This is a genomic window from Brevibacillus panacihumi (genome assembly GCF_003710985.1).
Classification (GTDB): Bacteria; Bacillota; Bacilli; order Brevibacillales; family Brevibacillaceae; genus Brevibacillus; species Brevibacillus panacihumi.
Genome location: NZ_RHHT01000002.1, coordinates 229,672 through 287,342 on the forward strand (window position 1 = coordinate 229,672; position 57,671 = coordinate 287,342).

General features: G+C 52.3%; 57 protein-coding genes and 2 other annotated features (2 of these 59 only partly in view). Of the genes, 53 read left to right on the top strand and 4 right to left on the bottom strand.

Going from position 1 to position 57,671, the window contains the following annotated elements:
- From hemY to EDM58_RS01165, 4 genes are all read left to right on the top strand, one after another.
- Positions 1 to 1,143, top strand: the 3' portion of a protein-coding gene (gene hemY / locus EDM58_RS01150) for a protoporphyrinogen oxidase (RefSeq protein ID WP_122911691.1). 267 nt of this gene lie to the left of the window's left edge; the window shows 1,143 of its 1,410 coding nt (coding positions 268–1,410); its start codon lies beyond the left edge, outside the window; its stop codon occupies positions 1,141 to 1,143.
- 88 nt (positions 1,144 to 1,231) lie between these two features.
- Complete coding sequence (locus EDM58_RS01155) at positions 1,232 to 2,827, top strand: LysM peptidoglycan-binding domain-containing protein (protein ID WP_122911692.1); 1,596 nt, start codon at positions 1,232 to 1,234, stop codon at positions 2,825 to 2,827.
- Positions 2,828 to 2,840: 13 nt separating this feature from the next.
- Positions 2,841 to 3,839: a protein kinase family protein gene (locus EDM58_RS01160; RefSeq protein ID WP_122911693.1), complete on the top strand. Its 999-nt coding sequence runs from the start codon at positions 2,841 to 2,843 to the stop codon at positions 3,837 to 3,839.
- Positions 3,826 to 4,821, top strand: coding sequence for a protein kinase family protein (locus EDM58_RS01165; protein WP_122911694.1), 996 nt, complete (start codon positions 3,826 to 3,828; stop codon positions 4,819 to 4,821). Before EDM58_RS01160 ends, EDM58_RS01165 begins: the two co-directional genes overlap by 14 nt.
- 38 nt (positions 4,822 to 4,859) lie before the next feature.
- On the opposite strand, the gene EDM58_RS01170 is transcribed toward EDM58_RS01165, so the two are convergent.
- Positions 4,860 to 5,042 (bottom strand): hypothetical protein, encoded by a 183-nt coding sequence (locus EDM58_RS01170; protein WP_122911695.1) that lies wholly within the window; start codon positions 5,040 to 5,042, stop codon positions 4,860 to 4,862.
- Positions 5,043 to 5,185: 143 nt separating this feature from the next.
- Here EDM58_RS01170 and EDM58_RS01175 point away from each other — a divergent pair, with 143 nt between their 5' ends.
- The 32 genes from EDM58_RS01175 (at position 5,186) to EDM58_RS01330 (ending at position 38,436) form a co-directional block, all read left to right on the top strand.
- Positions 5,186 to 6,895, top strand: coding sequence for a PP2C family protein-serine/threonine phosphatase (locus EDM58_RS01175; protein WP_183187373.1), 1,710 nt, complete (start codon positions 5,186 to 5,188; stop codon positions 6,893 to 6,895).
- Entirely contained in the window at positions 6,861 to 8,099 is a 1,239-nt protein-coding gene (locus EDM58_RS01180; protein ID WP_122911697.1) for an ATP-binding protein, read from the top strand. The genes EDM58_RS01175 and EDM58_RS01180 overlap by 35 nt, the downstream gene beginning before the upstream one ends.
- 105 nt (positions 8,100 to 8,204) lie before the next feature.
- Positions 8,205 to 8,519, top strand: coding sequence for an STAS domain-containing protein (locus EDM58_RS01185; RefSeq protein ID WP_023554994.1), 315 nt, complete (start codon positions 8,205 to 8,207; stop codon positions 8,517 to 8,519).
- A gap of 61 nt (positions 8,520 to 8,580) precedes the next feature.
- Positions 8,581 to 8,813 (top strand) — a binding site (T-box leader).
- A gap of 46 nt (positions 8,814 to 8,859) precedes the next feature.
- The gene (locus tag EDM58_RS01190; protein ID WP_122911698.1) at positions 8,860 to 11,532 is read left to right on the top strand and encodes a valine--tRNA ligase; all 2,673 of its coding nucleotides are present in this window, start codon (positions 8,860 to 8,862) and stop codon (positions 11,530 to 11,532) included.
- A 42-nt stretch (positions 11,533 to 11,574) separates the two neighbouring features.
- The gene (locus tag EDM58_RS01195) at positions 11,575 to 12,945 is read left to right on the top strand and encodes a bifunctional folylpolyglutamate synthase/dihydrofolate synthase (RefSeq protein WP_122911699.1); all 1,371 of its coding nucleotides are present in this window, start codon (positions 11,575 to 11,577) and stop codon (positions 12,943 to 12,945) included.
- Between the two features lies 1 nt (position 12,946).
- Positions 12,947 to 14,329, top strand: a complete 1,383-nt coding sequence (murC, locus tag EDM58_RS01200; RefSeq protein ID WP_122911700.1) for a UDP-N-acetylmuramate--L-alanine ligase — start codon at positions 12,947 to 12,949, stop codon at positions 14,327 to 14,329.
- 156 nt (positions 14,330 to 14,485) lie between these two features.
- Complete coding sequence (locus EDM58_RS01205) at positions 14,486 to 15,472, top strand: ketoacyl-ACP synthase III (protein ID WP_122911701.1); 987 nt, start codon at positions 14,486 to 14,488, stop codon at positions 15,470 to 15,472.
- 103 nt (positions 15,473 to 15,575) lie between these two features.
- On the top strand, positions 15,576 to 16,034 hold the full coding sequence (locus tag EDM58_RS01210; RefSeq protein ID WP_183187374.1) for a prepilin peptidase: 459 nt from the start codon (positions 15,576 to 15,578) through the stop codon (positions 16,032 to 16,034).
- Between the two features lie 71 nt (positions 16,035 to 16,105).
- Positions 16,106 to 17,368 carry a hypothetical protein gene (locus EDM58_RS01215; protein ID WP_122911703.1) on the top strand — a complete coding sequence of 421 codons (1,263 nt, stop codon included), beginning with the start codon at positions 16,106 to 16,108 and terminating at the stop codon, positions 17,366 to 17,368.
- Positions 17,369 to 17,524: 156 nt separating this feature from the next.
- Complete coding sequence (locus EDM58_RS01220) at positions 17,525 to 17,764, top strand: DUF4321 domain-containing protein (RefSeq protein ID WP_122911704.1); 240 nt, start codon at positions 17,525 to 17,527, stop codon at positions 17,762 to 17,764.
- A 12-nt stretch (positions 17,765 to 17,776) separates the two neighbouring features.
- The gene (locus EDM58_RS01225; RefSeq protein WP_122911705.1) at positions 17,777 to 18,361 is read left to right on the top strand and encodes a Maf family protein; all 585 of its coding nucleotides are present in this window, start codon (positions 17,777 to 17,779) and stop codon (positions 18,359 to 18,361) included.
- Positions 18,362 to 18,468: 107 nt separating this feature from the next.
- Positions 18,469 to 19,167: a RadC family protein gene (gene radC / locus EDM58_RS01230; protein WP_122911706.1), complete on the top strand. Its 699-nt coding sequence runs from the start codon at positions 18,469 to 18,471 to the stop codon at positions 19,165 to 19,167.
- A 60-nt stretch (positions 19,168 to 19,227) separates the two neighbouring features.
- A complete protein-coding gene (locus EDM58_RS01235; protein ID WP_122911707.1) occupies positions 19,228 to 20,271 on the top strand; it encodes a rod shape-determining protein in 1,044 nt (347 codons plus the stop codon).
- A 14-nt stretch (positions 20,272 to 20,285) separates the two neighbouring features.
- On the top strand, positions 20,286 to 21,272 hold the full coding sequence (gene mreC, locus EDM58_RS01240; RefSeq protein ID WP_122911708.1) for a rod shape-determining protein MreC: 987 nt from the start codon (positions 20,286 to 20,288) through the stop codon (positions 21,270 to 21,272).
- Positions 21,273 to 21,800, top strand: coding sequence for a rod shape-determining protein MreD (gene mreD / locus EDM58_RS01245; protein WP_122911709.1), 528 nt, complete (start codon positions 21,273 to 21,275; stop codon positions 21,798 to 21,800).
- Positions 21,801 to 21,838: 38 nt separating this feature from the next.
- Positions 21,839 to 24,274 (top strand): penicillin-binding transpeptidase domain-containing protein, encoded by a 2,436-nt coding sequence (locus tag EDM58_RS01250; RefSeq protein ID WP_122911710.1) that lies wholly within the window; start codon positions 21,839 to 21,841, stop codon positions 24,272 to 24,274.
- An 87-nt stretch (positions 24,275 to 24,361) separates the two neighbouring features.
- The gene (minC, locus tag EDM58_RS01255; RefSeq protein ID WP_246000473.1) at positions 24,362 to 25,033 is read left to right on the top strand and encodes a septum site-determining protein MinC; all 672 of its coding nucleotides are present in this window, start codon (positions 24,362 to 24,364) and stop codon (positions 25,031 to 25,033) included.
- Positions 25,034 to 25,059: 26 nt separating this feature from the next.
- On the top strand, positions 25,060 to 25,854 hold the full coding sequence (gene minD / locus EDM58_RS01260) for a septum site-determining protein MinD (protein WP_122911967.1): 795 nt from the start codon (positions 25,060 to 25,062) through the stop codon (positions 25,852 to 25,854).
- A 128-nt stretch (positions 25,855 to 25,982) separates the two neighbouring features.
- Complete coding sequence (gene rodA, locus EDM58_RS01265; protein WP_122911712.1) at positions 25,983 to 27,113, top strand: rod shape-determining protein RodA; 1,131 nt, start codon at positions 25,983 to 25,985, stop codon at positions 27,111 to 27,113.
- Between the two features lie 234 nt (positions 27,114 to 27,347).
- Complete coding sequence (locus EDM58_RS01270; RefSeq protein WP_023554977.1) at positions 27,348 to 27,548, top strand: cold-shock protein; 201 nt, start codon at positions 27,348 to 27,350, stop codon at positions 27,546 to 27,548.
- A gap of 194 nt (positions 27,549 to 27,742) precedes the next feature.
- Positions 27,743 to 29,452 (top strand): methyl-accepting chemotaxis protein, encoded by a 1,710-nt coding sequence (locus EDM58_RS01275; protein ID WP_246000474.1) that lies wholly within the window; start codon positions 27,743 to 27,745, stop codon positions 29,450 to 29,452.
- Between the two features lie 166 nt (positions 29,453 to 29,618).
- Complete coding sequence (locus EDM58_RS01280) at positions 29,619 to 30,395, top strand: M23 family metallopeptidase (protein ID WP_122911714.1); 777 nt, start codon at positions 29,619 to 29,621, stop codon at positions 30,393 to 30,395.
- Entirely contained in the window at positions 30,388 to 31,227 is an 840-nt protein-coding gene (locus EDM58_RS01285; RefSeq protein ID WP_122911715.1) for a M50 family metallopeptidase, read from the top strand. Before EDM58_RS01280 ends, EDM58_RS01285 begins: the two co-directional genes overlap by 8 nt.
- A gap of 121 nt (positions 31,228 to 31,348) precedes the next feature.
- A complete protein-coding gene (locus tag EDM58_RS01290; protein WP_122911968.1) occupies positions 31,349 to 32,827 on the top strand; it encodes an Rne/Rng family ribonuclease in 1,479 nt (492 codons plus the stop codon).
- 53 nt (positions 32,828 to 32,880) lie between these two features.
- Positions 32,881 to 32,958 (top strand) — a sequence feature (ribosomal protein L21 leader region).
- A 10-nt stretch (positions 32,959 to 32,968) separates the two neighbouring features.
- On the top strand, positions 32,969 to 33,280 hold the full coding sequence (gene rplU, locus EDM58_RS01295) for a 50S ribosomal protein L21 (protein WP_122911716.1): 312 nt from the start codon (positions 32,969 to 32,971) through the stop codon (positions 33,278 to 33,280).
- Positions 33,281 to 33,292: 12 nt separating this feature from the next.
- A complete protein-coding gene (locus EDM58_RS01300; protein WP_122911717.1) occupies positions 33,293 to 33,646 on the top strand; it encodes a ribosomal-processing cysteine protease Prp in 354 nt (117 codons plus the stop codon).
- A 1-nt stretch (position 33,647) separates the two neighbouring features.
- Positions 33,648 to 33,947, top strand: coding sequence for a 50S ribosomal protein L27 (gene rpmA / locus EDM58_RS01305; RefSeq protein WP_122911718.1), 300 nt, complete (start codon positions 33,648 to 33,650; stop codon positions 33,945 to 33,947).
- Between the two features lie 113 nt (positions 33,948 to 34,060).
- The gene (locus tag EDM58_RS01310; RefSeq protein WP_122911719.1) at positions 34,061 to 34,645 is read left to right on the top strand and encodes a Spo0B C-terminal domain-containing protein; all 585 of its coding nucleotides are present in this window, start codon (positions 34,061 to 34,063) and stop codon (positions 34,643 to 34,645) included.
- 13 nt (positions 34,646 to 34,658) lie between these two features.
- Positions 34,659 to 35,936 carry a GTPase ObgE gene (gene obgE / locus EDM58_RS01315; RefSeq protein ID WP_122911720.1) on the top strand — a complete coding sequence of 426 codons (1,278 nt, stop codon included), beginning with the start codon at positions 34,659 to 34,661 and terminating at the stop codon, positions 35,934 to 35,936.
- A gap of 8 nt (positions 35,937 to 35,944) precedes the next feature.
- The gene (locus EDM58_RS01320) at positions 35,945 to 36,610 is read left to right on the top strand and encodes a PilZ domain-containing protein (protein ID WP_122911721.1); all 666 of its coding nucleotides are present in this window, start codon (positions 35,945 to 35,947) and stop codon (positions 36,608 to 36,610) included.
- Between the two features lie 163 nt (positions 36,611 to 36,773).
- A complete protein-coding gene (locus tag EDM58_RS01325; RefSeq protein ID WP_122911722.1) occupies positions 36,774 to 37,220 on the top strand; it encodes a DUF1641 domain-containing protein in 447 nt (148 codons plus the stop codon).
- A 37-nt stretch (positions 37,221 to 37,257) separates the two neighbouring features.
- The gene (locus EDM58_RS01330; protein ID WP_122911723.1) at positions 37,258 to 38,436 is read left to right on the top strand and encodes an NAD(P)/FAD-dependent oxidoreductase; all 1,179 of its coding nucleotides are present in this window, start codon (positions 37,258 to 37,260) and stop codon (positions 38,434 to 38,436) included.
- A gap of 49 nt (positions 38,437 to 38,485) precedes the next feature.
- Here EDM58_RS01330 and EDM58_RS25580 read toward each other — a convergent pair whose 3' ends face one another.
- Positions 38,486 to 38,638, bottom strand: coding sequence for a hypothetical protein (locus tag EDM58_RS25580; RefSeq protein ID WP_183187375.1), 153 nt, complete (start codon positions 38,636 to 38,638; stop codon positions 38,486 to 38,488).
- Positions 38,639 to 38,823: 185 nt separating this feature from the next.
- On the opposite strand from EDM58_RS25580, the gene EDM58_RS01335 reads away from it, so the two are divergent.
- The 7 genes from EDM58_RS01335 to EDM58_RS01365 all read left to right on the top strand — a co-directional run bounded on the left by EDM58_RS01335 (position 38,824) and on the right by EDM58_RS01365 (position 46,060).
- Positions 38,824 to 39,267, top strand: a complete 444-nt coding sequence (locus EDM58_RS01335) for an ACT domain-containing protein (protein WP_023554963.1) — start codon at positions 38,824 to 38,826, stop codon at positions 39,265 to 39,267.
- Positions 39,268 to 39,287: 20 nt separating this feature from the next.
- Positions 39,288 to 40,592, top strand: coding sequence for a homoserine dehydrogenase (locus tag EDM58_RS01340; protein ID WP_122911724.1), 1,305 nt, complete (start codon positions 39,288 to 39,290; stop codon positions 40,590 to 40,592).
- On the top strand, positions 40,589 to 41,671 hold the full coding sequence (gene thrC / locus EDM58_RS01345; protein ID WP_122911725.1) for a threonine synthase: 1,083 nt from the start codon (positions 40,589 to 40,591) through the stop codon (positions 41,669 to 41,671). The genes EDM58_RS01340 and thrC overlap by 4 nt, the downstream gene beginning before the upstream one ends.
- Positions 41,668 to 42,591, top strand: a complete 924-nt coding sequence (gene thrB, locus EDM58_RS01350; protein WP_122911726.1) for a homoserine kinase — start codon at positions 41,668 to 41,670, stop codon at positions 42,589 to 42,591. The genes thrC and thrB overlap by 4 nt, the downstream gene beginning before the upstream one ends.
- Before the next feature lie 37 nt (positions 42,592 to 42,628).
- Complete coding sequence (gene pheA / locus EDM58_RS01355; protein WP_122911727.1) at positions 42,629 to 43,492, top strand: prephenate dehydratase; 864 nt, start codon at positions 42,629 to 42,631, stop codon at positions 43,490 to 43,492.
- A gap of 112 nt (positions 43,493 to 43,604) precedes the next feature.
- The gene (gene safA, locus EDM58_RS01360; protein WP_122911728.1) at positions 43,605 to 45,017 is read left to right on the top strand and encodes a SafA/ExsA family spore coat assembly protein; all 1,413 of its coding nucleotides are present in this window, start codon (positions 43,605 to 43,607) and stop codon (positions 45,015 to 45,017) included.
- A gap of 11 nt (positions 45,018 to 45,028) precedes the next feature.
- Positions 45,029 to 46,060: a phosphotransferase gene (locus EDM58_RS01365; protein ID WP_122911729.1), complete on the top strand. Its 1,032-nt coding sequence runs from the start codon at positions 45,029 to 45,031 to the stop codon at positions 46,058 to 46,060.
- Positions 46,061 to 46,112: 52 nt separating this feature from the next.
- On the opposite strand, the gene EDM58_RS01370 is transcribed toward EDM58_RS01365, so the two are convergent.
- Complete coding sequence (locus EDM58_RS01370; protein ID WP_122911730.1) at positions 46,113 to 48,101, bottom strand: bifunctional 2',3'-cyclic-nucleotide 2'-phosphodiesterase/3'-nucleotidase; 1,989 nt, start codon at positions 48,099 to 48,101, stop codon at positions 46,113 to 46,115.
- Between the two features lie 187 nt (positions 48,102 to 48,288).
- Here EDM58_RS01370 and EDM58_RS01375 point away from each other — a divergent pair, with 187 nt between their 5' ends.
- Positions 48,289 to 48,867, top strand: a complete 579-nt coding sequence (locus EDM58_RS01375; RefSeq protein ID WP_122911731.1) for a BofC C-terminal domain-containing protein — start codon at positions 48,289 to 48,291, stop codon at positions 48,865 to 48,867.
- Between the two features lie 74 nt (positions 48,868 to 48,941).
- Here EDM58_RS01375 and EDM58_RS01380 read toward each other — a convergent pair whose 3' ends face one another.
- Positions 48,942 to 50,036 (bottom strand): hypothetical protein, encoded by a 1,095-nt coding sequence (locus EDM58_RS01380; protein ID WP_122911732.1) that lies wholly within the window; start codon positions 50,034 to 50,036, stop codon positions 48,942 to 48,944.
- A 128-nt stretch (positions 50,037 to 50,164) separates the two neighbouring features.
- Between EDM58_RS01380 and EDM58_RS01385 the strand changes: the two genes are divergently transcribed.
- From EDM58_RS01385 to yajC, 9 genes are all read left to right on the top strand, one after another.
- On the top strand, positions 50,165 to 50,356 hold the full coding sequence (locus EDM58_RS01385) for a hypothetical protein (RefSeq protein ID WP_023554954.1): 192 nt from the start codon (positions 50,165 to 50,167) through the stop codon (positions 50,354 to 50,356).
- Positions 50,357 to 50,497: 141 nt separating this feature from the next.
- The gene (gene ruvC / locus EDM58_RS01390) at positions 50,498 to 50,998 is read left to right on the top strand and encodes a crossover junction endodeoxyribonuclease RuvC (RefSeq protein WP_122911733.1); all 501 of its coding nucleotides are present in this window, start codon (positions 50,498 to 50,500) and stop codon (positions 50,996 to 50,998) included.
- A complete protein-coding gene (ruvA, locus tag EDM58_RS01395) occupies positions 50,995 to 51,612 on the top strand; it encodes a Holliday junction branch migration protein RuvA (RefSeq protein ID WP_122911734.1) in 618 nt (205 codons plus the stop codon). The genes ruvC and ruvA overlap by 4 nt, the downstream gene beginning before the upstream one ends.
- Before the next feature lie 3 nt (positions 51,613 to 51,615).
- Positions 51,616 to 52,614 (top strand): Holliday junction branch migration DNA helicase RuvB, encoded by a 999-nt coding sequence (ruvB, locus tag EDM58_RS01400; RefSeq protein WP_122911735.1) that lies wholly within the window; start codon positions 51,616 to 51,618, stop codon positions 52,612 to 52,614.
- On the top strand, positions 52,611 to 52,829 hold the full coding sequence (locus EDM58_RS01405) for a DUF2905 domain-containing protein (RefSeq protein ID WP_122911736.1): 219 nt from the start codon (positions 52,611 to 52,613) through the stop codon (positions 52,827 to 52,829). The genes ruvB and EDM58_RS01405 overlap by 4 nt, the downstream gene beginning before the upstream one ends.
- 168 nt (positions 52,830 to 52,997) lie before the next feature.
- Positions 52,998 to 55,094 (top strand): SpoIID/LytB domain-containing protein, encoded by a 2,097-nt coding sequence (locus EDM58_RS01410; protein WP_122911737.1) that lies wholly within the window; start codon positions 52,998 to 53,000, stop codon positions 55,092 to 55,094.
- Between the two features lie 24 nt (positions 55,095 to 55,118).
- On the top strand, positions 55,119 to 56,147 hold the full coding sequence (gene queA / locus EDM58_RS01415) for a tRNA preQ1(34) S-adenosylmethionine ribosyltransferase-isomerase QueA (RefSeq protein WP_122911738.1): 1,029 nt from the start codon (positions 55,119 to 55,121) through the stop codon (positions 56,145 to 56,147).
- Between the two features lie 112 nt (positions 56,148 to 56,259).
- Positions 56,260 to 57,390, top strand: a complete 1,131-nt coding sequence (tgt, locus tag EDM58_RS01420; RefSeq protein ID WP_122911739.1) for a tRNA guanosine(34) transglycosylase Tgt — start codon at positions 56,260 to 56,262, stop codon at positions 57,388 to 57,390.
- A gap of 19 nt (positions 57,391 to 57,409) precedes the next feature.
- Positions 57,410 to 57,671, top strand: partial view of a preprotein translocase subunit YajC gene (gene yajC, locus EDM58_RS01425; RefSeq protein WP_023554946.1) — the 5' portion only. 56 nt of this gene lie beyond the right edge of the window; the window shows 262 of its 318 coding nt (coding positions 1–262); it begins with the start codon at positions 57,410 to 57,412; the stop codon falls past the right edge of the window.

The following is a 57,671-nucleotide window of genomic DNA, read 5'->3' on the forward strand; positions in this document are numbered from 1 at the left end:
AATCGTACAGGGCAGTCCTACATCTATCACCGGGACCACCTTGTCCCGATTCCAGAAGGTGCCGTCATGGGTGTGCCGACCAAAATCATGCCCTTCGTCAAAACCGAGCTTGTCTCCTGGCCGGGCAAGCTGCGTGCAGCGGCTGATTTGTTCCTGCCTGCTTCCCGTGGGAATGAAGACCGATCAGTCGGTGAGTTTTTTCGGCGAAGATTGGGAAATGAGGTCATCGAGAACCTGATACAGCCGCTTCTATCCGGCGTCTATTCAGGCGATATCGACAATCTCAGCCTGTTGGCAAGCTTTCCGCAATTCGCCAAAATGGAGCAGCAGCACCGCAGTCTGATCTTGGCGATGAAGCAATCCCGACCGCAGCCCAAGGTGCCGGGAACTCCCAAAGGAATTTTTCTGACGCTGAAAAATGGCCTGGAAACGCTGATCGAGGGCATGGAAAAAAGCCTGCCCGTGGAGAGCGTCTGGAAGGGGACTGGCGTAGCGGAACTTAAAAAATCTGCAAACGGCCGATATATTCTGACGATGAAGGATGGGCGGACACTGGAAACAGACGCCGTATTGATCACCTTGCCGCATGCGGTGACAGAGCCGCTCCTCTCCCCCTACGCGTCAGTGCCGACACTGCCAACAGCCAAGCCGCATATGGTAGCGACCATAGCCATGGCGTTCCCGGAGGATGCGCTGGATCAATCGCTGGACGGGACGGGCTTTATCGTGCCGCGCAACTCGGGGATCAAGATTACGGCTTGCACCTGGGCGCATCGCAAATGGCCGCATTCCACACCCGAGGGAAAAGCATTGCTGCGCTGCTTCGTAGGCAGGGCAGGCGAGCAGTCCTTCCTGCAGCTAACAGATGAAGAGATCGTCGACATGGTCCTGCGGGAATTGCGGAAGATCATGACGATTCGTCGGGAGCCTGATTTTTATCGTGTTACACGTTTGCAGAATGCGATCCCGTACGTCGTGGGGCATCAGGCGTGGGTACAGGAAGTGAAAAGGCGTGTGCGCGAAGAGCTTCCTGGTGTTTTTCTGGCAGGTGCTTCGTACGATGGCGTCGGGGTGCCGGATTGCATCGATCAAGGAAAAAAAGCAGTATCTGATTTGCTGGCAACCATCCAACCGGGGAGATAACCCCGGTTTTTCTTTTTTCCGGTGCTAAAGGACCCGTCCGTTCCATATAGTATAGGGAAATGTCCTGCACTTGAAAGGAGGAGCACGAATGGCATTACAGGATGGACTGCTTTCGTTCACCATCAAGGAGACCATTTTCCTCTCATCTGATAGAGCCGGTATCGGTGATTTGCAAGAGCTGGAATTGGTTCCGGATGTGGAGGTGCTTGAAAATCAGTCCTATGTTTCCATCACAGGCTGCTTGCAGCTCTATGGGAAGTACGAGCCGATCAGGGATACTGCTGAGCCAGCCAGTGGTGGAACGGAAACCCTGGTAGAGGCGATGTCGTTCTCCCCATTACGCCAGGAGGCATCCGAGAGAGCCGCTTACGGATTGGAAGAGCAGATCGGACACCGCATTCCGCTCAATATTACGATTCCCGTAGAACGGATCGCCGAGATGGGGGATATATACGCGATCGTAGACAGCTTTGACTACAAGCTTGAATCTCCGCATCAGATGCTGGTAGAGGCTGAACTGAAAATCGCAGGGATACATTTTGCCGATCCGGCGGAGGAGAGGCAGCAAGAGACGAATTCCTATGATTACAGTTACGAGGCGGTGCCAGCCAGCCAGGAGGACGTTTGGGATTATTCACATGCAGCTGTAGAGCAGATGGAAGAATCGACTGAGCCTGCGACGCTGGAAGAGATCGAGGAGAAACTGAATGCGCTGGAGCAGGAAATGGAAAGGCAAACTGAGTCGATTGCGTACGAATCTCAGGATTCCCCTTCGCTCTACGACATCCCTGCCGTAGAAGTGGGTTCGCAACAGATATACACGAACGAGAGCTTTGGCGAAGTGACGGAGGATGAGGCGGGTCATCATGTGTCCAGCCAGTACGATACTTGGGATTTCCCAGCTCAAGTACAGGCAGAGGATTCGTCGGCATTTGAGCAAGTCGCAGCACAGAACGGATACAATGATCGTTACGAGCTTGAGCAGCAGGAAGAAGAATTGGATGCCCCCGTCTTGGCGATTCATGATCAGCAGGAGGTGGATTTTACATCGGTCGCCGACCAGCAGCCTGCCGCCATGCAGGAGGATAGAGCTGAAGAGGTAGAGGCAGTAGAGACTCTTGCAGCAGAAGAAGAGCCGGAGAGCCAGGAGGTAATTGCCCCTGCACAGGAACAGGCAGAACAGGAAGCAGCTGATTCACAGGCAGTGGCCGGCAGTACGGAACAGGTTGAAGATGAAGCGGTTTCGTCCGACGTCGACGTTGCAGAGCTAGAGGCAAGCGCTGAACCGGAGGCGCAGGAGGAGGCGGAGGTACGGGTCGCGATTTCCGGGAAACCTTCGCGTGAAAAAGAAGGGAATCTCAATATCACCTCGATCTTTTCGAATGCATCGAAGGTGAGACAGGAGGCGGAAGCACAGGAAGCCGAGTCTTCCTCCAGTTCGTCCAAAAAAGCGGCGCTGCCAACAGCCAACGCGTCTACCCTGCAAGCGATGCAAAACCTTTCCTCCTTCGCTCGCAGCCGGGAAGAACGAACCAGCCAAATGAAGCTGTGCATCATTCAAAAAGAAGAAACGCTGGAAGCCATCTCGCAGCGCTATTCCTTGCCGGTATCGAGGCTGGTGGAGGTAAACCGACTGACCTCTCATCAGTTGGTAGCCGGACAAATCCTGTACATTCCACAGTGAGGAGTGGAGGGCTGTGGACAAGATAGATCTAACCGAAATTTGCCAGCAGTACCGGGCGCGTGTGATTCGCGTGACGCCTCTGGACGACTGTTATTTGCTGGAGACCAATCGCGGTCCCAAAGAATTGCGGGTATGGCCGCGCGTAGATGTGATGCGCTGGTCGTTTGCTTGGCGCGAACGACTGGCGCGTCAGGGTTTTCGCGGGCTGGAGCGGTTTATCCGGACACGTGACGCCAAACCATACGTCATCGTGGGAAAGCGCGGCGTCACCATGACAGATCACCAACGCCGCATCGAGCCTTGCAAGCCGGGGGTCGAGATGGCTCGCCAATGCGGAGAGGTGATCGGGATGATGCATGCAGCCCAGCAAGAAAGTCCGCTGCTGAACGGTGCGGAGTATCTGAAGCAAGAGCAGTTGAAAGCCGAGGCGGAATGGAACCGGGCGAAGGCGCTCTTCGCCTCCTTTCACAGGGGGGACAAAAAAAGGCTGCGGGGAGAACGGTGGGTGGCGGAGCTGATGTATCCGCTCTTGCAGCGAATGGAACGCTCGTATACAATGCTCAGCCACCCGGAGATCCCGCAGGACAGCATCGGTGTTTCTCACAGAGATTTGACTCGTGACAATTGGGGGATCGTGAATGAGCGGCTGTTTATCCGGGGCTTTTTTCGGCCGGCTTTGTCGGTGCAGCATCGGGATGTTGCAGGTTACTTGCGGGAGCTATACCTGACCCATGCGGACCTGGAGCAGATCGATTCGTTTCTGGATGGTTACGAAGAAAAAAAGGAGCTCTCCTACGGGGATTATACGTTGATGCTGGCTTTCATGGCTCGTCCCCGGGAAGTGTGGAAAAGTGTGGAGTCGTATGTAAAACAGCTTGTGCACGAGCCGCAGGTGCCGACGACTGCGATTGAACAGGCTATGGAATGCCAGCAGACAGTAGATGTGCTGCTGCGGCACATCGCCAATCGGGCCGAGCGGGCAAGGAGTGAAGGCAGCCATGAGTCGCTTTGAGGAAATATTCCCCCTGTTTCAGGAATACGACATGTTTGCCCAGTCCATCGATGTGCTCAAGGAGCCGAATGTGTTCAAGGCAGAGACACCGTACGGCACCTTTATCTGCAAAAGATCGTCCATCCCGGGCAAGCGTTTTTCCCAAGTCAGCGATGTCTTGCGGCAATTGCAAAAACGCGGCTGGGAAGGGGCAGTGCCTTTCGTGTATACGAAGTATGACGATCCCTTCGTGCAGGTAGAAGACAGGGTCTATTACCTGACGAGATGGCAACCCGGCAATGAACAATGGGCTGCTCAACCGCTTGCCTGGGCGACGCCGACTCTCGAAAGACTGGCGGAGATGCATCATTTGACCCAAAATGTTCACTTTGACGATCCTAGACAAGTAGAGCCGCTGATTGATTCCTTGCTGGCGAGATGGCGCTTCTGGCTCAAGCAAATGGACGCTGCAGCTGAGACGGCCCAAGGACGCGTCTATCAATCCCCGTTTGATGTCGTATTCTTGGCCAACCAGGGGTTTGTCGCAGAGCTGGGCAAACAAGCGATTGACCTTCTGGTGGATTGGCGGGAGCGGCACGAGACACATGCTCATTTTCGCCTTTCATTGATACACGGCTATCCCCATCCGGCTCATACCGTTGCGGACCGGACTGGCAGAGGAAGGCTGATCAATTTTGACCGGGCTGTTTTTGATACGCCGATCCGTGATTTGACGCTGTTTTATCGCACGTATTTTCAGATGGCGGGTGATCAGGCAGGCGCTTCCCAACTGTTTCACCATTATGCCTCCATCTTTCCCCTTCGACCGGACGAGATCGAGCTTTTGGCAGCATTTTTAAGCTATCCTGAACGCGTGATGCGGGACATCGATGTCTATTACAACAAACGGAGAGACTGGAGTGAGCTTTACGCCGTCAAGCGGCTGGAAAAAGATATGGACCGTTTGATGCGCCTACATCGCTGGGTCCAGCAAGCATTCTGACAGACAACGTCTCAGCAGTTTGGGACGTTGTTTTTTCGTTACAGCCAATCGAAGACAATGGCCACATAGAGCAGGGCGAGAAGTCCAAGCAGAATCACATCGAAGGAGGTCGGAAAGAGGACGGTACGGATAAATTGAAAGACCATCAGGGGAAGCAGGATTTGCTTGAGGCCAAACTTGATTCGCAGAAAAGTAGGATTGTACTTCCAGCGAAAATTCATCGCGAGATCACCTCAACTCAGCATATGCCAAAGCAGTTTGGACCGTGCCAGTCAGACCGGTACAGGTTTGGGGGCGTATAAAACAGGGAAGGGCAATTACAACGGAAGGATAGATGCTGGCGATTAAGGTGATGGAGATGCGAATGGAAACGTGGATGTTTTGGCTTGGCATCGGTGTTGGCGGGTGCATTCTTTATGGCTTGTGGGCCGCTTACCGGGAATATGGCACAAAGGTTTTGGAAGATTCGGCTGCAGAAGGAATTCGCCGACAGTACCTCAAACTGCGCTTTTCGCAATTGGAAGCGGGCTTGATGCTGTTACTGATGTTCTCAAGCTTGCTCGGTCTTCTGCTGCTCCCGCAACTGTCTTTTGCAGGGAGTGCGGGCTTGTCGGCAGCGCTTCTGCTCTTTTCCTTTCGCTTCGTACGGACAAGCCAGGCGAATCTAGTGCTGCTCAAGGATGTATTTCACTCGGCAGCCAAGCTGCAACAAAATTATGCCGAAAAAGTGATTTCGTTGCAGGCGACCAACAGCCAGCTTGCACATCTGCTCGGACTAAACAAAAACTATAAATATCTGCTGAACGCCAGAGATGATGTCCGCCCCCGCCCGCTGACGGAGGATTCCCTGCAGGAATTGACCCAGGAGCTCGTAGACTACTGGTTTGCGAGGGTTGGCACCATATCCTTTCTGCGCTTCTCGCTGGAAACAGCCGATGGCGACGTGTATCAGGAAGCAATGCGCGGGACACCGGATCATCCTGACGTCGTCCTGCGTGTCTGCGAGCAGATAAAAGTGGAAGACCTGCCCGGCTCCTTGAAGCTGATTCAGTTCGTCACGCTGACAGCAGAGGTCAAGATGGGAGAAAACGGAGAACGGGAGCTGGAACCGGCCTTTTTCCGCTTTCTGCTGCTTCATGTTCATGACTATCTCCTGCAGTGCATGGACAATCGCCGTTCCTTGGCGATCCGGGAAATGGAGAAGGAAATGGAGCTGGCGCAGCGAATACAATCTTTACTGATTCCCCGAGAGAAGTTTGCTCTGGAACGGCTAAAGGCGAGCGCGGTCTATTCTCCCGTGACCTACGTAGGCGGAGATTATATCGACTACATCCAGATGGATGAACGCTACACCTGCTTTATTGTTGCTGATGTTTCGGGCCATGGATTGCCAGCCAGCATGCTTGCTACGGGCATCCGAAGCGCCGTACGATCTGTCGTTTTGCAGAAGGTCTGCGGCCCTGATGAGATTCTTGGAACGTTGAACCGGCTTCTGTACGAAGATCTGTCCAGGACGAGATCATTCATCACAGCGCTGGTGATGGTATACGACAGTGTTGAGCACAAGCTGTTATTGAGCAGGGCCGGTCATCCGCATCCCCTGTACCTGTCGGAATCAAAACAGGTTATTCTCCCTTCCATGGGCGGGGTCGGACTGGGCTTGTTGCCTGACTTTACCTATCCCCTGCAAGAGATCGCTTTGCTGGAAGCGTGTATGATTCTCGTCTATACGGATGGCCTATTGAATGCGGGGAGAAATGATCCCCAAACGTATCCGCAAAAATGGCTGAACGATCTCGGGCAACTGTTGCAGGAACCTGATGTGCAGGAACCTGATGTGACATGTGAAAACGCGATTGATCGCGTCGAGTCATTTATCTGGGACAAGACAAGAAGCGGGCAACAGACTGACGATATTGCTGTGCTGATTTTGCAATTTCAACCCATAGAAGAAACATGCAGGTATCATAAAGGGGGCTGCACGGAGGAAAAAGCGTCCGCCCCAGCGGCCAACGCGACACGAAAAAGGAGGATGAACCGTGATTCTGTGCGAACAGTGTCCGAACAATCCTGATTGTCAAAACTGCCTAGAAGCCTTGCGTGTCGGCAATTCGGCTCGAAAAGTAATTCCGCCCCGTTCTGTTCGCATCACCCTGCTTGGCACCGGACAGACCTGCCAAGTCCAATTGGTTACAGTCAGCAGGACGGCGATTGGCTTGTACAGCCCCAATCTTCCGCTCCACGACCGACTCGAAGTGGAGCTGGCGGATGATTTTCGCATTATTGGCACTGGATTAAAAGGAATAGAGGGCGATCCGTATTTTGTGATGGACATCGACAAGGTGCTGCGCCGTCAGGAAGTCCTGGATCGCTTGCTGCTCGAAGAGTTTCATACCTGGCTCATGAGCAAGGAACTGGATCTTTCCAACATCCTGCTGGATTGGAAGGAACGAGACGACCAGATGAGCCGTCTAATCAAGCAGGAGCTTCAAAAGCTGTCCATCCTGCGCCAAGTGGAGACGATCTTTCTGTACCACTACGAGTGGGGAAATTTGAGGCCGCTCGGATCGAACCGGGCTGAACCGGATATCGAAAGAGAAATGAAGCGGCTGATTCACCCGACTTCTTTGACAGGGGCTTCACTGCGCGAGCAGCTGGTCTCGGCAAATGGGGAGAAGGTGTTTGAGCTATACGCCTCGCCTCTGCCTGATCAAACCTGTGGCGTAGCATTGATCGACGTGACGTCCGTCATCATGGAGGAGCGCAAGCGCAAGAGGCGAGAGTGGGAGATGTACCGCGATCTGCTCGGGGTCGTTACGCGAAACAAACTGCTGCTTTTAAACGACGAGGAACTGTTCGTATTGCTGCGGGAGGGAAGAAAGCTGTTATCGCAGAATCTGCGGGAGCCGGAGGATCTGGCCTCTTTGCGCAAAGCGTTCAGAAAGGCCTTGGAACCGATGAACCTGCCGGACAAAAGGCTCCTGCAATATCTGGTCGCGGTCAACGAGGCAGCTTCCAATATGATCAAACACGGAAATGGCGGCTCCATACTGCTCTATGCGGCTACGGACTGGAGCAAATGCAGAGCGGTCATCCATGATGATGGGCAGGGAATTGTACTTGAGGACTTGCCTCGTGCTACACTGTTACAAGGGTATTCAACCCAGCATTCCCTGGGAGTCGGCTTTCACGTCATGCTGCAATACTGTGATCGGCTCTATCTGGGAAGCTCGCATGCAGGGACGAAATTGATCCTGGAGTGTGACGCTACAGCTTGAGGCGATAGGCATTCTTTGGTTTTCATGTTTATGGACGCAAAAATCAGGGTAATCAATCAGTGTGGAATGACAAAGTACAGTATCGATACCGAGAGGGGGGTGGGCATGGACTACCGAGCAACGGAGACAAATGGACAGGCCACGTTATTTTTTACTGGAGAATTGGATATGGCAGTGGGAGACCAGGTCGGCCAATTGCTTCAGAAATACGGGGAACGGAATCAAACCGTCAGAGTCGATTTTCAAGATGTCTCTTTTGTGGATTCATCCGGCATCGGCAGCCTGTTTTTTACCACAAAAGAATTGCTGGCTTTGGGCAAAGAAGTGGAGATTGTAAATGTACGCGAGGAAATCCTGGATATTCTGCACGTGCTGGGCTTTACACAAGCACTGGGAATCTCCATTGGAAAAGCCGAATAACCGGGTTTGACGCAAAACGACTCTCTTGTATATAATACATCATATCAATGAATTCCATATACCATCAACGATGAGCGGGAAGAGTAAGCCAGGACCCCTTGACAGAGAGGAGAATCAGCGCTGAGAGATTCTCTAGGTGAGGAATGGCTGAATGTCGCCCAGGAGTTGTTCCGATGAGACCATTGTAGTCGGAAGCGGTTCGCAGCCGTTATCTTGTTAGAGGGAACACCCGAGTCTGCTAGGCTTGGTGTGTTAACAAAGGTGGTACCGCGAAATGATCCTTTCGTCCTTTGGATGAAGGGTTTTTTTATTTTTTTCAACGAACGAGGAGGAAAGAGCGATGTCAACACAACCGTCACAAGAGATCGATCAATTGCTGCCGAAGAACTATGATCCCAAGGCTGCAGAAAGCAAGTGGTATCCGTACTGGATCCAGAATGAATTTTTCAAAGCGGAGCGGGATGCCCAAAAGCAACCGTTTACCATTGTCATTCCGCCTCCCAACGTGACCGGAAAACTGCATCTGGGCCATGCGCTTGACACGACCCTGCAGGACATCATTACCCGCACGAAGAGAATGCAAGGCTACAGTACACTGTTCCTGCCTGGGATGGACCACGCCGGAATCGCTACGCAATCGCGTGTCGAAGCGACGCTGCGCGAGGAAGGCATCACCCGCTACGATCTGGGCCGGGAAAAGTTCTTGGAGAAGGTCTGGGAGTGGAAGCATGTCTACGCAGGACATATCCGCGAGCAGTGGGAAAAACTGGGGCTAGCCCTGGATTATTCTCGTGAGCGCTTTACGATGGATGAAGGATTCTCCCGCGCTGTTCGCGAGGTATTTGTCCGCCTCTACGAAAAGGGATTGATCTATCGCGCCAATCGGATCATCAACTGGGACCCGGCAGCACGGACGGCTCTGTCTGACATCGAGGTTATTTACAAAGAAGTCAAAGGCGCGATGCACCATATGCGCTATCCGCTCTCGGACGGCAGCGGCTTTATCGAGGTTGCCACCACTCGTCCGGAAACGATGCTGGGAGATACAGCAGTAGCGGTTCACCCGGAAGACGAGCGTTACAAGCATCTGGTCGGCAAAACGGTTATTCTGCCGATCGTCGGCAGAGAAATCCCGATCGTAGCCGACGATTATGTCGATCCCGAATTTGGTTCCGGGGCAGTAAAAATCACGCCAGCTCACGATCCGAACGATTTCGAGCTGGGGCTTCGCCATCAGTTGCCGCAAATCGTCGTCATGGATGAGACGGGCAAAATGAACGAGCTGGCTGGCATTTACCAGGGAATGGATCGATTTGCTTGCCGCAAGCAGATCATCAAGGATCTGACAGAGCAAGGCGTGATGTTCAAAGTAGAGGAACACATCCATCAGGTAGGTCACAGCGAGCGAAGCGATGCTGTCGTGGAGCCGTATCTGTCCACTCAGTGGTTCGTCAAAATGCAGCCTCTGGCCGACGAGTCTCTCGCCAACGCAGCGAGCGAGGAAAGCGTCAAGTTCGTGCCGGAACGCTTTAAAAACAATTACCTGCGCTGGATCGAAAATATTCGCGACTGGTGCATTTCCCGTCAGCTCTGGTGGGGTCACCGGATTCCTGCCTGGTACTGCGCGGATTGCGGGGAAACCATCGTATCCAGTGAAGACGTAACGGAGTGCCCGAGCTGCCACAGCCACAAGCTGGAGCAAGATAATGACGTATTGGATACCTGGTTCTCGTCGGGCTTGTGGCCGTTCGCAACCCTTGGTTGGCCGGAAGAGACAGAGGACCTGAAGTACTTCTACCCGACCAACGTGCTTGTTACCGGATACGACATCATCTTCTTCTGGGTAGCCCGGATGATTTTCAACGGATTGGAATTTACCGGTCAAAATCCGTTTGAACATGTTTTGATCCACGGCATTATCCGCGATTCCGAGGGACGCAAGATGTCCAAGTCGCTCGGAAATGGCGTCGATCCGATGGATGTAATCGAGAAATACGGCGCGGATGCACTGCGCTTTACACTGGCTACAGGGAACTCTCCAGGGAACGACCAGCGCTTCTACTGGGAAAAAGTAGAGTCCAACCGCAACTTTGCCAATAAAATCTGGAACGCTTCCCGCTTCGCCCTGATGAACCTCACAGGCTTCCGCTACGAGGACATCGACCTCAGCGGAGAGCTTTCTACGCCGGACAAATGGATTCTCTCCCGTCTGCAAGCGACGATTGCCGATGTGACCCGATTGTCCGACAGCTTTGAATTCGGCGAGGTAGGACGGATTCTCTACAACTTCATCTGGGATGATCTGTGCGACTGGTATATCGAGATGGCCAAACTGCCGCTGTACGGCACGGACGAAGCTGCGAAGAAAACCACGCAGTCGGTGCTTGTGACCGTCCTCGACCAGACTTTGCGTCTCTTGCATCCGTTCATGCCGTTCATGACCGAAGAGATCTGGCAGGCATTGCCGCATGAAGGGAAGAGCATCACTGTAGCTGCATGGCCGACCGTCAAGGAAGACTGGATCTTTGCCGATGCTGAGGCCGAGATGAATCTGCTCGTAGACGTCATTCGCAACGTACGCAATATCCGCGCTGAAGTAAACGTGCCGATGTCCAAGAAAATCGAGCTCCTGATCAAGCCAAGCGATGCCACATCCCTGGAAAGACTGAGCCGCGCAGAAGAATACATCACGCGTTTCTGCAATCCGGAGCGTCTTTTGATCAGCATGGAACTTAGCACTCCTGACAAAGCCATGTCTGCCGTCATGACTGGTGCCGAGCTGTACCTCCCGCTCGCAGGACTGATCGATCTGGAGCAGGAGCTGGCTCGTCTGGAAAAAGAATTGGCTACCCTGAACAATGAGGTAGAGCGGATCGAGAAGAAATTGAACAACGCTGGCTTTATGGCAAAAGCACCGGAAAAAGTCGTTGCAGAAGAAAAAGCGAAGATGGCCGACTACATGGAAAAACGGGATAAGGTAATTGCCCGTCTTGCCGAATTGAAGGGCGCATGATTCGCCGTATCATCGCATAATTTGAGAATGGAGCATAGCGGTATGAGTTCAGAACAATTTACGAAATACGAGCAAGGGCTTGACTGGCTGCACGGACTATTGAGGTTCGGAGCGAGACCGGGTCTGGAGCGAATGAACTGGGTCCTGGAAGAGTTGGATCATCCGGAGCGTAGACTGCCTTTTATCCATGTCGCGGGGACCAACGGCAAAGGTTCGACATGCGCCTATCTGACGCAGATGCTGTTGGAGGCAGGATACAGTGTGGGGACGTTTACGTCTCCGTATCTGATTGATTTTCGGGAACGGATTCGCTACAACGGCAATATGATTTCTCAAGACGATCTGCTTGCGCTGATTAACGAGGTCAAAACGCTGGCAGAGCGATGCGAAAAAGAGACGGCATACGGGTCACCCACCGAATTCGAGGTGGTAACGCTTATTGCGATTCTCTACTTTGCCAGAGTGGTGAGACCGGCCGTCGTGGTATGGGAGACCGGGCTGGGCGGACGTTTGGATTCTACCAACGTCGTCCTGCCGATTGTCTCGGTCATTACGAACATCGGGATGGATCATACGCAGGTGCTGGGACAAAGCTTGCAGGAGATTGCCGGGGAAAAGGCAGGCATCATCAAGCCAGGCGTTCCGGTCGTGACGGGAGAGCGCAATCCAGAGGCGCTTGCTGTCATCGTGAAAAAAGCAAAAGAGACTCGCAGCACTGTGTACCAGATCGACAAGGAATTTGAAGCTGCACAGCTAAAGGAGAAGCTAGGCGAACAACAGTTTCGCTACAACAGTATTCACCGCCGCCATGAAAGCAGCTACCGGTTGACGATGAACGGACCGCACCAGGTTGATAATGCGGCAGTCGCTTTGATGACAATCGACGTGCTGCGAAACTACTTCTCCTATATTCTGGAGGAAGAAGAAATCTCGCGCGGTTTGCAACAAACGCGCTGGCCTGGACGTCTAGAAGTCGTCTCCTCCAGGCCGATGGTGGTTCTGGATGGAGCGCACAACCGAGAGGGAATAGAAGCGCTCACGGGCAGTCTGAAGAAATTAATGCCAGAAGAGGCGCGTCTGCAAATGCTGTTTGCTGGACTGGGTGACAAACCCTTAATGGAGATGGCGTCAGCGCTGACGGGGATAAAGGATCAGGTGGGTTCTCTTCACGTAACGACTTTTGATTATCCGCGTGCGGCAGATGCCCCAACCTTGTATCAAGCGTTTCGTGACGGAGGATGGGAGGAAACGCTCCTGGATACTGTCTCAGACTGGCGTGCTTTTCTAAAAGAATGGATGCAAGATAAGCAATCAGCGAAAGCGGATGACTGGCTGGTCATCTGCGGTTCGCTCTACTTCATCGCCCAAGTGCGCGCATTCTTTCCCACTACAGTAGAAGAGGCAGGTGAATAGGGTGGATCAGGCACAACACGTCCACTTTGTGGGTATAGGCGGTTATGGAATGAGTGCAATTGCTCGTGTCTTGATTGACCAAGGGGTTAAGGTGACCGGCTCGGATGTCGCATTGAATGATTTGGCGAAGAAGCTGGAAGCAAGAGGGGCGATTGTACACATTGGCCATAGCGCATCCCACATCGAAGGAGCAGACACGATCGTTTACTCCACCAGTATTCCCAAAGATAATCCAGAGGTGGTTGCGGCTGCAAAGCAGGGAATCCCGGTTTTGCACCGCTCACAAATGCTCGCCAAAATCTTGAACGAGCGCACAGGGATCGCCGTAGCAGGGGCGCACGGGAAAACGACGACCACTTCGATGATCGCCCATGTGCTGGAGGAATGCGGCGTAGATCCGACGTTTATTATTGGCGGAGAACTCGTGAATGCCGGGACCAATGCAAAAGCGGGGTCCAGTCCATACGTAGTAGCAGAGGCGGATGAAAGCGACGGTTCTTTCCTGGAATACCGGCCCTACTACGAAATTGTAACAAGTATAGAGCCTGATCATCTGGAGCATTTCTACGGTGATTTTAATAATCTGAAACAAGCGTATGTCCAATTCCTCGGTCATCTCAATCCAGGGGGGAAGGCGGTCTTATGCATCGATGACGAGCATGTGAGAGAAGTGCTTCCTTCTGTCTCTGAGACCGTGATCACATATGCCATCCACGAACCGTATGCCCGTGAGGCAACGTATCGAGCGAGCGAGATCGAATGCGGAGATCGCAAGGCAAAATGCCTCGTCTATCATCGCGATCGCCTGTTGGGTGAGCTATCTCTGAACGTACCGGGGAAACACAATATCTCGAATGCATTGGCAGCGATCATCGTCTGCCTCGACATTGGCTTGCCCTTTGAGCGGATTGCCGCAGCACTGACCACCTTCCGGGGAGCCAAGCGCCGCTTTCAAATCATCGGCGAAGCGCGGGACATCCTCGTGGTGGACGACTATGCGCATCACCCGACAGAAATTATTGCGACGCTGCGCGGGGCGAAGGCGTCCGGCAAGCGAGTCATTGCCGTCTTCCAGCCGCAGCGATACACCCGTACCTTTTTCCTGATGGATGAGTTCAGTCGAGCCTTCAGTGAGGCCGATGAGGTGATTATCACCGATATTTACTCGCCAGCAGGTGAGGAGCGGATCGAGGGGGTTTCCTCCGAGGTTCTCGTTCAGAAGATCCGCACCAACAGTCATCCGCGTGCCCAGTACATCCCGACCAAGGAGCAGGTGCAGGAGCATCTCTACCAGGAGATTCAGCCCGGCGATCTGGTCATTACCATGGGGGCCGGAGACATCTGGAAGTCGGCGTATTGGCTGGCGGAAAAATTAGAGAAATAATTTGAAAGTGAAGCCCTTCTCCTCGCTGAGCAAGACAGCTTGTTGACAAGTGTCAGTGTCCGCAGATGGAGAGGGCATTCTTTTTTTATTTTTTTAGTACCAGATACTAAGACCTGGTGTTATAATAAGATCAAAATGTTGCAAGGAGTGTTGGCTATGAAGTCAAAAGCACGTGTCACCGCCATTGGCACCTATGTGCCCGAACGCGTACTAAGCAATGCAGATTTGGAGAAAATGGTAGATACGTCAGACGAATGGATTGTCCAAAGAACAGGCATGCATGAACGGCGAATCGCTTCGGCTGATCAGTTCTCCAGCCATCTCGCCATTGAAGCGGTCAGCAACCTGGCTCATCACTACCAGAAAACGCTGCATGATGTAGACATGATCCTGGTCGCCACCTCGACCCCGGATTATCCGTTTCCCGGTGTAGCCAGCCAAATTCAGGCTCATTTTGGCATGGTCGAGGCAGGCGCGTTGGACCTTGGTGCGACATGCGCAGGCTTTGCCTACGGACTTCATGTCGCCAATGGACTGGTAAGTGCCGGCCTGCATCAAAAGGTGCTCGTCGTAGCCGCTGAAACCTTGTCCAAAGTGACGGATTATACAGACAGGACCACTTGTGTCCTCTTCGGGGACGGCGCAGGGGCTGTTCTCGTAGAAAGGGACGAGGAAGAGCCCAGCTTTCATTCGTCGTTGACAAAGGCAAAAGGGGAGGGCGGGATTCACCTGTACCGCTCCGGACTATCCAAGCAGATGCACGGGAAGCCGCTCTCCGGAGACGGCTGCATCGTGCAAAACGGCAGGGAAGTCTACCGCTGGGCGGTGACGACAGTTCCTGAAGGAATGAAAGAGGTTGTGAAGCGCGCGGAGATGACGCTTGATCAAGTGGATTGGTTCATTCCGCACTGCGCCAATTTGCGGATGATCGAGTCCATTTGCGAGAAAAGCGGATTCCCGATCGAAAAAACCCTTACCAGCATGGCGTATTACGGCAATACATCGGCAGCCACCATTCCCTTGTCGTGGGAGGAAGGGATCTTGCAGGGGAAGGTCAAAGCGGGCGATACGCTCCTTCTCTACGGATTTGGCGGGGGACTTGTCCAGGCCGGCATGCTGCTCACCTGGAATCCAAAACAATAAAAGAGATGGCTGTCCGGCAAGCTGCTTGCTGCCGGGCAGTTTTTTTGTTCCATTGTCATGCTGCATACTTGCAGGCAGAAAAGTGGGGGAATGGGGGAGCACAGTGGGAGCAGCTTCGATCGAAATCATCACCCGAGTTGTACTGTTCTTCTTATGCCTTTTTGTGACTTGGACGGATTTGCGGGAGAGGCGAATCCCCAACTGGTCGCTGCTCGGGTGCATGATTATTCTTTTTGCCATGCGTTTTTTCTTCGGTACGCCCGGATCCTGGCTCTATCCGTTGCCGGTTGCCGCTGCTGTCTTGTTTTCTTTTGCTGCTCTGGCCTGGCGATGGCCCGAAGCGCTGGGGATGGGGGATGTCAAGCTGTTCGCCTGTTTCGCGTACGGACTGGGTGGTGCGGACTTCGTATGGATTTTCACCGCAGCCAGCCTCCTTGCACTTTTGTATGCAAGCGCAGTTTTCCTGGTCAAACGAAAGAAGGCACCGCGGCTTTTGCCTTTTGCACCGTTTCTTTTCGCCGGATATGCATGCTGGCTCAGCATGGGAGCCGCGTCCTGGTGAGACAACTGTCATAACCCGTCCCATCGCAACGTATGCTGGTACAAAGAGCCTGTAGCTGGGAGGGCATGACGTTGAGCGGAAGTCAAACAAACAAATTTAGAGTAAAAGTGAACGGGCAAAGCTGGGATACACCGTCAAAGGGATCAGCAAAACCAGCCGAGGTAAAACAACCTTCGTCTGGCCGCAAGCAAATTCAGGGACCTGCCCTGTCTTTGGCTGAATTAGACAAGATGTCAAAGCGCGAGGACGCATGGGACAGGATGATCGAGATTCGCGGAACTGCTGTAGAGGAAAGAGTCGCGCAGCCAGAAAGCGACCCTGAACGGGATGAAGATAGCCAGCCGGATTACGGAGAAGTCGATTACAGCGTCGGCAGAAGAAGAGCGCAGCGCATGGAGGCGAACTGGCCGAAGAAAGCCTTCGTCCGCATCTTTCTGACGACTGGTGGCGCAGTGGCGGTCGGCCTCATCTTTGGCATTATGGTGCTGACGATTTTTTCCCAAGAGCAATTCAAGACTTCCTATCGGTCGGTTTTGTCTGATACCGTGCAGACGCTGACAGCGCAATCCACGGACCAGGAAGGACAGAAGACGCCTGCTGCTGGTACGCCCCTCCCACAAGAAGCGGACGGAACCACGTCGCCTTCCGCTCCTGCGAATGCCTCTCACGCCGTGTCGCTGCAGCTTCCTGAATTGAAAATGTTCGTCGCGCAGGCAGGTGTTTTTCAAGCCGATACTCCTGCAGAGGCAGCGGCAGCCCCGTTGACCGAAAAAGGTCTGCCTCATTTGCTGTACAATGATTCGTCTAAGCAATACATGTTTGCCGCAGCCGCCACCAACAGGGAAGCTGCACTCGGCTTTGCCAGCAATATCAAGAACAAGGGCATTGAGGTGTATGTAAAGGAGTTCAGCTTCCCGGCTTTTCAAGGAGCGGTTCAAATCGGCCAGTCGACTGACTCTGCGAATCATCTCGATCTGCCAGTGTTTTTCTCCACAGGGCGTGAACTGGTAGAAGCCCTGTCCGCGAACTCCGGCCTGGTGATCACAGCACAGCCCGGAACTGGAGAAGTGGCGAAAATCAAGGAGACGCATCGGAGGTTCCTCGAGTCAGGCAAAGTAAGCGCATTGCCAACCGAATGGCAGCCCCATTTTCAACAAATGGTGAACGGGCTGAATCAGGCGGTGACAGCGCGAGATAAAATGGCGGAGGCTTCCACGGGGCAAAAAAACCAAAGCGCCGAGCAGTATGCCTGGCAGGTGCAGGCTGGCATCCTGACATACCTGGAAAGCTACATGAAATGGATACAGCAGGTAGAAAACAACCAGTTTCTATGATGTTTCACGAAGGCTTCCGCCAAGTTTTCTTGCGGGAAGTCTTTTCTTTTTATACAGTTACTACCAAGAGCATCCGGGGATTGTTTCACCCCCTCCCTTTTGCTACACTAAGGGTTGGTTAATGTGAATCCTTTTGCGGTTTTTGGGAGTGGAAACATGGGGAAAGAGGCGCTTACACTAGTCTTTCTTTTGCTTTGCGGACTGCTTTTCGGCAGCATTATGGGCGAAATCTTGAGCCCCTGGATTCCGTTCTTGACCAAGAGTAAAATAATAAGCTGGTCACCCGCTGCTGATTTGGAGATTGTGAAGTACGACCTGAACTTTCAGTTTAAACTAAACCTGGCAAGTATCGGGGGCCTTGCCCTCGCGTTTTGGATACATCGACGACTGAAGTAGGGAGTATGACAGATGAAACAAGAAAAATCGCTCATTCTTGCGTCGTCCTCACCGCGGCGCAAGGAGCTGTTGCAGACACTAGGTTTGCCCTTTACCATTCAATCCAGCGATGTGGACGAGACGACAAATCCGGGCATGCTGCCGCATGAAATCGTAGAGGAACTAGCGTTGCGCAAAGCCCGAAAGATCGCTTCCGGCTTGACGGAAGGCGTTGTTCTCGGTTCTGATACCATCGTTGTGTTGAATGGCGAAATCTTGGGCAAGCCCGTGGACGAAGCAGATGCCTATCGCATGCTGCATGCTTTGCAAGGGTGTGAACATACTGTTTACAGCGGAGTCGCGCTGATTGACGCCATGAGCGGGCAATCAGAGGTCAGCCATTCCCATACACAGGTAAGGATTCGTCCGCTTGCACCAGATGAGATCCGTGCGTATATCGCTACCCGTGAGCCGATGGACAAGGCTGGTTCTTATGCGATCCAGGGAATCGGAGCGACGTTGGTCGAAGGCATCGTAGGCGATTATTTTACGGTTGTCGGCCTGCCACTGCGTCTGACAGCCTCAATGCTCTCACGTTTTGGTATCCAGGTTTTGTAAGTTTTGAGCTTGCTTTGGTTTCTGGCGGCTAGGGCACCATTCTGCATGATCGCAACCTCGCGCAGCCGTTTTCAAGCATTAGACGGGAATGGCTGGAGGCGAGGAAAATGTCAACAAATACCTGTAACAAAACCGTCCCGAAAAACGTCCCTTACTATGATCGTCCCCGGGAGAGACTGCTCCGCGTGGGAGCCATTCATTTATCGGACACGGAGCTTTTAGCCATCTTGTTGCGTACAGGGAGGGAGAACGAGACGGCTTATCAGCTCGCTGCTCGTTTGCTCGCTACCTTTGGAGATCTGCACGGACTGGCTCAAGCAGCTCATTCGGAGCTGACGGAGATAAAAGGCATCGGTCAGGTCAAGGCGATCGAACTGCAAGCCGCACTGGAACTGGGGCGCCGCTTGCACAGCACCCCAAGGCAAAGGCGCGCTGCGATCCGTTTGCCGAGGGATGTGGCCGAACTGATGGCTCCAGAGCTTGCCCATCTGACGCAAGAACATTTTGTTTGTCTATTTCTAAATACAAAAAACCATGTCATTGGCAAACAGACGATTTTTGTAGGAAGTCTGGACTCCTCAATTGTGCATCCTCGTGAAGTGTTTAAGGAAGCAATTCGGCGAAGCAGCGCATCTGTGATCTGCTTACATAATCATCCGAGTGGCGATCCGACTCCAAGCAGGGAAGATATCGCGGTTACGCATACATTGCGGGAAGCAGGCGAATTGGTTGGGATATCTCTTTTGGATCATGTGATTATCGGGGATGGCAAATACATCAGCATGAAAGAGCAAGGGTATATGTAAATCATAGCTATTTCACAAAAAACCGGCTCGTTACTGTCAACTATTGGAAGGAGTTTTCGTATGTTTGGTGGATTTACTCGTGACTTGGGGATTGACCTGGGTACTGCTAATACACTTGTCTTTGTAAAAGGAAAAGGAATCGTCGTTCGGGAACCATCCGTTGTAGCGATTCGCACCAACAACAATTCGATTGAAGCGGTGGGAAATGCAGCCAAGAACATGATTGGACGTACGCCGGGAAATATCGTTGCGGTCCGTCCCATGAAGGACGGTGTCATTGCCGACTTCGACACGACGGCTACGATGATGCGCTACTTTATTAATCAGGCGCAAAAGAACCAGGGCATGTTCAACCGCCGTCCCAATGTCATGGTATGTGTGCCATCGGGCATCACTGCCGTAGAGAAGCGTGCGGTCGAGGACGCGACAAAACAGGCTGGGGCGAAAGAGGCCTATACGATTGAAGAGCCGTTCGCAGCCGCGATTGGCGCAGATCTTCCAGTCTGGGAGCCGACAGGCAGCATGGTCGTAGACATCGGCGGAGGGACCACCGAAGTGGCGATTATCTCCTTGGGGGGAATTGTCACCTCCCGTTCGATTCGCGTCGCTGGGGATGAGATGGATGAGGCGATCATCCAGTATATCAAACGCCGCTATAATCTGATGATCGGAGAACGTACGGCCGAGACGCTCAAACAGGAGATTGGTTCTGCGATCGCACCGGAGGAAGTGGAGACGGTAGAAATTCGCGGGCGAGACCTGGTGACAGGACTGCCCAAGACACTGACTGTCAGCAGCAATGAAATTGCCGAAGCATTGGCGGAGACGGTGGCTGCCATTGTGGAAGCAGTCAAAGTTACGCTGGAAAAAAGCCCGCCTGAGCTGGCTGCAGATATTATGGATCGGGGGATTGTACTGACTGGTGGAGGAGCCTTGCTGCGAAACATGGACCGTTTGTTAAGCACAGAGACGGGGATGCCCGTCCATATCGCGGAAAACGCCCTGGATTGCGTGGCGATTGGGACAGGACGCGCACTGGAGAATATGCACCTGTTCACGTCCAAGACCGGTATCACCTCTTCCCGACAAAAACCGGGTAAATAAACGGAGGTCTGGGCATGTCGTTTTTCGGGAACAAGCGGCTTATTATTGTACTCGTAGGCTTGGTCCTGCTCATCTCGGTCGTGGGCTTCACTTCTCGAGAACGAGAGAGCCTGACCTGGCCTGAAATGTTTTTCAAAGATACATTCAGTTGGGTGCAGGGCGTGTTTTATCGTCCTGCCCAGGCTGTTTCCGGCTTTTTCAAGGAAGTAGATGACGCCTACAGCGTCTATGAGGAAAACAAGGCATTGAAGGCGAGTCTGGACCAATATGCCCGCCTGACAGCCGAGCTGCATGATCTCAAAGCGGAAAACGATCGATTGCGGGAGCAACTGAATGCGAAAGAAAGCTTGAAGCTCTACCAATTGCGTTTTGCCGAGGTGGTGGCCCGCAACCCGGACACCTGGAACAATGTGATCACGATTGACAGAGGTCTCAAGCATGGCATCAAGAAGGACATGGCTGTGATCACGGCAAAAGGCATGATTGGTCGCGTGCAAAGCGTAGCCAACTTTTCATCGACGGTCGAATTATTGACCAGCTATGAACGCAGAAATCATATTTCCGCCGACATCCAGACCCAACAGGTTGTCAACGGGGTAGCAACCTTTCAAAACGTAAGTGGAGTCGTCGAGGAATACGACCCGCAGGAGCGTCTTCTCATCATGCGGAAAATTCCTTGGGGACAGAAAATTGAAGCAAAGCAACAGGTGGTCACATCCGGTCTCGGAGGGGTCATTCCGCGAAATCTGCCGATTGGATATGTCGTGCGGGTAGAGCCGGATGATTACGGCTTGACGCAGACTGCGTATGTACAGCCTAGCGCCGACTTCACGCAATTAAACGAAGTGATGGTGGTTGAACGCAATTTCTCCATCTCGCCGAACGGGGAAGTCATTCCGACGAATCCCGAAGGCCAGCCGAACACGAATGCGGCTGCGGGAACGACAAATTCCTCCAACACCGCCAATCAAGGAACACCTGCCAACGGGGGTGGGCAATAAATGGCTCGCCTGCTGTTGACTGCTATGGTGTTGCTGCTTTTTGTGCTGGAGGGGACGGTCGTGCAAGTGATTTCGCCTTCAACAGGGGGTCTGTCTTGGATGACAGTACCCCGCTTTGCGCTTGTATGCACCATTTTGATCTCCATGTTTTTAGGCAGGCGTGAAGGCTTGTACTACGGGTTGGCTTTTGGTTTTTTGCAAGATGTCCTGTATGGACAGGTTATCGGGATCTACTCTGTCTCCATGATGCTGGCAAGCTACTTCTCCGGCATGATCGTGCTGTTGTTTCAGCGAGGATTTGGCATGATCATCATCACCAGCCTTCTGGTGATTTTCGGCCATGAATGGCTACTGTACAGCATGTATCGGCTGTTTTCCCTGGCCCCGCATGACGTCCAGTGGATTTTGAATCGCCAGATCCTGCCGACGGTAGTCTTGAACGGCTTGTTTACCCTGGTCATCTATATGCCGATCAGGCGTTTATGCAAATCGATAGAGTCGAAGAAGGACTTGTCTGCGAATGAATAGTCTGGTATGAAAAGGAAACCAAGAGGGGGGCAAGATGGATGGAAGAGGAGAAAAAACAGAAACCGACGATTCCCATCCGACTCAATATCTTGTTCGTCATCGTCTTCTTGTTTTTTGCCACGATCATTCTGCGACTCGCCTATGTTCAGCTGGTAGAAGGTGAACAGTATCGCCATGAATTGGAGAAGTTCAGTATTCGCGAACTGCCGATACCGGCCCCGCGCGGGAGAATTCTCGACAAGAACGGGGTTGTGCTCGTCTCGAACAAGCCTGTCTACACAGTACAGTACGTTGAGGAGCAGGGACAGGATATCGACGAGGAGAAGGTGGCAGATCGTCTGGCGCAGATTTTGGTGCCCGACGACAGCAAGATCGGAACGGACAAGGAACTTTTGAAGAAGACGATTGAATTGCGTTCGACGCTGCCCGTCGGCTTTAAGCGGGAAGAGACCAATGCGTTGAAGGAGAAGATTATCCCCATGCTGACGCGTCTTCCCGACGTAAACCAGGTGGCGGGCATGAAGGATTTAGATTTGGTCAAGACGGCGATGTATGCCGGGTTGCGCGTTCGTTCTCCTTTCACGGAAAAAGAGCGTTCTGATGTGGTGAAAAAGCTCAATGCTTATTCCGAAGCCAATGGCAGCGACATTACCTATGATGATGTGAATGACTGGGAAATTTTCAAGCAAGCCTTTAAAGCGAATCTGCCGATGAAATTGACTCTTGATAAAGAGGATCGGGAAGATTTGGTCAAGGAAGTGCAGGCTCAGCTCCGGCAGCTTCCAACACCTGAGCAGCTGTCCACGAAATCGGATATGGACCTGCTGCGCCTGGCCTCTCTTTTTGATCTGGACATTACCCTGCCGTTGAGCGATGAGCAGCGTCTCCACCAATGGCATAAGCTGTCCTTGCTGCAGGAAATGCGTTCTCCGCAATTGGCAAGCTATATTCCTAGACGGGTCAAGGTGAACATCACCCAGGAGGAAATGTTCCAAATCGAGGAACGGCGCACCGAGCTGCCGGGGATCAGCGTAGAGCTGGAGGCGGTTCGGCAGATTATGCCGGATCCGGACGGCACGGGATTCGCCACGCATATTCTCGGCTACATCAATGCCATCCCGCCGCAAAGCCTGAAAGAGTACATGGCGCAAGGGTACAATGCCATTGACCGCGTCGGCATCACGGGGCTGGAAGCCTATTACGAGCGCTATCTCCGAGGCAAGGACGGAATCATGGATGTGCACGTCAACAAGAATTCCGAGTCGGTAGAAAAAACGCTGCGACAACCCGCGCAGCCCGGGAATGATCTCGTCCTTGCGCTGGATTGGCGTTTCCAAAGCAAGGTAGAGGCGATCTTGAAAGAAGAGGTCGAGAAGTATAAAAAGCTCCCCTCAACACCAAAGGAATACAACAAAACGCATGTGTTGGTGATGAATCCGAACACGGGTGAGATCCTGGCGATGGCCAGCTACCCGGATTACGATCTCAATCTCTATTATGATCGAAAAAAGTTCAATGAGAATTACAGTTCCTTGATTTTGCCCAATGAGTTGAATGATTTCATTTATACGCCATATCCACCTGCATCCACGTACAAACCGCTTTCGGTCATGATTTCGTTGCAGGAAGGCCTGACAAATCCATCAGAGACAATCTATGATTCGGGTGGCTATTATGTAGGTACGGCCTACAAGCGCAACTGGAGGGCAGGCGGACATGGTAAGGTAAATGCCCGTCGCGCGTTGCAGGTATCCAACAATACCTACATGTACATCATGGCTGATCGTCTGCTGAAAAAATCGAGTCCATGGCAGAACCAGTTCCGCATTCTGGACTTTTACAATGCCCAGTTTGGCCTCGGCGTAAAAACTGGCGTAGATCTTCCGGGCGAAAGCAAAGGCTGGGAGAATCCTTACCTGAACTACGGGAACTTGGCGGATGCGTTTATTGGTCAATACGATCTGTTCACACCGATGCAAATCGGACAGTACGTTTCCACGATTGCCAATGGCGGCTATCGAATTCGTCCGCATCTGGTCAAGGAAATCCGCCGCGGAACGACCGACCCCAAAGAGCCTGGGCAAACGCTGAGTGTAATCGAACCAGAGGTTTTGAATCGCGTCACGATCGATCCGAAGCACCTCCAGGTCGTAAAAGAAGGGATGCGGATGGTGACACAGCCGGGCGGTACCGCTTCCAGAGATTTCGTCGGTCTGCCTTTCAATGTGGCTGCCAAATCAGGTACGGCCCAGACAGGGCGAAAGGCAGAGAATGCGTTGCTCGTCGGCTTTGCCCCTTATGAAAATCCGCAGATTGTGTTCGTAGTCGTCGCGCCCAACAGCTTGCGCGACGGTACATCCAGCTCTGCAGCTACCGGGCCTGTATCCCGCCGCCTGCTTGAAGCGTATAACGAGTTGAACCCAGGAGTTCTGACTGCTCCCCCTGCACAGACTCCTGCTCAGTCAGCCAAGTAGACGCGAATCGAGCGGTTTCGGCAAATTTTTCATCAGAGCAGGAAAGTGATTGCCGGATGGCGAATGGTATCGGTCGAGGTGAAACCGGTGACGACTGTGAAGAGCAAGGTCACTATCAAAGGAACAAAGGAAGGTCTTGTCTTCTTTATGGACGATACCTGTTCCTTCGATGAACTGTTGGCCGATTTGCGTGAAAAAATAGAGCATAGCCACCAACAAATTTTATCTGGTCCATTGATACGTGTATCAATCAAGCTAGGCAAGAGATACTGCACACCGGAGCAGCAAGAGGAATTGACAAAGATAATCCGGCAAAAGGGGAATCTGGTGATTCACCTGGTCGAAGCCGATGTGATTACCAAGGAAGAGGCTTTCGCTGAGCGCCTGAAATCTCAGTTTCATGTGCAGGTGCATACGGTTCGTTCGGGACAGGTGCTCGAATCGGACGGAGACATTCTTCTTCTGGGAGATGTAAATCCGGGCGGTACCATTCGCAGTACCGGGAACATTTACGTCTTGGGACATCTGCGCGGTTATGCCCACGCTGGTATTTCGGGAGATACCGAAGCCATCATTGCGGCTGCCGTGATGAATCCTACCCAATTGCGGATCGCTGAGGTGGTAAGCAAACCGGGAGAGGAATGGACCCAGAATTCCGGAGGGACCGAATTTGCCTATCTGGAAAATGAGACGATGCTCGTCGCCAAGATGAATTATCTGTCGCGGATTCGCCCTGAGCTGGGAGAGACAAAAGCATGAGGGTTGAGGGAATAGGGGGAACGGATGTGGGGATCGGAATTGTCATAACTTCAGGGAAAGGCGGCGTGGGAAAGACAACCACTTCCGCCAATTTGGGCACAGCGCTTGCCTTGATGGGACAAAAAGTATGCATGGTAGATACAGATATCGGGCTTCGCAACCTGGATGTGGTAATGGGGTTGGAAAACCGGATTATCTACGACCTGGTGGATGTCGCTGAAGGCGCCTGCCGCTTGCAACAGGCTTTGATCAAAGATAAGCGTTTTGAAAACCTGAGCCTTTTGCCTGCAGCGCAGACCAAAGACAAAAATGCGATAACACCGGAACAAATGGAAGAGATCATTACGCAGCTGAAGCGCGAGTTTGACTACGTTGTTATCGATTGCCCTGCAGGAATTGAGCAAGGCTTCCGCAATGCGGTAGCGGGAGCAGACCAGGCCATCGTGGTCACAACACCGGAAAAAGCTGCAGTCCGCGATGCAGATCGGATTATTGGCTTGCTGGAGAGAGAAAAGGTCGGCATGCCAAAACTGGTTATCAACCGGGTTCGCTCCCATATGGTTAAAAATGGCGAAATGCTGGACGTAGAAGATATTCTGGATTTGTTAGCCATTGACTTGGTAGGAGTTGTGCCCGATGATGATCATGTCATTAGATCGGCGAATCAAGGCGAGCCTGCCGTAATGAACCACGAATCGCGGGCGTCGATCGCGTACCGCAATATCGCCCGCAGATTATTGGGGGAAGCGGTCCCTCTGATGCCTTTGGAAGAAAAAAAGGGCGTGCTTCAAAAAATGCGCAAATTCTTTGGACTGAAATAGGGTAGAACGGAACAGGAGCACTCCTGTTCTTTCCTATTTCTTTCCTGCCGAAATAGTGGGCGCCGTTCTACTTTGAGAAGGATTTTTTTCATTGGACGGGTAAAGCCATTTGGTCTAGGAGGAAAGAAATGGACCTGGAAAGACGACATCTAAAAAACATCGACTGGTCGATATTGATCATAATGGTCGCTCTTGGCGCTTTTAGCTATGTGGGAATTGCCGGTTCTGCAGCAGGGGTTGAAAAGGCGAACCAGCAGGTTTTGTGGTATGTGATCGGATTTATTGTCTTGGGTGGAAGCCTTCTTTTTGACTACCGGATCTACTCCAATCTCTCCTATGTTCTGTACGGGCTTGGAATCATCTTATTGCTCGGGGTTTTGAAGGCGCCAGCGATCAACAACACACACAGCTGGTACAACTTGGGGCCTGTATTGTTTCAACCCTCTGAGCCGATGAAGCTCTTTACAATCCTGGTAGTCGCCAGGTATATGGCGAAGCGGGCGGAAGACCCCCATCGGTACCGTTATTTTTACAGGCTGATTCCGATCGGCTTGCTGGTAGCTGTGCCGTTGCTCCTGATTCTCATTCAGCCTGACCTCGGAACGGCGCTGGTGTATACCGGGATGCTTGCGACGATGCTGATCGTCGGAGGGATTCGCCTGCTCCACGTACTGTATGTAGGGGGGATGGTCGGAAGCCTGTTTGCGGGAATGACCTTGTTGTATGAGTACAAGCGGGATCTGTTCTTTAAAATCATCAAACCGTACCAGTGGGACCGCGTCGTTTTCTGGCTGAATCCCGATCTGGAGCCGATGGGCCGCGGTTTTCAATTGAAGCAGTCGCTGATCGCGATCGGCTCCGGCCAGCTGTTCGGAAAAGGGATCGATACGCCTACCCAAGCAAGCTTTGGCTGGGTTCCTGTCGGGGAAAGCGACTTCATCTTTACCGTCATTGCGGAAAAACTGGGCTTTGTCGGCGCTGGCTTGTTGATGATTTTGTTCTTCTTCCTGATTTATCGGATGGTTCGCATCGCGATGGAGGCAAAAGACCCGTTTGGTTCTTACGTGGTTGCCGGGGTGGTAGGGATGCTTACCTTCCAGGTCTTTGAGAATATCGGTATGAATATCCAATTAATGCCGATCACCGGGATTCCGCTGCCCTTTATCAGCTATGGGGGAAGTTCGCTTGTCACCAACTTTTTAATCATTGGAGTTGTGCTGAATATCGGCATGCGCAAGGACAAGTTGCGCTTCGACTAAATGCGTGACAAACCGAAAACGTTGTGATAAACTCAACCTAAGTTAACCATTTTTACAAGTTGCAGTGATTTGATGGCTTGGTTATGGAGTCGTGCCTTGTTGAGAGACGTCACCATGTCAAATCTCAACTTTGCACGGCTTTTTTCCTTACCGCAATAGGCTTCAGGAGTAAAAACGGGTTAACGCTACACTTCTTCGCCTCGTGGGGCGCAATGTTTAGGGAGGTTTTGTTTCATGCAACAAGGTATCGTGAAATGGTTTAACGCAGAAAAAGGATACGGTTTCATCCAAGTTGATGGCGGAGATGACGTATTCGTACACTACAGCGCGATCCAAACAGAAGGTTTCAAATCGCTGGACGAAGGCCAAAAGGTTGAGTTCGAAATCGTTCAAGGAAGCCGTGGACCACAAGCTGCTAACGTAATCAAACTGTAAAAAACTTCGGCAAATCCAACAGACAGTCTCTCTATAGGGAGACTGTCTTTTTTGTTGTTTCAGGAAATTTTATAGATGTGAAAGTGCATCAAAATGTTTTCAATAAAAACTAAATGGGTACATAACAATTAAATAAATATATACAAAGGGTGAACACAACAATGAAATTTCATCTGCGATCAATGAGAACAAAGTTGATCATCTTATGTCTTCTCATTCTTCTTATTCCAACCATTTTCATCGGAATAACGACGTATGAGGTATCTACCAGCAAACTGGATCAAGCAGGGAAAGAGCAATTGAAGCATAGTGTCAAGATGGCCATCGCCTTGATCAATGTTATGAATGAACAGGTAGAGGCCGGGAACATGACACTGGAAGAGGCGCAGGAGCGGGTTCGGGTAGAATTGTTGGGAGTGAAGGGAGCCGACAATAAACGTCCGATCAATGAGGATTATACAGTTGGTGAAACAGGCTACCTCTGGGCTGTCAATCAGGATCAAATCTCTGTCATGGACCCTGCCAACGAAGGTACTGATCTGACAGAAGTCAAAACAGAAGACGGGGTCATGATCGGACATGAGATCGTAACGATCGGGGCAAACGGCGGTGGATATTTGGCTTATATGTGGAAAGCTGCCAAATCCGATTCCTTGGAGATGAAAGTAAATTACGTAGAGAAGGCACCCCATTGGGGATGGACGATTGGTGCAGGAGCGTATCTTTCTGAATTTAACAGCGGGGCCAAAGAAATTTTGAACATTGTCATTGTCATCGCGTTGATTGCGATCATCGTCGGTTCCGCGATCGCAGCCCTCTTTTCCAAGCGCTTTACAGGGCCGATCATCCTCATTGCCCAAAAGCTGAATGCGGTGGCAGAGGGTGACCTTACGATAGACGAGGTTTCTATCCGATCAAAAGACGAGGTTGGAAAATTGGCCAAAGATTTCAACCACATGATCCAAAACATGCGGCATTTGATAAAAGAAATGCATGCGTCCGCAGACAAGGTTGCGGTTTCTTCCAATGAATTGACAGCCAGCTCCGAACAGACAAGCAAGGCTTCTGAACAAATTGCCAGCGATATTCAAGAATCAGCCAATGGTGCAGAAGAGCAGCAAGCTGCCCTACAAAAAGCGTCTGTTTCTCTCGGGGAGATCTCCATCGGAATGCAGCGGATCGCGGAAACCTCCTCTACGATCGCCCATTCCTCCGAGGAAACCATGGAAACGGCCAATTTGGGCGGACAAGCCGTGCAAAAAACGGTTGAGCAGATGAATTCCATTCGGGACTCCGTCCATCAATCAGACGCTGTGATCAAGCTTTTGAACAAACGCACGCAGCAAATCGAAGAGATGCTGCATGCCATCTCAGACATTTCGGCTCAAACCAACCTGTTGGCTTTGAACGCTGCGATCGAAGCGGCAAGGGCCGGAGAACATGGGCGAGGTTTTTCAGTAGTTGCTGAAGAGGTCAGGAAACTGGCTGATCAATCAAGCCAGTCAACGAGTCAGATTGCCTTGTTGATTGAGGAAATTCAGAAGGATATGGATCAGACCATCATTACCATGAGCAAGGTGAAAGAAGAAGTTGGCTCTGGCATTGAAGTGGCAAACGAAACCGAGAAAAGATTTGACGGCATTCTTTCGCTGACCACTCAAATCACGCAACAAATTGAAGAGCTGGCAAGCGTGTCTCAACAGATCTCGGCGAGCATGCAGGAGGTTACTGCAAGTGTAGAAAATGTATCGGCCATTTCGAGACAGTCCTCCATGCATTCGCAAAGCATCGCATCAGCGGCTGAAGAACAGCTTGCTTCGATGGAGGAGGTAAGCGGATTGTCTGCTCATTTGGCAAGCATGTCGGATGAAATGCAGAAGCTCACGCAGAAGTTCAGGTTCTAATGCAAAATTTCAACAAGGAGTGGCTTGTCATGTACCGGCAGGCGCTCCTTGTTTTTTGTCCCGCCCCTATAGTTCGATTCCCTGGGTGCAAGGAGGGAAGCCACGTATAAAGCGGGTAGACAAGTCATAGGATGGTAGAAATGGCTGGTCTACGGAGGGGATAGATGTGTTTGACGGTGAACGCATAAAAGAGCGGCGACGGGAGCGGGTAGAGCGTATTCGACTGCAGCAGTCCCGGGACAGTTATACACCTTTTGTGGATGATTGGAAGGATCCCATCGATCCCCATGAAGAGTTGTTCTCGTTTTCATCGCGGGATGAGCGCGGCTACGAGCCAAAAACAGTCAATGAAAAGTGGGGGATTCAAATCTTTGCCTCCCTCTTGCTGGTGGGAATGGCCTACCTGGTGTTTCAAACCTCCCTCATTCCGGCTTCGTGGAAGGATTCTGCGCGTGAAGTGATGACGCGCGATTTTAATTTTGCGGGAGTGTCAGACTGGTATGAAGCCAATATCGGCACGATCCCTACGCTGTTGCCTCCCCTCTCGGCACCACAGGTTGTTCCGGCCAGCACAGAAGGAAAAACACAGGTTTGGAAACTGCCCTCTCATTGGAAGGTCGCCAAATCGTATAATCCCGAGAGTGCAAAAGTGGTTCTGTCGACCGGATTTTCGGATCAAGTCAAGATTGGAGAGACGGGCTGGGTGACGTTTATCGGAGAAAAGCCAGGGTACGGCACTACCGTGGTCGTTCGCTTGACGCAGGGGCGGGAGGTTTGGTTCGGGAATCTGGATGGCGTCATGGTAAGCAAGGACGAGGTCTTGCTGCCCGGACAGGTGGTCGGGACGGCCAGGGCAGTCAATCAAACCTCACGCCATCTGTATCTGGGAATGTCCGTCAACGATGAATTCGTCAATCCACTGGATGTGATCCCCTTTGAATAAAGGGGGCTGGTTCGGGTTTCGCTTTCGGATACACCTCTTGTTTTGGGTGGTAATCGGCCTCTCGGTGGCGGCCGGACGTTTTTTGGAGATTTGCACCCTGTTCGTCATCGTCTTGATCCATGAATTCGGACATGTCGCCATGGCGAAGGAGTTGGGCTGGAAGGTAACAGAGGTGCAGCTGCTTCCCTTTGGCGGCGTAGCCACGATGGAGGATTCCTACGCGACAGATCCAATGGACGAGATCGTCATCGCACTGGCGGGACCGTTTATGAATGTCGTCATGATGGGACTCTCCTATGTATTATGGCTCGGAGGAATCTGGACAGAGGAATGGGCGAGATTTTTTCTCGTGAGCAACGCCACCATTGCGGCATTCAATCTTCTCCCGATCTGGCCCCTCGACGGCGGGCGTATTATTCTGGGACTGCTCTGCTGGCTGTTTCCGTATCGCAAGGCTGCCTTGCTATCCTTGCTGGGAAGCACCTTGTTTGCGGGAACGATGATTGGCTTGTCGCTTTTTGAATGGAAAATCAACCTGCTGGTGATCGGCAGCTATTTGCTTGCCATCAATATCCAGGCCTTCTTGCGCTTTCCCTACCAGTTCTTCCGCTTCCTCATGGAAAAATACGTGCGACAGCCTGTAGAATACAACGTCCAGGCGATTCAGATTGGGCCCGACGAGACGGTATTGCAGGCCACGCAGAAGCTGCGCAGAGGAGCTTCCCACTTGATCTACGTGCAGGGAACCGGATTGCTGGCAGAGGATCAGCTTCTGCGGGCTTTATTATTTGAGCAAAAGCATGATGCCGCCGTAAGTGAACTCGTCGTCTAGCTGCCGATAGTCCATTCAGTCTTCTTTTCTTTTCACCATGCCTATGATAGGATTACTTCCTATAAGTCCGGATTTCCTGTCTGGACGCATGAAGTACGGGATGAAAGCGGGAGTGACGGCTGTGCGGCAAGTAGCGATAAGCGGGAGCGGCGGACGTGTGAGCGTGGCATTGCTGGAGAATGAGCGTCTGGTGGAATGGCGCTGCGAAGGCGGGCAGGCAGAGGTGGCAGTGGGTGAAATCTTCATCGGACAGGTCGCGGATGTCCTGCCTGCGATTCAGTCCGCGTTCGTCCAGATCGGGATGGAGCGAAACGCGTATTTGTATGTGGACGACGTTCGAGAGCCCACCCAGCATCCGGCTCGCAAAACAACGATCCGCGAACGGGTGCGCGAAGGAGAGAAGCTGCTCGTGCAGGTGATCAAGGAGGGCAGTGAGCTCAAAGCTCCCAAAGTGACGACAAAGATCAGCCTGCAAGGAAGGTACCTCGTCCTGCTGCCTTATGAGAAGGGCATTTCCATGTCCCGGAAAATGGCTGACCCCCATAAGCGCGAGCGTTTGCTGGAACTGCTTGCCCCTTTGCTGGCAGCCGATGAAGGCGTTATTGTGCGGACGGAAGCCTTTGAAGCGGATGAACAAAGACTGCTTGCGGAACTCGGTTTTTTACGCCGGCGCTGGCAGGAGATTCGTGAGCTGGCTGCGCAAAAGACTGGGGTCGGGCGTGTCAGCCTTGCGACAGAGTGGCTGGAGACGACGGTGCGAGAGCTGGTTACGGCAGATGTCGCGAAGATCTGGGTGGAGGACGGAGCTGTCTATCAGAAGGTCAAGGAAGCCCTTGCGATTGTTGCGCCGGAAGGGGTGGCCGGACTGTCCTGGTATCGGGAAAAAGAGCCTTTGTTTGCCCGCCTGGGGATCGAAGCGCAGTTGCAGCAGGCCGTGCAGCGCCAAGTCAAGCTTCCCAGCGGCGGCTTTTTGATTTTTGACAAAACAGAAGCGATGACAGTCATTGACGTGAATACAGGCGCTTTTACGGGCAAGGGAGGGCAGCAGCGCGAACAGGCTGTCACCCAGACCAATCTGGAGGCGGCGGCACAAATCGCGGTCCAGCTACGGCTGCGGGAGATCGGCGGCATCATCGTCATTGATTTCATCGATATGAAGGAACAGGCCAACAAAGAGCGGGTGCTGACCGCTCTAAAGCGCGAGCTTGCGAAAGACCCGGTCCCTGCCACGGTTCTGGGCATGACAGCCTTGGGACTGGTCGAGATGACTCGCAAGCGCGTTCGCCCCAGTCTGGCTGAACGGCTCTTCATTCCCTGCGGTGCTTGCCGTGGGCAGGGGCTTTTGCTCTCGCCGCAGGAGGTGGCTGCCCGTCTGTACAGCGAGGTGACATCGCTCGCGAAGGTGCAGGAAGCAGAGGCGGTGCTGGTCGAGCTGCCTACCCGTCTTTTTCATCACATCGATGAGGCGGAGCCGACATGGCCAGCTCGGGTGTACAAGCTGCATCGGCCTGCCCTGCTTGCGGATGAGTACCGCATTTTGTACCTGGGCAGCGAGCAGGAAGCAAAGCGTCTCTACGCCAGGCAGACACAATTGACTTGACTGGGTGAACGCTGATGTGGTAATCTATTGGTTGTCATACAGATATGTCTTCGTGCATACTGTAACCGCTCGAAGCAGGTAGACAAGACGCCGTTCGCGGCGCACCTGTACAGGCGAGTCTGAGTATAGGAGGTGCACACAGTGTACGCAATTATCGAAACCGGTGGAAAGCAATACAAAGTAGAAGAGGGCTCCGTTCTCTTCGTCGAGAAACTGGCTGGCAACGAAGGTGAAGCTGTTACTTTTGACAAAGTTCTCTTCGTAAGCAAAGACGGTAAAGTAACAGCAGGTACTCCTACAGTAGCAGGAGCAACTGTTACAGGCAAAGTAGAAAAGCACGGCAAAGAGCGCAAAATTATCGTGTACAAATACAAAGCCAAAAAGAACTACCGTCGCAAGCAAGGTCATCGTCAACCGTTCACCAAAGTTGTGATCGAAAAGATCAACGCTTAATTGGTAGGCTAGATGGTTACCGTAACTGTAAAGCGAAACGAGCGTAACGGGATCGAGGAAATTACCATTTCCGGACATGCCCATGCGGGAAAGCACGGCTCGGACGTTGTCTGTGCGGCTGTATCCGCAGTCAGTCTGGGAACGATTAATTCCGCAGATCTGTTGCTCGGCTCAAATCCGAATGTTCAGTTTGCAGAACGGGAGGGCGGGTACATCCACTGGAAGGTGGGAGATTGCCCTGATCCGCTCATCAGCGAGAAGCAGCAGCTTTTGGCTGAGAGCCTGGTCATCTCTTTGTTCATGATCGCTGAAACAAACGGAAAATATGTCTCGATTCAAGATCCAAAATGGCAAGGAGGTGTCTGACATGAACTTTCGTTTTCCTGTAGACCTGCAGTTTTTCGCATCGAAAAAAGGGGTAGGTTCCACCAAGAACGGTCGCGATTCCATCTCCAAGCGTCTCGGCGTAAAACGTGGCGATGGACAATTCGTGAAAGCGGGTAACATCCTCGTTCGTCAACGCGGTACGAAAATCTACCCAGGTGAAAACGTGATGAAGGGTGGAGACGACACTCTGTTTGCAGTAGCAGACGGTGTTGTTCGCTTCAAACGTCTGGGCCGCGATCGCAAGCAAGTTGTGATCGAACCAGTAGCATCCCAAGCGTAATTGGATACGAAGAAAAACCCAGCCTCGCTGCTGGGTTTTCTTTTTGCCTCAAGACACTTTGTGGTACAATAAGGTGTACAAAACAAATACAATATTGACTTGGGTGAATGGGAATGAGTCACGAGCGGCGATTGATCACGCATCAGACAGACGAACTGCTGACAATATTAAATAGGCAGCGACACGACTGGTTGAACCATGTACAGGTTCTGCTCGGCTATTTGCATTTGAACCGTACTGACCAGGGAGAAGCGCATCTGAAGCGAATCGCGGAAATCGCGATGCAGGAAAGCCTGATCGCTCGGCTCAACAACTCTCTTTTGTCCGTTTTTTTCTTGACATTCAACGCGTTGAACAAGGAAATGCTGTTAGAGGTTGACGTATGCGAACAGGTCGACCTTTCGTGCCTTGTCTTGGATGAGCAGGACTTGTTTTCCCTGGTGTCGGACATCCTATGCACAGCGAACGATCATGTCAGCCAGGATGGCTATGAGCCGGCAAGCATGCAGGTCACCTTGTTTTCGGGTGAGCGCGGCGTCCATTTTCGCTTTGACTTGGCCGGAGAATTGACTGCAGAAGGTTTGGACGAACTGGAAAAACGGGTACATAATAGCAAGCAACGTACGGTGGAAGTCACCGAATGGATACATACGAAGGAAGAGTGGGTCTTGGAATTGATCGTTCCATTCTCGAAATGAAAGAGGTGACACCATGTTTGTCGATCAAGTCAAGATTTATGTAAAAGGGGGAGACGGCGGCAACGGAGCTGTTTCCTTCCGACGCGAAAAATACGTCCCGCTTGGCGGTCCAGCGGGTGGAGATGGCGGACGTGGCGGAGATGTCGTGTTTGTCGTAGACGAGGGCCTGCGTACGCTGGTCGATTTTCGCTATCAAAGGCATTTCAAGGCTCAGCGCGGCGAACACGGCCGCAACAAGGGGCAGCACGGGGCTGGTGCTGAGGACATGCTGGTGCGCGTCCCTCCAGGCACAACGGTGATTGACGATGATACGAAAGAAGTCATAGCGGATCTGATCGAGCACGGACAGCGTGCCGTCATCGCCAAAGGCGGGCGCGGAGGACGCGGGAATATGCGCTTTGCCAATCCGTCCAATCCGGCGCCGCACATCTCGGAGAACGGCGAACCCGGCCAGGAACGGTATATCACGATGGAGCTGAAGCTGATCGCGGATGTCGGTCTGGTCGGCTATCCGAGTGTCGGGAAATCGACCTTGCTCTCCAGCGTCACAGGGGCGAGACCGAAGATCGCAGCTTATCATTTTACGACCTTGTCCCCGAACCTGGGCGTCGTGGAACTGGGCGAGCAAAGCTTTGTCATGGCAGATCTTCCGGGCTTGATCGAAGGAGCTCACGAAGGAGTGGGGCTTGGACATCAATTTTTGCGCCATGTAGAGCGGACCAGGCTGATTGTTCATGTGGTCGATATGGCAGGAGTCGATGGACGCGATCCGTACGAAGATTATCTGCAGATCAACCGTGAACTGAAGCTGTACAACCTCAAGCTGGAAGACCGCCCGCAGATCGTCGTCGCCAACAAAATGGACGTCCCGGAAGCGCAGGAAAATCTGCAGCGCTTCAAGGAAAAGCTTCCTGATATCCAGGTGTACGAGATTTCTGCTGCCACGAGACAAGGTTTGCAGGAGTTGATGTATGCGATCGGAGAGACGCTGGCATCACTGCCGGAAAAATTGGCCGTGGAAGAAGTCGCGGAGGTCGAAGAGCGCGTGGTGTTCCGGGCTGAAAAAGAGCCGGACGCATTTGAGATTCATCGTGAAAATGAAATTTTTGTTGTCAGCGGCGACAAAATTGAAAAGCTTGTGCGTATGACCAACCTGAACAGCTACGACGCAGCTCAGCGCTTCGCCAAGATCATGCGCAGCATGGGTGTGGATGATGCATTGCGCAAGCACGGAGCGAAAGATGGGGATACGGTCCGCATCGGGAAACTAGAGTTTGATTTTGTGGAGTGACCTAGACCATGGCAGATATTCCTACCCTCCAACCTTTTCTGAAAGATAGCAGGCTTCAACGCGGCGGTATTTTGCAACTGGAGCTATCCAAACAAGGTCAAGCACCGATTCCGATTATCGTCGAACATGCCAAGGCTGGCTATCTTGTCGTCAGTTACGAAATGAAAGACACGGCAAACCTTCAACTGCTGGGCTCTCAAGTTCGTGTAACCTGGGAGACCGATTCGAGCGTGCACACAGTCGACATGGAGGTTGTGCAGGAACAGTCCGTATGGCCGATCAAGATACTCGGACTGATCCCTCTGAGTGTCCGTATTGATATTGCGCTCCGAGGACGACAGGAACCGATTACGCCCGATTTTATCATTCAGGTCCCTTACAAGGTAATGGGGGCAAGACCGAGTGAGGAAAAAGGGGAAGGCGTCCTGCTGAAATTCTCTCCGACCCACCTGGTAATCGGGACGGATGGCTATGTAGCCAAGGGTGATTTCGTCAATTTGTCTTTTTCAATCCCCCATTTCAAGCAGGAAATTGTAGGAATGGCAAAAGTGGTGGAAAAAAACTTTGAGGACTCAAAAGCCCTGATTGAGCTGATATTTACAGATATTAGCAAGCAGAATCATGAATGGATCAAGAAATACTATAAAATGCTGCAAGAAACCGCTTCTTCTTGACGGAGCGGTTTTTCCCTTTGAAGTTATAGTGAATAAGGTATATAGTATAGGTGTAGAGAGTACTGAATCGTGCCTGCTCGTTTTTTTTCCGGTACTTTGTGAAAAAAATTACAAAATCAAGGCGCTAAGGCCTCTATTCCAATGCAAAGGAGGACGTTTTCCTATGTCACAAACTACTCAACAAGCCGCTGAAGAGGTGGCGAGCACTGCTGCAGTAGCTTCCCAACAACCAGATGTGCTGGACCAGCTGATGAAGCCGGAAATCCAACAGTCCTTGAACGTTTTGGTAGAAAACCTGCCGAAATTGGCTGAGATGACGACGGTTCTGACGAAAACCTATGATCTGGTGCAAACGGTTGCAAATGACCACGTTCTGATCAACGACTTGAAGGGCGGCATGGAAGAGTTCGTCAAGCCCATTCAAGACAAGGCGAAAGGGATTGCCCAGGCAGCGATTGAAGCAAGTGATCGTTCTCAGGCCGAGACCTCGACAACCGTCGGGCTGTTCGGGCTGCTGAAAATGCTCAAGGACCCGCAAGTGCAGAAGGCATTGCGCTTTGCGCAAGCATTCTTGGAAGTAACGGCGGAACGCCAGCAACAACAGAAGTAGCACTACCTAGATTGAAAGACGGACGGAGGATTGAGCAATGGCGAAGCAAATAGTTATTCTAGGCGGCGGTTACGGCGGATTGCTCAGCGCATTGACTGCCCGTAAATATATGACGGCAGAGGAAGCTGAGATCACTGTAGTAAACCGTTTTCCATCCCATCAAATCATTACGGAATTGCACCGTTTGGCGGCAGGCAACCTGGCTGAAAAGGCTGTCGCGCTGCCGTTGGAAAAATTGCTGCGCGGCAAAAATGTCAATCTGGTCATCGATAGCGTAGAGGGCATCGGTCTGGATTCCAAACGCGTGACATTGGCTAGCGGCGAGACGTTGAAATACGATGCGCTTGTCGTCGCTTTGGGCAGTGAAACCGCATTTTTCGGCATTCCTGGTCTGCAGGAGTACAGCTTCACACTCAAATCTGTGGATGAAGCCAACAAGCTGCGCGCACATGTGGAAGAGCGAATTGCAGCCTACAGCCAAAGCAAGGACAAAGCAGACGCGACCTTTGTTGTCGGCGGCGGCGGTCTTACCGGGATCGAGCTTGTCGGAGAATTTGCGGACATGCTGCCAGGTCTTTGTGAGAAAAACGGCGTGGATTTCAGCGACATCAGCCTCTACTGCGTAGAAGCGGGTCCTTCCATTCTCGCCGGATTTGCTCCTGAGCTGGTAGAACGCGCGAAAACCAGTCTGGAAAAACGCGGCGTTCAATTCCTGACAGGTGTGGCGGTTACCGAGATGAAGGAAACAACTGTCTTCCTCAAGGACGGCAGCAGCATTGAAACAAAAACAATGGTATGGACAGGCGGAGTTCAAGGAAACAGCGTCGTAGCCAACAGCGGTCTGGAAGTAAACCGCGGGCGTGCTACCGTAAATGAATTCTTGCAATCCACATCCCATCCAGAGGTTTTCCTTGCAGGGGACAGTGCAGTGGTTATGGGACCAGAAGGACGTCCATATCCTCCGACTGCACAATTGGCATGGCAAATGGGTGAAGTGGTCGGACACAACCTTTTCGCTTCCTTCAAAGGATCGAAAATGCAAGTCTTCACACCTGTTTTCTCCGGTACACTGGGAAGCCTGGGACGCAAGGATGCGATCGGTACCATCGGCGCGAGCCAAATCAAGCTGAAGGGTGCTCCTGCTTCCTTTATGAAAGAAGCAAGCAACGTGCGCTATCTGGCACACATCAATGGCCTGTTTTCGATCGCTTATTAATTGGGAATCACAAAACCCGGGAAATTGCTCCCGGGTTTTTTCATTTGCTTTACCCGTTGCCGCTGGGATCCTCTACAACATGTGGAGACTGGGCCATTTTTTTGCCTCTCATTTCATCTCCGAACTGGTCCAGATGACTCGGCTTGGCAGCGGGATGATTGTTGCGGCGCTCCGATTTATCCGTCTTTCCTCTTCCAGCCATTCATGATCACCTCCTCGCATTACTCGCCTCTAGTCTGCACGAAGAACCATCCGCTCATGTAAATACGAACTGAACAAGATAGCCCAAATATGAAAAAAACGCCGACAAGGATTGTCAGGCGGAGAACGATCCGTTATAATGTCCTCTATGAAGAAACAACTGTTTTTCTCAGGAGGACACATCGAGTGAAACGGGAAGAAAAATTCTATCTGATACGATCTGACATTCTGCCGGAGTCGATCGCCAAAACCATTGAAGCGAAAAAAATGCTGGAATCCGGCGAAGTGGATACAGTCAACGATGCGGTAGAACGCGTAGGACTCAGCAGAAGCGCCTTTTACAAGTACAAGGACGGCATTTTTCCCTTTAATGCCATGATGAGCGAAAAGATCATGACCATTACCTTTTCGCTGGATCACTTGTCGGGCTATTTGTCCAGGGTTCTCACGTACGTAGCGGATCAGGGCGGGAATGTGCTTTCGATCAATCAGACGATCCCCCTGCAAGGGATTGCCAATGTCTCGATGTCGGTCGATATGGCGCATTTGCGTGTATCAAGTACAGAATTTTTGGATGGTCTGCAATTAATACCCGGCGTGCGCAAAGCGATGATCGTCGGCAGAGGGTAGATTGGATGGGAGGAAGAGAGATGGAGAAGCAGATAGTAAAAGTAGGCTTGATGGGCTTCGGTACAGTAGGAACTGGTGTCGTGCGCATCATCTCGGCACATCAGGAGGATTTGCAAAAACAGACAGGGCTTGGCATCGAGATCAAAAAGGTGCTGGTGCAGGACGCAGAAAAAGCCCGCAACATCCGCGCCATGGAAAACAAGCTGACAACCGATCCGGCAGAATTGCTGGAAGATGCAGAAATAGATGTGATTGTTGAAGTGATTGGCGGCATCTCGCCAGCTAAAGAATATATTTTGGGTGCCCTGGAACGCGGCAAGCACGTCGTGACCGCCAACAAGGACCTGATGGCGCTGCACGGCGCAGAGATTTTGAACAAGGCGCAGGAAAAAGGCTGTGACGTCTTCTACGAAGCGAGCGTGGCTGGCGGCATTCCAATTCTGCGCGCTCTGGTCGAGGGCTTCTCATCCGACCGGATCACCAAGATGATGGGTATTGTCAACGGAACGACCAACTACATTTTGACCAAAATGAGCCAGGAGGGCGCGGATTACGCAGAGGTGCTGAAAGAAGCGCAAGCCCTGGGCTATGCGGAGGCAGATCCGACCTCAGACGTGGAAGGCTTCGATGCTGCACGCAAAATGGCGATCCTGGCAACCCTCGGCTTCCGCGTACCGATGAAGCTGGAAGATGTCGATGTCAAAGGGATTAGCGCGGTAGGCCGGGAAGATATCGCCTACGGCAAGCAATTGGGCTACGAAGTGAAGCTTCTGGGACTGGCCCGCCGCGACGGCGAAGCGGTAGAGGTAAGCGTGCAGCCGACCATGGTGCCGAAATCTCATCCACTCGCTTCTGTCAATGGAGTGTTCAATGCCGTTTACGTGCACGGGGAAGCTGTCGGAGAGACCATGTTCTACGGTCCAGGCGCAGGTGAGATGCCAACGGCTACCGCAGTCGTATCCGATCTGGTGACTGTCGTGAAAAACATGAAAATGGGCGTCAACGGCCGCGGCATGGTCGCTCCGTACAAGGAGAAAATTCTCAAGGACGACAGCCAGAAGCTGTCCAAGTACTTCCTGCGGATCGTCGTTGCTGACAAACGCGGCGTGCTGGCGAAAATTACCCAGATGCTGGCGGACAAAAACATTTCGCTGGAGCAAGTCATCCAACAGCCGTACAACAACGGCTCGCAAGCAGAGATCATCATGATTACCCATCTGTCCTCCAAGAGCGACATGAACAGCGTCATTGCGGATATGGAGGAAATGGAGATTATTACGGAAGTAAAAAGCTGCTACCGTGTGGAAGGTGGAGACCAACAATGAGTACAGATCGTCAATCCGGCATCATCGCCCGCTACCGGGAATTTCTCCCGGTCACCGAAAAAACACCGTTAGTAAGCTTGCATGAGGGAACTACGCCGCTCATTCACGCAGCCAATCTGTCCAAGCAATTGGGTGTGGAACTGTACGTCAAGTACGAAGGCTTGAACCCGACCGGCTCGTTTAAAGACCGCGGCATGGTGATGGCAGTAGCCAAAGCAGTGGAGGAGGGCAGCACTACAATCATGTGCGCGTCCACCGGGAACACCTCTGCTGCTGCTGCCGCTTACGCCGCGCGCTGCGGATTGCGCTGTATCGTATTGATCCCGAGCGGCAACATCGCATTGGGCAAGCTGGCGCAGGCGATTGCGTACGGCGCGGAAGTCATTGCGATCGACGGGAATTTTGATGAAGCCCTGAATATCGTGCGCGAGATTACAGCAAAAGAGCCGATTACCTTGGTTAACTCGGTCAACCCGTACCGCATTGAAGGACAAAAGACAGCCGCTTTTGAAATCGTAGATGCTCTCGGGGATGCTCCAGACATCTTGGCGATTCCTGTGGGCAACGCCGGTAACATCACTGCTTACTGGAAAGGATTCAAAGAATATCACGCTGCAGGCAAAGCAAAAAGCCGGCCTCATATGTACGGCTTCCAGGCGGCGGGAGCGGCTCCGCTGGTTCACGGAGAGCCTGTGCCGAATCCAGAGACGATCGCAACTGCGATCCGCATCGGAAACCCTGCTAGCAAGGACGGCGCGCTGAATGCCATCAGCGAATCCAACGGACTCGTGGACAGCGTAACTGACGAGGAAATTTTGGAAGCCTATCAATTGCTGGCAAAAAGCGAAGGGGTATTCTGCGAGCCTGCCTCTGCTGCGTCTTTGGCTGGGATCATCAAACTGCACAAGGCAGGCAAGCTGCCAGCCGGAGCAAAAATCGCTTGCGTGCTGACAGGAAACGGCTTGAAAGATCCCAACATCGCCCTGAAGCTGGTCGGCGCTGAACCGCGTACAGTACCGGCAACCCATGAAGCTGTCATGAATCTGGTGCGTCTGCAAGAGAAAGAAGTGTCGTCATGAGCAGCAAGCGTGTACGCGTGACCGTTCCGTCCAGTACAGCCAATCTCGGCCCTGGATTTGACACGCTCGGAATGGCTTTGCAATTGTATTCGGTCGTCGAGATGCAAGTAAGCGAACAAACCACTATTGAGCTCATCGGCAAGGAACTGCAAGGGACCCCCACTGACAAAAGCAACCTGCTCTATGTAATCGCAGCCGAACTGTTCCAGCAAGCTGGCTTGGCTGTACCTGAATTACATATCCGCGCGTCCAGCGAGGCACCGTTGACGCGCGGTCTGGGCAGCAGCGCAGCTGCGATCGTCGGCGCATTGGTAGCGGCCAACCACCTGGCAGGAGAGCCTTTTACCCGCGAACAGCTTTTTGCCATGGCAGTAAAAAAGGAAGGGCACCCCGACAATGTGGGGCCGTCCTTCTTTGGCGGGATTATCGTCGCTACGATGCCGGAGGTTGACGGGCAGCCGATTCCCTACATCCGACTGGCACCGCCTGAAGGAATGAGAGCGTTGGTTGTCATTCCGGATTATGCCTTGTCTACCGAAAAGGCGCGCAATGCATTGCCGCAGGTGTACAGCAAGCAAGATGTCATATATAATGTTGGTCATAGCAGCTTGCTTGTGGCCGCATTGGCACAAGGCAGGCTGGACCTGTTGGGCCAAGCGATGGGCGATCGGCTGCATCAGCCGTACCGTGCGCCGCTTGTTCCCGGCCTCGAAGAGATCCTGGAAGCAGCGACAGATAACGGCGCAGTAGGCGCTGCCCTGAGTGGAGCAGGGCCGACGATTCTTTGCCTGACAGCTTCAGATTCGGAATGTGAACGTTTGAAGTCGTTTGTGGATCAGGTGATGAGAGGGCACGGCATTTCGTATCAGACGATGGTGTTGCAACCAGACGAACATGGCGTACAGGTAGAAGTCCAATAGATAGATAGCTTCAAGCCGAACTGGATAGGAGAACGTCATGGAGAAGAAACTTGCCTTTCTCGGACCGCATGGAACCTTTACGGAGCAAGCAGCGCGAGCTTTTGCGCGGGAGCAGCCGTTTTCGCTTGTTCCGTACCCTAATATTATTGAAATTTTAAACGCAGTGAATCGTGGTCAAGTGGACTACGGTGTCGTCCCGATGGAAAACTCGATTGAAGGTACCGTCAACATGACATTGGACTGGTTGATCCATGAAGTTGATCTGCCGATCCTGGCAGAGCTGGCGTTGCCGATCACGCAAAATCTTCTGGTGGCAAAAAGGGATCAACCGCTGCCGCTGTCGGAGATTACCCGAGTCCTGTCCCATCCGCAGGCGATTGCGCAAAGTCACAACTTCTTGCGGGAACATCTGCCGCAAGCCACGATTGAGTACACAAACAGCACGGCATTGGCCGCTCAGATGGTAAGCGAGCATCCAGAAGAGCCGTGGGCCGCTGTAGGCACCGGACTGAACGTGGAGATCTATCCGCTGGAATTCGCCCGTGAGCAGATTCAGGACTTTTCCAACAACTTCACGCGCTTTGTGCTGGTGGGCCGCGAGCCATTGGACATGCCTTCCTCCGACCGGGAGAAGACGACGATTCTGGTCAATTTGCCAGAAGATTTTCCGGGAGCGCTCTACCAGGTGCTAGCGGCGTTTGCATGGCGGAAAATCAACCTTTCGCGCATTGAGTCGCGTCCGACGAAAAAAGCGTTGGGCAGCTATTATTTTGTGATTGATATTGAACAGAAGATGGATGATGTTCTGCTTCCTGGCGCTTTTGCGGAAATCGAAGCGATCGGCTGCCAGGTAAGGCAGTTGGGAACATATCCATTTTACATGCCGAAAACCAACTCCTAGGGGTTGGTTTTTTGCTTTTCCACGTCCTTCCAAGAAAGCTAGGCGGAGCAGGAGCAAAACGCCCAGAGGTGCATACGATGGTAGGGAGTTTCCGCAAGAGGGAGGAGAAAGCGTGAGAATACATGTAGTACAAAAAGGCGATACGATGTGGAAAATCGCCAAAAGATATGGCGTCGATTTCAAAGAGCTATTGAGGTTGAATAGTCAGCTCGCGACCCCCGATACCATTTATCCAGGAGCGCGAATCAAAATTCCCGCCAAAGGTGTACCCGTTCGTCCCAGAAGAAGGTCTCCTCAACAGCAAAGAAGTGAATCCCAATCTCCCCAATCGGTAAAAGAGCAACCGGTCCCCAAGGAAGTGCCAGAGGTTCCGATTGAGATCGAGCGCAGACCGATGGAAGAGCCAGAACAAGAGGAAGAAATACAAGGCGAGATGGAGCAGGAAATGGAGGAGCCGATCGAAGAAGCGGAGCCAGAGGTTGAAATGGAATCGGAAACCCGGATCGAGTCGGAGTCCAAAGTGAAGCCGGAGATTCCTTATGTCAATCATCCAGCAGTCGAACGACCAGCCCCTACACGCCCGCCGCAAATCATCACACCACCAGCCCGTCCGATGATGCCCCAACAGACACGCCCGTACATCTCACCATATATGCTCCCCAATCAGGGCCAGCAGATGATGCCTCCAATGCCGCCTCCGCTCCCGATGCGCCCGATGCAGCCCATGGTGCCGCCTCCGCTTCGTCCAACAGTAGCACCGCAGCAGATTAGTCCGTATATGCAAAAAGCACCGAAACCTCCCATGCAGATACAGCCGACCATTCCGCCAACGCCATTGAGTCCAATCAGACCGACGCGCCCGCCGAGCCAGGTGAGCCCGCTGCAGCCGAACGAATCGCCAAGCCGGGTCAGCCCGTATCAATCGAACCGCCCGCCGAGCCAGGTGAGCCCGCTGCAGCCGAACCGTCCACCGAGCCAGGTGAGCCCGCTGCAGCCGAACCGTCCGCCGAGCCAGGTAAGTCCGTTGCAACCGAATCGCCCACCGGGCATGGTCAGTCCGTTCCCGCCGCCTATACCGCCAATGCCGCCGATGATGCCTCATTTCCCACCGGGTCAGGTGAGTCCTTTTCAGCATCACATGCCACTGCCGCCCATGCCGATGCTGCCGATGTATCGCCCTGTCCCATGTCCGCCATGTGGAGGAGCAAAGAGAGGGTATCCTGCAGGACCGATGTATTTTCCGCCAATGATGCCACCCATGCCGTGCCCGCCCGACCTAGGAATGCCCGGCTACCGCAGCATGCCGCCTGATTTTGATTCGTCGTATTCTTCTTCGTGCGATTGTTCCCCTGAACGGCCAAAGCCCAGACGAAAAGCCTCGAGACGGTCCAAAAAAGCTCGCGATTCGTATCACTACTACCCAGCAAGCATGATGTCCCCTCCTGCACCCGCCATCTCCAGTACGCCAGGGCAAGGATTATGGCCGAATTGGGGAGAAGGACATGATGAATCCTCTGCCTACTAATCGGGGCGGCTATGAACAAAGGATTACTACTATCTCTTGAAAAGGCGTTTCGTTGCCAAATCCTCGGGGTGAAACCCAGGCGAAACGTGAATCTGCTTAAAACGGACCGGGGCTACTGGATCATCAAGGGCTACAAGAATCGGGAAAAAGCGCAATGGGTGACTGAAATCTCGCAAGCATTGCGCGAAAAAGGGTTTCGGCATACCGTTCATTACGTGTCAGATGCGAGCGGGTCAGCCATCTTTGCCTATGGTGATCGCTACTATACCATTATGAAAATGATCGATGGCCAGGAGGCGGATAACGCTTCGTTGTACGACGTCAAAAAATCAGCGGAGACACTCGCTCGCTTTCATATAGCTGCACAAGGCTTTCCCGTGCCTCACACCTCCTATACTTATGAAGGCACGCCGGCCTTGCTGGATAAATGGGAAAGCCGTCTGGAACAATTTGAACGAATCACCTGGTCGATTGATCTGAACGGTCCGCAAAATCGAATCGAGCAATTGATTCAGCAAATGGCTCCACAGGTGATTCGCGAAGGGCAAGATATTTTGCAAAATGCTTATAAATTGCCTCTCACGCCCGAGATGTATGTGGCGCTGGAGAGGGGAACATTGGCTCATCGGGATGTGGCGAGTCACAATTTTTTGCTGACCAACAGGGGAAATTGCTATTTAATCGATCTGGATACTGTGGGTCATGACCTGCAGCTGGCTGATCTGGTTCAGTTGATGTCCCGCATGCTGATGATGCAGGAATATCGGGTTCAATCTTTTGTCGAGGCCATGGAGGCATACAGCAAGGTAAAGCCTCTCAGTGATACGCAAATCTGGATGGTGCATCAATTGCTGCGCTATCCTGATAATGTGCTGCGTGAAATTACAGGGCTGTACAGCAATCGTCCCGGCTATCATATGCGCGGGGTGCTTCAACTGGTGCAGATGGAAGGGAGGCTGCAGCAGCAGCGCAGCATGTTCCTGGAAGCAGGGGACCAGATCCTGCAACGCTCGCCTTGGGGACATTATCACTTTGTGGGGTAAAAAAAGAAGGTGCTGCCCATAGGTTTCTGGGAGAGCACCTTCTTCATGTTCATTATTTGGAAGCCGGTTTGGAAAGGTCGATCGTGTATTTTGCAAATCCGTCTTCTTGGGTCGTAATGTATTTCAGATTTGGCATTTTATCCGCGTATGGCTTCGCATCCGGGGAAGTTTTGAAGGTCACGTTCAATTCTCCCTGTACCGGTGCAAAAGACCAGTTGTTGTCTGCAGCAGGGTTGATCGTTTTTTCACTCAAAATGTAGTTGATCACTACTTGACGGCTTTCATCTGGCGAATCGATGATGATATTGGAACCATCCAAGCCTGGGAAGCTTCCGCCGCCACTTGCGCGGTAGTTGTTGGTGACAATGATGAACTTGTCTTCCGGATTGATCGGCTTGCCGTTGAAGCTCAGGTTTTTGATGCGCTGAGCGTTCGCGTCAGCCAGTTTGCCATCGATAGCATAACGAGAAGGCTGAGTCACGTCGATCTGGTAAGTAACACCGTCAATCACATCGTAGTTATAGGTTGGGAACGCTTCATTCACCAGAGGCTGCTCTTCTTTTTTCTTCACATCGATCTGGTTGAACTGGCCTGCAGCGCGCTCCAGCCATTCTTTCACATCAGATCCCTTCACCAGTACAGCGTTTACAGTGTTCGGGTAGATGTACAAATCAGAAACGTTCTTGATTGCGATGGTTCCTGTCGGGATATTGGTGTAGTAGCTCGCACCGTTGCGTCCGCCCGCTTTGAATGGAGCGCCCGCAGAGAGGACAGGAATTCCTTCGTATTCTGTACCTTTGATATGGTTTTCCACGTACCATTTTTGCGCATTTGTTACGATCTGAATCGAAGGATCGTCCTGCACCAGCGCAAAGTAGCTAAAGATCGGAGAAGTAGTTGTTCCTACCGCAGAACGTACCCATTCTACCGTGTGGTCATGATCTTCCTTCACTGCAGCCACCAGATCTTTATCTGCCTCTGCCAACGGAGCTTTTTTGGCTACGTCGTAGATGGGAAGCGCAGCCGTTTGGGAATCTGCAACTTTCCATTTGCCGTTCTCCTTCTGCAAGGTAAGGTCGATTACGCCCAGATGATTGCCCCAATAGCCGGGCATGACGGCTGGTTTTCCGTTAATTGTTCCCTTGGCAACGTCGACACCTTCAATACCCTCGAAGTTAGGGCTCGGGAACAAAGCATGGGAATGACCGAACAGCAGCGCGTCGATTCCATCGACTTTGCTCAATTGGAAGGTAGCGTTTTCGGCCATTTCTTCTGTTTCAGTGCCGCCGATTCCGGAGTGAGGCACTGCGATGATGATGTCTGCTCCTTTTGCCTTCATTTCAGGAACGAATTTTTTGGCAGTCTCTACGATATCCTTCGCAATGACTTTCCCTTCCAGATTGGCTCTGTCCCACTGCATGATTTTTGGCGGAACGAAGCCGATCACACCGACTTTGAGTGTAACGTCTTTGCCGCTTTCATCTTTAAATGTGCGATCCAAAATCAGGTAGGGAGTAAACTGGTTTTTGTCATTGTCTGGATTGTCGTCCTTGTCATCCACGTACACGTTGGCATTGACATAGGGGAAATTTGCACCTTTCAGACTGATCTCCAAGTGCTCCAGTCCGAAGTTGAACTCGTGGTTTCCGATGTTGCCGGCGTCGTACTTAAGCAGGTTCATCGCTTTGTAGACGGGGTGTACCTCGCCGTCTTTCAGCGGGTCTACTTTCGCTACGTAATCTCCCAAAGGATTGCCCTGGATGAGGTCGCCATTGTCGATGAGAATGCTGTTTTTCACTTCATCTCTGGCTTTTTTGATCAAGGTAGCTGTTTTTACAAGGCCAAATTCATCGGTTTCTTTATCTTGATAGTAATCATAGTTGACGATATTGGTGTGGATGTCTGTTGTCTCCAGCAGACGCAATTTCAGTGTCGATTCCGAATTTGCGCTTACAGGAGTAACAGGAAAGGCGAAGGCGCTGACGACCAACGACGTACTGAGCAAAAAGCTTGCCAGTAATTTCTTGTTTGGCTTCTTCATAATGAAATAGATAACCTCCAAGTCATGAATAATATCATACAAAAAGATTTTACCATCAGAGACAGAATATTGGTATAAATTCCTAATGAATTTGTCGTAAATATGAGAATGTTGAAGAGACACGGGTATGTGGCCCCTTCCTTCTGGCAAAACTAGGAAAAAAGTCTAGTGAAGGGATCATCGTGCTATGAAGAGAAAATGGATGGTCTATGCCTCATGGGCAGCAGCCCTGTTGACCGGATTGATTGTGGGGATCGTAATGATGCTGCAGCCGGGTGCGGACAAGCAAAACAGCTTGACCCGCCTGTTTTCTCCGGGCTCGGAAAATGCTACCCGAGTCATGGGAAACACTTACAATCTCGTGTTGACACGTACGTATTTATGCGGAGTTAGAGACGAGGAGTACAAGCCCGTAACCGCGAATCGCTTGCCGGATATGATGGCCGACTACAAGGGCTGGGAGATCGTCTCGGCCGATGCTCACAAATTGATTTTGCTCAAAAGGGAGCATGATCTATCCCCAGCCTGCAAGGAAAATGGGTATTTCGGCTTGAATGAAGACGGCATGCTCACATTGTTCCATGGTCTTCCTAAGGAGCAGGAGGTCGTGCAAACCTTCTACCGGATCAACACCGCAAAAATGGAAGCAAGTCTGTCCAAGGAAGAATTGGAGAACTTGAAGCAGGGAATCCGGATTCGTGACTTGGCGGAGTACAATAGTGTGTTGTCTACCTATGGTGAGTTTCAATTGACGGAGGAAGAGTGAAAGGGGCTGTCTCGGGGGACAGCCCTTTTTTTATTCGCAAATGACTGATGTCTGATGTGCATGCCAAAGCTAGGCTAGTCCATTTGGACCCCAACGATTCTCCAGCGTTCCCAAGGCGCTTCCCGATGCAGGAGAAAACGCCAGGTGCCGGAGCGTCCCCTGCCATTTTGGCCAACGTAATCGACATGAACAGGGATGGCTACGAAAAAAAGACCAGCTTCTTCAGACTGTGGAATTTCCTCCGGTCGTTTGACGTTTTGGACGGAAAGAAGAGATTCTGGCAGGGAGAAGCCAGACGTGGTCATCTTAAGCGTGTGATGGTCATGCTCATTCAGTGAGGTCAGAAAATAGCTGATCAGCTCCTGGGGTTCGGCACGTGCCAGTGTTTGGGCCAAAAGTCCGGATGACTTGAGGATCATCAAGCTGTGGCTGGGGTCTGGTTCTGTGCGGCGATGAGTCGAACTGCCGAAGAAATGGATGCAAAAATGGCCCGGAAAGTCATTGCCGCGTATGGCACCGGCCCCGTGCGGCATACCGTGCATGGAAGCGGCGAAATACTTGCCGTCCACTTCGACCAGGATTGCGCGCCGCTTCCAGCTCCATTTGCCCTGATAGATTTCTTTCATGATTCTGGTGTCCGTGCGAGTCAAAGGCTGGACGTCAGCATGACGGCTGCCTGCGCGCCGCTGCACCATGAAGCGCTGCCCGGTCTCGAGGTCGACGACAGCGGCATTCTCCATACGCTGAAAGGATTTTCTCACTTGATCCCAGGGAAGCGGATTGCCGTAATGCGCTTGCTCCACGATTTGAACGTACTGTTCCATCTGTTGTCTTGTTTTAGCTGAGATCAGGAGGAGCTGGGATTTTTGCGGATCGTACAGCCGTCCATCATGATCGTACCAGTACGAGTTTTTATGAATCGTCATCGTGGCTCGGACCCAGTGCGGATTGCAAGAGGACTCCTTGGTTCGGGCACGCGTGATTTCTTTGATAAACGTCCGGTCTGTCTGAAAGGTGATGCTAGTGACAAATGAGGATTCGGGAGAGACGCGGACCGAGATGGAAATATCGCGTCCCTTTGCCGCTTCGGCATCCACATCGGCAGGGGCAAGGGCAAGGAAGAGATAATAAAGGCTAAAGCACCATACTACCCGAAATAACAACCGCATGACGGTCACCTCCATATGTTAGTCTGTGCTGCAAAGAAAAGGAGCAAATCTGCAAATCTTGCCAACATAAGCGATTGGCGGATGCGCATACTGTTCCCATACGGCGGTCTTGAGGAGGTATCTTTCGCATGGGCTCAATGCCGAGAGGAAGCTATAAGGACCAATTCCACCAACGTTTGTATGTTCAACTCAACCAAGGCCACAACAAGCTGGACTATCGCCGAATCAGCAAGATCCAGGATGAGATGCGAAACCATGTCGATGAGTATGCTCATATGCTGCATGATGAGGCTGATACGCTGGGGATGAACAAACACTAGGTGACGCCGTATGACCCGCTCTCAATCAGGGCGGGTTTTTTGCGTCCGAATCACCACTCATGGAAATGCATGTTCGCTTTGTTGGCGCTTTATGATACAGTAGAGGTACGAATCTTTGTATCATTGGCAGGAGAATGGATTATGCGCATAATTGGAATTGACCCGGGAATTGCCATCGTCGGATTTGGCGTGGTGGACAAAGAGGGCAGCCAGCTTCGCCCCGTTCAGTACGGCAGCATCCAGACCCAGGCAGGCCTTTCCGTTCCTCTACGGTTGAAGCAGATCTTCGAGGCGATGCAGAGTCTGCTTGAGACCTATCGTCCGGATGAGATGGCGGTAGAGAAGTTGTTCTTTAATAAAAATGTTACGACTGCCTTTACGGTAGGCCAGGCGAGAGGCGTGATTCTGCTCGCGTCCGAAATGGCTGGCGTACCCGTCTATGAATACACCCCCATGCAGGTCAAGCAAGCGGTGACCGGTTACGGGGGCGCAGAGAAAAAACAGATTCAGGAGATGACCAAGCTGCTCCTTCGTCTCAAAGAAGTGCCAAAACCGGACGATGTGGCTGATGCTTTGGGCATTGCGTTGACTCATGCGCAGTTCCGCGCATTTATTTCGATTTCGGAAGGGGTTCGCCGATGATTGATTTCGTGGAAGGCACCTTGTGCTATTTGGATTCAGAATACGTGGTGATCGAGACGAACGGGATCGGCTATCGGATTTTTTGCCCGAACCCTTATCAGTTTGTCCGCGATGAGGGGAACCGGACGAGATTACATACGCATCATCATGTAAGGGAGGACGCGATTCTTTTGTACGGGTTCGCGAGCCGCGATGAGCGGGATCTGTTCCGCAAGCTGCTTGACGTCAGCGGTATCGGACCCAAAGGAGCCTTGGCGATCCTGGCGGCAGCCACACCCGAGCAGATCGTCATGGCAGTGCAGCAAGAGAATGTCACTTATTTAACAAAATTCCCAGGAATAGGAAAAAAGACAGCGCAACGCATTATTCTGGACTTGAAGGACAAACTGGTTGGCTTTACGCCATCGGCGATCCTCACTGTCGCGACCGGGGAGCTGGCGCAGGGAGAGAAAGCAGCCTCTGCTTTGAACGAAGCCCTGGAAGCGTTGACTTCCCTTGGCTACTCTGATGGAGAATTGCAAAAAATCAGGAATGCGCTGTCTGAAAAGGCCAAAGGCGGGGACAAGGTAGAGGCGCTCATCAAGCAAGGGCTGGCTCTGCTGATGAGGGGGTAGACTATGGACGAGCGCATTATTACGACGCAGATGAACCTGGAAGAGGACGCGGCTGAGTTCAGCTTGAGACCGCGGTATCTGAATGAGTACATCGGTCAGCAGCAGGTAAAGGAAAACCTGAAGATCTTCATCGAGGCGGCCAAGATGCGCCACGAGTCTTTGGATCACGTTTTGCTGTACGGACCGCCTGGATTGGGGAAGACCACGCTGTCCCAGATCATCGCAAATGAAATGGGCGTGAACATCCGCACCACCTCGGGACCTGCGATTGAGAGGCCGGGCGATCTGGCCGCGATTCTGACCAATCTGCAGGAAGGGGACGTCCTCTTTATCGACGAGATTCACAGGCTGAACCGGAGCGTGGAAGAGGTCCTTTATCCTGCAATGGAGGATTTCGCGCTGGATATCATCATCGGCAAGGGGCCGAGTGCCCGCAGCGTCCGCCTGGATTTGCCGCCCTTTACGCTGGTGGGGGCGACCACTCGTGCAGGGATGCTGTCCGCACCGCTGCGGGACCGATTTGGAGTCGTCAACCGGCTGGAATTTTACACGGTGCCGGAGCTTGCCTTCATTGTCTCTCGGGCGGCAGACATTTTGCAGGTTGAGATTCGTGAAGCAGGAGCGCAGGAGATCGCCAGGCGTTCGCGCGGAACCCCGCGAGTCGCCAACCGGTTGCTCAAGCGGGTCCGTGATTTTGCCCAGGTTCAGGGGGAAGGAGTCATCACTGACGAGATTGCCAAGGAAGCTTTGGAGCGGCTGCAGGTAGATGCCTGCGGTTTGGATCATATCGATCACAAGCTGCTGCTGGCGATCATGGACCGCTTTGACGGCGGGCCAGTTGGCCTCGATACCATCGCCGCTACGATTGGCGAGGAATCACAGACGATTGAAGATGTGTGCGAGCCTTACCTGATGCAGATCGGCTTTATGCAGCGTACACCGCGTGGTCGCGTCTTGACACCAAGCGCCTATCAACACTTCGGTCGGGAGATGAAAGCATGAATCCAATCGCCAAGCTCTTGATTATCGGCGGAGCAGTCCTCATAGTCGTCGGATTGCTCTGGCAGGTGGGCGGCCGCTTTCTGCCATTGGGCCGGTTGCCGGGAGATATTGTCGTAGAAAAGGAAAATGTCAGGTTTTACTTTCCCATCGTGACTTGCATTGTGATCAGCATCGTGTTGTCTCTTGGCATGTACCTGTTTCGGTTGTTCAAATAAGGATTGCGCATCGGAAAAACCATGGAGAAGATCCGTGGTTTTTTCTTTTTGTCCAAACCGTCAAAAACGCCAAAGAGGGCAGGAGAACTGCCAATGATTGTCGAAAAAGTTGGTTGGTAATGCCAAAATTCGACGAAATAACAGGTGAAAGGAAGGACGAGGGACGACATGTGGAAGAAATGGATGGGTAAAGTCCTCTCCGCGGGCCTGATCACAACTTTGCTTCTGGGTGGACAGCTTCCTGCGCAAGCCAAGAGCAAAGATATTCGGGTTGCTTTGTTCGTAGATTCGGGGCAGGGATATCGAGGAGTGGTGCCCTCGATCACGTTGACCTCTGAAGACGGGATGGACGTGACATTGTCCAGTGACGAGGGGAAAACAGAACTGCCGGACATGAATGGAGAAGCCGCTCGGTTTCGTGTGGATGAATTCCATCTGATCGTCGCAGAGACGGCAGATTGGAACCAGGCTCAAGGCATAGCCCAGCAATTAAGTCAGCGCAAGTACGAAGGCACCATTCAGGCAGTTGACAAGGGTTCACAGATGCTCTACCAGGTTGTCAGCGGGTCCTACTCTACGTATCAGGCAGCTTCCAAACAGGCTCAGGCCGTCGCCCAGGCCACTGGACAAAAGCCGGTGATCAAGGGGCCATTTCATCTGGAAGCGGGGAGATACCGCAGCCTGCAGGAGGCGATGGACTGGAAACGAACCTTCGATGCGGCAGGCTATCCAGCCTACCCAGTGATTATCCAGGATGGAAAGAGGGAGGAGTACGCCCTATGGGTAGGGGATGAGGCAAGCGGAGAGGGTCTGCAGGCTTTGAAGAAGAAAGTATCGGCAGCAATTCCGGGATTTTCGTACACGGAAGCTTCAGCCTCTTCCTATGTTCTCCTCAAGCAAGACGTGTATGGGTCGGCAAGAGATACGATCTGGAAATACGTATTCTCGCCTCGCTCCAAGCTGATTGCCGAGCCCAAGCGCAGCCGCGGAACGGCGCTGATTGGAGTGGTGGAGCGCGAGCAGCGCACCTATCGCGGGAAAATGGAGCTGTCCTCGTACAATGGGTATCTGACGCTGGTGAACGAGTTGCCGCTTGAGGAGTACCTCTATGGTGTCGTCGGGTCGGAAATGGCGCCGGGATGGCCTTTGGAGGCATTGAAGACGCAGGCGGTCCTGGCGCGGACCCGGGCAGTCGGCCTGGGCAATAAATACGGGGTGGCCAATCTGTCAGATACCGTCTATGAGCAAGCCTATTACGGATACGCCAAAGAATCGGCGGATATTCGCGAAGCAGTAGACGAGACGAAGGGCGAGATCATCACCTACCGCGGCAATGTGGTGGAAGCCTTGTATTATTCCAATGCTGGAGGCATGACCGCGGACGGAAGCGAGGTATGGGGCAATCCTGTCCCTTATCTGAGACCGGTTGAAAGTGACGATTCCGGTCCAATGGTGCAGGCCAATCTCTGGTACCAGGTATCGTTGGCCGATGGCAGAGTGGGTTATGTGAGAAGCGATCTGGTCAATGATACGGGCTTTACCAATGCGATGGGATTGCGCCAGGCGATCGTCGCTACGGACAACACGAATCTGCGCTCGGGGCCGAGCACAGCCTTCCATCGCGTGCTTGCTACACTGCCGTATGGCGCTTCGCTTACCATCCTGTCAGAGGTAGCGGAAGAAAACGCCTATTCCTGGACCCGCGGCCCCTATACGGCAGAAGAGATAGCGGGCATGATCAATACCAGTCAGGACAAGAACAAGGCTCCGCGTATATCCGGCCCGATTCAGTCCTTGCGCGTAACAGAGCGAGGGCCGTCAGGACGGGTTTTGGAGATGGAAGCCAATGGTCAAATCGTGGCTGTCTCTTCACCGGATGCGCATCGATCCATCTTCCAGCAAGGGGGAAGCTCCCTGCGCAGCACCAAGTTTGAGGTGGAAGAGATGGGCAGCATTACCATTCTTGCTGGCAACGGCAAGCTGCGCAATTATGCGGCAGGCGGAGGGCAGATTCAGGCGGTTGGAGCCAATGACTACTATTCCCAAGCAGCCAACGGCTATAACGATCAATACCTGGTATACAGTGGAGATGGCGCATGGAGAACGGTTAGCAAAACTCCTCTCTTTCTCTTCCGAGGAACAGGCTACGGCCATGGTCTCGGCGTTTCCCAGTACGGGGCCAAGGCAATGGCAGAAAGTGGGTATGACTACGAAGAGATTCTGCAACACTATTACCAAGATGTAGAAATTGAACGCAGCAAATGAACAAGACAAAAGGAGTAACAGCCTGTGGATGTGCAACAGTTTGACTTTGAGCTTCCGGAACATTTGATAGCCCAACACCCATTGGCAGATCGAACAGCATCGAGGCTGCTGGTTTTGCATAAGGAGACGGGCAGCATTTTGCATCAGCGTTTCACGAATTTGATCGACCATTTAGTGCCGGGAGATGTCCTGGTTTTAAACGACAGCCGTGTCCTTCCCGCACGGCTGATCGGGGAAAAAGAGGGGACAGGTGCAAAGATTGAGGTGCTTCTGCTCAAATCCCTGGGCGATGATCGCTGGGAAACTCTTGTAAAACCAGGCAAGCGAGTGAAGCCGGGAACGGTTATTGTGTTTGGCGGCGGGTTGCTTCGGTGTGTCTGTGAGGAGAGCACAGACATGGGAGGACGTATCGTCCGCTTTTCCTACGAGGGAATTTTTTATGAAATCCTGGAGCGATTGGGTACCATGCCGCTTCCCCCCTACATCCATGAACAGCTTGAGGATCAGGAACGGTACCAGACGGTCTACGCCCGTGAACGGGGCTCCGCTGCGGCTCCTACCGCAGGCCTTCATTTTACAAAGGAATATCTCGAACAGATCGCGGCCAAAGGAGTCCACATCGCGACGATCACGCTGCATGTCGGCTTGGGAACCTTTCGCCCGGTCTCGGCAGATCGCGTAGAGGAACATGTGATGCATGCCGAATACTACGAGATTTCACAGGAGACTGCCGACGTGGTCAACGCCGCCAAAGAAGAAGGCAGACGGGTGATTGCAGTCGGGACCACCTCCTGCCGTACGCTCGAGACTGTGGGGTCGGCCCACGGAGGCAGATTGGCTGCCACCAGCGGCTGGACCGATATTTTCATCTATCCGGGCTACCATTTTTCGATCATTGACGGCATGCTGACCAACTTTCACTTGCCCAAATCCACCCTGGTGATGCTCGTCAGCGCTTTGGCAGGAAAGGAGAATATCCTGAATGCCTATAAGAGCGCGGTTGAGCAAGAGTACCGCTTCTTCAGCTTCGGGGACGCGATGCTGATCATTTGATCCTCTGAGCAGAACATCATATGAGCATCCGCTTATCTGTTTGGGTTTACTTCAATGCGAGATTTTTTTATAATAGGAAAGACCTACATACAAGCTTGAGGAGTGCAATCATTTGGCTGTACGCTATGAATTGATCAAAACTTGCAAACAAACCGGTGCACGCCTTGGCAAGCTGCATACGCCGCACGGTACAATCGACACCCCGGTCTTTATGCCAGTAGGCACACAGGCTACGGTGAAGACGATGAGCCCGGAAGAGCTCAAAGAGATGGGTGCGGGCATTATTCTGAGCAATACCTACCATTTGTTCTTGCGTCCAGGCCACGAAATTGTTCGTGAAGCCGGTGGACTGCATAGCTTCATGAATTGGGATCGGGCGATTTTGACTGATTCCGGCGGTTTTCAGGTGTTCAGCCTCAGCAATCTGCGCAAGATTACGGAGGAAGGCGTCTCATTCCGCTCGCATTTGAACGGAGAGAAGCTGTTCATCGGACCGGAAGAAGCGACGCAGATTCAAAATGCACTGGGTGCCGATATTTTTATGGCATTCGACGAGTGTGCGCCTTATCCGGCTGAATACGATTATGTCAAACAATCGATGGAACGGACTACACGGTGGGCAGAGCGCTGTCTGAAGGCGCATGAACGCCCGGATAGCCAAGCTTTGTTCGGAATCGTACAGGGCGGGATGTACAACGACCTGCGCGCCATCAGCGCCCGTGATCTCGTCTCCCTTGATTTTCCGGGATACGCCATTGGCGGTTTGAGCGTGGGTGAACCGTTTTCCTTGATGTACGAAGTGTTGGAGCACACCGTTCCGCTTTTGCCGTCCGGAAAGCCGCGCTATCTGATGGGTGTAGGTTCGCCGGATGCCCTGATTGAAGGGGCCATTCGCGGCATCGATATGTTCGACTGTGTGCTTCCTACACGGATCGCTCGCAACGGGACATGCATGACAAGCCAGGGCAGACTGGTGATTCGCAACGCAAAATTTGCACGCGACTTCACGCCGCTTGATCCGAACTGCGATTGCTACACATGCAAGAATTATACACGCGCTTATATCCGACACCTGGTCAAGTCGGAGGAAACCTTCGGGATTCGTCTAACCACCTATCATAACCTTTACTTCCTGGTGAAGCTGATGGAGAAGGTGCGCCAAGCGATTGCCGAAGACCGTCTGCAAGATTTCCGCGACCAGTTTTTCGCTCAATATGGATTGGGTGGAGATAGATCTTTTTAATTGAGGGGGCTACATATTTATGGACAGCACATTGACCAATTTTTTACCGATTATCATCATGTTTGCGATTTTCTATTTTCTGCTGATTCGTCCGCAGCAAAAAAAGGCGAAACAGCGCAATGCCATGCTTTCAGCCTTGAAAAAGGGCGATAAAATCGTAACGATCGGCGGCATGCACGGAACGATCCAGGAACTGTCTGATGATTCGGTGACGCTGCGAATTGCCCATAATGTAAATGTTACGTTTGACCGCGGTGCGATCAATAACGTCGTCTCCTCCA

What these genes read in the sequence shown, in the direction of transcription:
- EDM58_RS01155 (WP_122911692.1), top strand. Translation starts at nt 1,232, where the DNA reads ATGGCATTACAGGATGGACTGCTTTCGTTCACCATCAAGGAGACCATT.
- EDM58_RS01165 (WP_122911694.1), top strand. Translation starts at nt 3,826, where the DNA reads ATGAGTCGCTTTGAGGAAATATTCCCCCTGTTTCAGGAATACGACATG.
- EDM58_RS01170 (WP_122911695.1), bottom strand. Translation starts at nt 5,042, where the DNA reads ATGAATTTTCGCTGGAAGTACAATCCTACTTTTCTGCGAATCAAGTTT.
- EDM58_RS01175 (WP_183187373.1), top strand. Translation starts at nt 5,186, where the DNA reads ATGGAAACGTGGATGTTTTGGCTTGGCATCGGTGTTGGCGGGTGCATT.
- EDM58_RS01185 (WP_023554994.1), top strand. Translation starts at nt 8,205, where the DNA reads ATGGACTACCGAGCAACGGAGACAAATGGACAGGCCACGTTATTTTTT.
- EDM58_RS01190 (WP_122911698.1), top strand. Translation starts at nt 8,860, where the DNA reads ATGTCAACACAACCGTCACAAGAGATCGATCAATTGCTGCCGAAGAAC.
- EDM58_RS01195 (WP_122911699.1), top strand. Translation starts at nt 11,575, where the DNA reads ATGAGTTCAGAACAATTTACGAAATACGAGCAAGGGCTTGACTGGCTG.
- EDM58_RS01205 (WP_122911701.1), top strand. Translation starts at nt 14,486, where the DNA reads ATGAAGTCAAAAGCACGTGTCACCGCCATTGGCACCTATGTGCCCGAA.
- EDM58_RS01220 (WP_122911704.1), top strand. Translation starts at nt 17,525, where the DNA reads ATGGGGAAAGAGGCGCTTACACTAGTCTTTCTTTTGCTTTGCGGACTG.
- EDM58_RS01225 (WP_122911705.1), top strand. Translation starts at nt 17,777, where the DNA reads ATGAAACAAGAAAAATCGCTCATTCTTGCGTCGTCCTCACCGCGGCGC.
- radC (WP_122911706.1), top strand. Translation starts at nt 18,469, where the DNA reads ATGTCAACAAATACCTGTAACAAAACCGTCCCGAAAAACGTCCCTTAC.
- EDM58_RS01235 (WP_122911707.1), top strand. Translation starts at nt 19,228, where the DNA reads ATGTTTGGTGGATTTACTCGTGACTTGGGGATTGACCTGGGTACTGCT.
- mreC (WP_122911708.1), top strand. Translation starts at nt 20,286, where the DNA reads ATGTCGTTTTTCGGGAACAAGCGGCTTATTATTGTACTCGTAGGCTTG.
- mreD (WP_122911709.1), top strand. Translation starts at nt 21,273, where the DNA reads ATGGCTCGCCTGCTGTTGACTGCTATGGTGTTGCTGCTTTTTGTGCTG.
- EDM58_RS01250 (WP_122911710.1), top strand. Translation starts at nt 21,839, where the DNA reads ATGGAAGAGGAGAAAAAACAGAAACCGACGATTCCCATCCGACTCAAT.
- rodA (WP_122911712.1), top strand. Translation starts at nt 25,983, where the DNA reads ATGGACCTGGAAAGACGACATCTAAAAAACATCGACTGGTCGATATTG.
- EDM58_RS01270 (WP_023554977.1), top strand. Translation starts at nt 27,348, where the DNA reads ATGCAACAAGGTATCGTGAAATGGTTTAACGCAGAAAAAGGATACGGT.
- EDM58_RS01300 (WP_122911717.1), top strand. Translation starts at nt 33,293, where the DNA reads ATGGTTACCGTAACTGTAAAGCGAAACGAGCGTAACGGGATCGAGGAA.
- rpmA (WP_122911718.1), top strand. Translation starts at nt 33,648, where the DNA reads ATGAACTTTCGTTTTCCTGTAGACCTGCAGTTTTTCGCATCGAAAAAA.
- EDM58_RS01310 (WP_122911719.1), top strand. Translation starts at nt 34,061, where the DNA reads ATGAGTCACGAGCGGCGATTGATCACGCATCAGACAGACGAACTGCTG.
- obgE (WP_122911720.1), top strand. Translation starts at nt 34,659, where the DNA reads ATGTTTGTCGATCAAGTCAAGATTTATGTAAAAGGGGGAGACGGCGGC.
- EDM58_RS01320 (WP_122911721.1), top strand. Translation starts at nt 35,945, where the DNA reads ATGGCAGATATTCCTACCCTCCAACCTTTTCTGAAAGATAGCAGGCTT.
- EDM58_RS01325 (WP_122911722.1), top strand. Translation starts at nt 36,774, where the DNA reads ATGTCACAAACTACTCAACAAGCCGCTGAAGAGGTGGCGAGCACTGCT.
- EDM58_RS01330 (WP_122911723.1), top strand. Translation starts at nt 37,258, where the DNA reads ATGGCGAAGCAAATAGTTATTCTAGGCGGCGGTTACGGCGGATTGCTC.
- EDM58_RS25580 (WP_183187375.1), bottom strand. Translation starts at nt 38,638, where the DNA reads ATGGCTGGAAGAGGAAAGACGGATAAATCGGAGCGCCGCAACAATCAT.
- EDM58_RS01340 (WP_122911724.1), top strand. Translation starts at nt 39,288, where the DNA reads ATGGAGAAGCAGATAGTAAAAGTAGGCTTGATGGGCTTCGGTACAGTA.
- thrC (WP_122911725.1), top strand. Translation starts at nt 40,589, where the DNA reads ATGAGTACAGATCGTCAATCCGGCATCATCGCCCGCTACCGGGAATTT.
- thrB (WP_122911726.1), top strand. Translation starts at nt 41,668, where the DNA reads ATGAGCAGCAAGCGTGTACGCGTGACCGTTCCGTCCAGTACAGCCAAT.
- pheA (WP_122911727.1), top strand. Translation starts at nt 42,629, where the DNA reads ATGGAGAAGAAACTTGCCTTTCTCGGACCGCATGGAACCTTTACGGAG.
- EDM58_RS01365 (WP_122911729.1), top strand. Translation starts at nt 45,029, where the DNA reads ATGAACAAAGGATTACTACTATCTCTTGAAAAGGCGTTTCGTTGCCAA.
- EDM58_RS01370 (WP_122911730.1), bottom strand. Translation starts at nt 48,101, where the DNA reads ATGAAGAAGCCAAACAAGAAATTACTGGCAAGCTTTTTGCTCAGTACG.
- EDM58_RS01375 (WP_122911731.1), top strand. Translation starts at nt 48,289, where the DNA reads ATGAAGAGAAAATGGATGGTCTATGCCTCATGGGCAGCAGCCCTGTTG.
- EDM58_RS01380 (WP_122911732.1), bottom strand. Translation starts at nt 50,036, where the DNA reads ATGCGGTTGTTATTTCGGGTAGTATGGTGCTTTAGCCTTTATTATCTC.
- EDM58_RS01385 (WP_023554954.1), top strand. Translation starts at nt 50,165, where the DNA reads ATGGGCTCAATGCCGAGAGGAAGCTATAAGGACCAATTCCACCAACGT.
- ruvC (WP_122911733.1), top strand. Translation starts at nt 50,498, where the DNA reads ATGCGCATAATTGGAATTGACCCGGGAATTGCCATCGTCGGATTTGGC.
- ruvA (WP_122911734.1), top strand. Translation starts at nt 50,995, where the DNA reads ATGATTGATTTCGTGGAAGGCACCTTGTGCTATTTGGATTCAGAATAC.
- ruvB (WP_122911735.1), top strand. Translation starts at nt 51,616, where the DNA reads ATGGACGAGCGCATTATTACGACGCAGATGAACCTGGAAGAGGACGCG.
- EDM58_RS01405 (WP_122911736.1), top strand. Translation starts at nt 52,611, where the DNA reads ATGAATCCAATCGCCAAGCTCTTGATTATCGGCGGAGCAGTCCTCATA.
- EDM58_RS01410 (WP_122911737.1), top strand. Translation starts at nt 52,998, where the DNA reads ATGTGGAAGAAATGGATGGGTAAAGTCCTCTCCGCGGGCCTGATCACA.